The 57,671-nt window shown below is 48.5% G+C and carries 51 protein-coding genes and 2 pseudogenes (1 of these 53 running past the window's edge); 11 read left to right on the forward strand and 42 right to left on the reverse strand.

Annotation, left to right across the window (positions count from 1 at the left end):
• From FAY32_RS08515 to FAY32_RS08645, 27 genes and pseudogenes are all read right to left on the reverse strand, one after another.
• Positions 1–738: pseudogene (locus tag FAY32_RS08515) on the reverse strand (RNA-guided endonuclease TnpB family protein); the annotation flags it as partial.
• Positions 739–891: 153 nt separating this feature from the next.
• Positions 892–1,155, reverse strand: coding sequence for an AbrB/MazE/SpoVT family DNA-binding domain-containing protein (locus FAY32_RS08520; RefSeq protein ID WP_143463011.1), 264 nt, complete (start codon positions 1,153–1,155; stop codon positions 892–894).
• Positions 1,156–1,276: 121 nt separating this feature from the next.
• Complete coding sequence (locus tag FAY32_RS08525) at positions 1,277–1,483, reverse strand: hypothetical protein (protein ID WP_143463012.1); 207 nt, start codon at positions 1,481–1,483, stop codon at positions 1,277–1,279.
• Positions 1,484–1,617: 134 nt separating this feature from the next.
• Positions 1,618–1,965 (reverse strand): AzlD domain-containing protein, encoded by a 348-nt coding sequence (locus tag FAY32_RS08530; RefSeq protein ID WP_143463013.1) that lies wholly within the window; start codon positions 1,963–1,965, stop codon positions 1,618–1,620.
• A gap of 17 nt (positions 1,966–1,982) precedes the next feature.
• Positions 1,983–2,783 (reverse strand): AzlC family ABC transporter permease, encoded by an 801-nt coding sequence (locus tag FAY32_RS08535; protein WP_143463014.1) that lies wholly within the window; start codon positions 2,781–2,783, stop codon positions 1,983–1,985.
• A gap of 209 nt (positions 2,784–2,992) precedes the next feature.
• A complete protein-coding gene (locus FAY32_RS08540) occupies positions 2,993–3,487 on the reverse strand; it encodes a GNAT family N-acetyltransferase (protein ID WP_143463015.1) in 495 nt (164 codons plus the stop codon).
• 125 nt (positions 3,488–3,612) lie between these two features.
• Entirely contained in the window at positions 3,613–6,774 is a 3,162-nt protein-coding gene (locus tag FAY32_RS08545; protein ID WP_225428324.1) for a YhgE/Pip domain-containing protein, read from the reverse strand.
• A 360-nt stretch (positions 6,775–7,134) separates the two neighbouring features.
• Entirely contained in the window at positions 7,135–8,463 is a 1,329-nt protein-coding gene (locus tag FAY32_RS08550; RefSeq protein WP_143463017.1) for a serine hydrolase, read from the reverse strand.
• A gap of 529 nt (positions 8,464–8,992) precedes the next feature.
• Entirely contained in the window at positions 8,993–10,168 is a 1,176-nt protein-coding gene (locus FAY32_RS08555) for a sensor histidine kinase (RefSeq protein ID WP_143463018.1), read from the reverse strand.
• Positions 10,169–10,207: 39 nt separating this feature from the next.
• On the reverse strand, positions 10,208–10,897 hold the full coding sequence (locus FAY32_RS08560) for a response regulator transcription factor (RefSeq protein ID WP_125575717.1): 690 nt from the start codon (positions 10,895–10,897) through the stop codon (positions 10,208–10,210).
• 405 nt (positions 10,898–11,302) lie between these two features.
• Positions 11,303–12,442 (reverse strand): IMP dehydrogenase, encoded by a 1,140-nt coding sequence (gene guaB, locus FAY32_RS08565; RefSeq protein ID WP_143463019.1) that lies wholly within the window; start codon positions 12,440–12,442, stop codon positions 11,303–11,305.
• Between the two features lie 299 nt (positions 12,443–12,741).
• The gene (locus FAY32_RS08570; protein WP_143463020.1) at positions 12,742–14,388 is read right to left on the reverse strand and encodes a teichoic acid glycosyl transferase; all 1,647 of its coding nucleotides are present in this window, start codon (positions 14,386–14,388) and stop codon (positions 12,742–12,744) included.
• Positions 14,389–14,695: 307 nt separating this feature from the next.
• Positions 14,696–15,439, reverse strand: coding sequence for a hypothetical protein (locus tag FAY32_RS08575; protein ID WP_143463021.1), 744 nt, complete (start codon positions 15,437–15,439; stop codon positions 14,696–14,698).
• A 1,070-nt stretch (positions 15,440–16,509) separates the two neighbouring features.
• Complete coding sequence (locus tag FAY32_RS08580) at positions 16,510–17,235, reverse strand: DUF1129 domain-containing protein (protein ID WP_143463022.1); 726 nt, start codon at positions 17,233–17,235, stop codon at positions 16,510–16,512.
• Positions 17,236–17,250: 15 nt separating this feature from the next.
• Complete coding sequence (gene ychF / locus FAY32_RS08585) at positions 17,251–18,351, reverse strand: redox-regulated ATPase YchF (RefSeq protein WP_143463023.1); 1,101 nt, start codon at positions 18,349–18,351, stop codon at positions 17,251–17,253.
• Between the two features lie 18 nt (positions 18,352–18,369).
• A complete protein-coding gene (locus FAY32_RS08590) occupies positions 18,370–18,564 on the reverse strand; it encodes a DUF951 domain-containing protein (RefSeq protein ID WP_048732991.1) in 195 nt (64 codons plus the stop codon).
• Between the two features lie 32 nt (positions 18,565–18,596).
• Entirely contained in the window at positions 18,597–19,478 is an 882-nt protein-coding gene (locus FAY32_RS08595; RefSeq protein ID WP_143463024.1) for a ParB/RepB/Spo0J family partition protein, read from the reverse strand.
• Positions 19,468–20,235: a ParA family protein gene (locus FAY32_RS08600; protein ID WP_143463025.1), complete on the reverse strand. Its 768-nt coding sequence runs from the start codon at positions 20,233–20,235 to the stop codon at positions 19,468–19,470. The genes FAY32_RS08595 and FAY32_RS08600 overlap by 11 nt, the downstream gene beginning before the upstream one ends.
• Positions 20,236–20,249: 14 nt before the next feature.
• Entirely contained in the window at positions 20,250–21,083 is an 834-nt protein-coding gene (gene noc / locus FAY32_RS08605) for a nucleoid occlusion protein (protein ID WP_143463026.1), read from the reverse strand.
• Positions 21,084–21,102: 19 nt separating this feature from the next.
• Complete coding sequence (gene rsmG, locus FAY32_RS08610; RefSeq protein ID WP_143463027.1) at positions 21,103–21,831, reverse strand: 16S rRNA (guanine(527)-N(7))-methyltransferase RsmG; 729 nt, start codon at positions 21,829–21,831, stop codon at positions 21,103–21,105.
• Positions 21,832–22,205: 374 nt separating this feature from the next.
• On the reverse strand, positions 22,206–23,087 hold the full coding sequence (locus FAY32_RS08615; RefSeq protein ID WP_143463028.1) for a metallophosphoesterase family protein: 882 nt from the start codon (positions 23,085–23,087) through the stop codon (positions 22,206–22,208).
• 737 nt (positions 23,088–23,824) lie between these two features.
• On the reverse strand, positions 23,825–24,739 hold the full coding sequence (gene rihC, locus FAY32_RS08620; protein ID WP_143463029.1) for a ribonucleoside hydrolase RihC: 915 nt from the start codon (positions 24,737–24,739) through the stop codon (positions 23,825–23,827).
• Between the two features lie 82 nt (positions 24,740–24,821).
• Entirely contained in the window at positions 24,822–26,135 is a 1,314-nt protein-coding gene (locus FAY32_RS08625; RefSeq protein WP_143463030.1) for an NCS2 family permease, read from the reverse strand.
• A 281-nt stretch (positions 26,136–26,416) separates the two neighbouring features.
• Entirely contained in the window at positions 26,417–27,676 is a 1,260-nt protein-coding gene (locus tag FAY32_RS08630; protein WP_143463031.1) for a NupC/NupG family nucleoside CNT transporter, read from the reverse strand.
• A 269-nt stretch (positions 27,677–27,945) separates the two neighbouring features.
• A complete protein-coding gene (locus FAY32_RS08635) occupies positions 27,946–28,773 on the reverse strand; it encodes an alkaline phosphatase family protein (protein WP_225428319.1) in 828 nt (275 codons plus the stop codon).
• Between the two features lie 1,379 nt (positions 28,774–30,152).
• On the reverse strand, positions 30,153–30,794 hold the full coding sequence (locus FAY32_RS08640; protein WP_143463033.1) for an SDR family oxidoreductase: 642 nt from the start codon (positions 30,792–30,794) through the stop codon (positions 30,153–30,155).
• 177 nt (positions 30,795–30,971) lie between these two features.
• The gene (locus FAY32_RS08645; RefSeq protein WP_143463034.1) at positions 30,972–31,238 is read right to left on the reverse strand and encodes a hypothetical protein; all 267 of its coding nucleotides are present in this window, start codon (positions 31,236–31,238) and stop codon (positions 30,972–30,974) included.
• 416 nt (positions 31,239–31,654) lie between these two features.
• Between FAY32_RS08645 and FAY32_RS08650 the strand changes: the two genes are divergently transcribed.
• Positions 31,655–32,242, forward strand: a complete 588-nt coding sequence (locus tag FAY32_RS08650; RefSeq protein WP_143463035.1) for a hypothetical protein — start codon at positions 31,655–31,657, stop codon at positions 32,240–32,242.
• A gap of 127 nt (positions 32,243–32,369) precedes the next feature.
• On the forward strand, positions 32,370–32,630 hold the full coding sequence (locus FAY32_RS08655; protein WP_143463036.1) for a hypothetical protein: 261 nt from the start codon (positions 32,370–32,372) through the stop codon (positions 32,628–32,630).
• A gap of 187 nt (positions 32,631–32,817) precedes the next feature.
• Here the strand turns inward: FAY32_RS08655 and FAY32_RS08660 are convergent, their stop codons facing one another.
• Both FAY32_RS08660 and FAY32_RS08665 read right to left on the reverse strand, forming a co-directional pair.
• Positions 32,818–33,210, reverse strand: a complete 393-nt coding sequence (locus FAY32_RS08660; protein ID WP_048733011.1) for a MarR family winged helix-turn-helix transcriptional regulator — start codon at positions 33,208–33,210, stop codon at positions 32,818–32,820.
• 235 nt (positions 33,211–33,445) lie between these two features.
• A complete protein-coding gene (locus FAY32_RS08665; protein WP_143463037.1) occupies positions 33,446–34,222 on the reverse strand; it encodes a hypothetical protein in 777 nt (258 codons plus the stop codon).
• 326 nt (positions 34,223–34,548) lie between these two features.
• On the opposite strand from FAY32_RS08665, the gene FAY32_RS08670 reads away from it, so the two are divergent.
• The gene (locus FAY32_RS08670; protein ID WP_143463038.1) at positions 34,549–35,217 is read left to right on the forward strand and encodes a hypothetical protein; all 669 of its coding nucleotides are present in this window, start codon (positions 34,549–34,551) and stop codon (positions 35,215–35,217) included.
• A gap of 449 nt (positions 35,218–35,666) precedes the next feature.
• On the opposite strand, the gene FAY32_RS08675 is transcribed toward FAY32_RS08670, so the two are convergent.
• The 5 genes from FAY32_RS08675 to FAY32_RS08695 all read right to left on the reverse strand — a co-directional run bounded on the left by FAY32_RS08675 (position 35,667) and on the right by FAY32_RS08695 (position 42,907).
• Positions 35,667–37,205 (reverse strand): S-layer protein, encoded by a 1,539-nt coding sequence (locus FAY32_RS08675; RefSeq protein ID WP_143463039.1) that lies wholly within the window; start codon positions 37,203–37,205, stop codon positions 35,667–35,669.
• A 216-nt stretch (positions 37,206–37,421) separates the two neighbouring features.
• The gene (locus FAY32_RS08680) at positions 37,422–37,949 is read right to left on the reverse strand and encodes a hypothetical protein (protein ID WP_143463040.1); all 528 of its coding nucleotides are present in this window, start codon (positions 37,947–37,949) and stop codon (positions 37,422–37,424) included.
• Positions 37,950–38,152: 203 nt separating this feature from the next.
• Positions 38,153–39,529 carry an S-layer protein gene (locus FAY32_RS08685; protein WP_143463041.1) on the reverse strand — a complete coding sequence of 459 codons (1,377 nt, stop codon included), beginning with the start codon at positions 39,527–39,529 and terminating at the stop codon, positions 38,153–38,155.
• Between the two features lie 216 nt (positions 39,530–39,745).
• Positions 39,746–41,173 (reverse strand): S-layer protein, encoded by a 1,428-nt coding sequence (locus FAY32_RS08690; RefSeq protein ID WP_318635488.1) that lies wholly within the window; start codon positions 41,171–41,173, stop codon positions 39,746–39,748.
• Positions 41,174–41,695: 522 nt separating this feature from the next.
• Positions 41,696–42,907, reverse strand: coding sequence for an aminotransferase-like domain-containing protein (locus FAY32_RS08695; protein ID WP_143463043.1), 1,212 nt, complete (start codon positions 42,905–42,907; stop codon positions 41,696–41,698).
• A gap of 230 nt (positions 42,908–43,137) precedes the next feature.
• Here FAY32_RS08695 and FAY32_RS08700 point away from each other — a divergent pair, with 230 nt between their 5' ends.
• The 5 genes and pseudogenes from FAY32_RS08700 (at position 43,138) to FAY32_RS08720 (ending at position 46,509) form a co-directional block, all read left to right on the forward strand.
• On the forward strand, positions 43,138–44,046 hold the full coding sequence (locus FAY32_RS08700) for a LysR family transcriptional regulator (protein WP_143463044.1): 909 nt from the start codon (positions 43,138–43,140) through the stop codon (positions 44,044–44,046).
• Between the two features lie 228 nt (positions 44,047–44,274).
• The gene (locus tag FAY32_RS08705) at positions 44,275–44,628 is read left to right on the forward strand and encodes a hypothetical protein (protein ID WP_143463045.1); all 354 of its coding nucleotides are present in this window, start codon (positions 44,275–44,277) and stop codon (positions 44,626–44,628) included.
• 24 nt (positions 44,629–44,652) lie between these two features.
• Positions 44,653–44,868 (forward strand): annotated as a pseudogene (locus FAY32_RS15080) (SdpI family protein); the annotation flags it as partial.
• A 292-nt stretch (positions 44,869–45,160) separates the two neighbouring features.
• Positions 45,161–46,009: a hypothetical protein gene (locus FAY32_RS08715; protein WP_143463046.1), complete on the forward strand. Its 849-nt coding sequence runs from the start codon at positions 45,161–45,163 to the stop codon at positions 46,007–46,009.
• A complete protein-coding gene (locus FAY32_RS08720; protein ID WP_143463047.1) occupies positions 46,006–46,509 on the forward strand; it encodes a DUF3307 domain-containing protein in 504 nt (167 codons plus the stop codon). The genes FAY32_RS08715 and FAY32_RS08720 overlap by 4 nt, the downstream gene beginning before the upstream one ends.
• Before the next feature lie 208 nt (positions 46,510–46,717).
• Here FAY32_RS08720 and FAY32_RS08725 read toward each other — a convergent pair whose 3' ends face one another.
• The 4 genes from FAY32_RS08725 to FAY32_RS08740 all read right to left on the reverse strand — a co-directional run bounded on the left by FAY32_RS08725 (position 46,718) and on the right by FAY32_RS08740 (position 49,844).
• Entirely contained in the window at positions 46,718–46,957 is a 240-nt protein-coding gene (locus tag FAY32_RS08725; protein ID WP_143463048.1) for a DUF2922 domain-containing protein, read from the reverse strand.
• Positions 46,958–46,985: 28 nt separating this feature from the next.
• Complete coding sequence (locus FAY32_RS08730) at positions 46,986–47,183, reverse strand: hypothetical protein (protein ID WP_143463049.1); 198 nt, start codon at positions 47,181–47,183, stop codon at positions 46,986–46,988.
• 99 nt (positions 47,184–47,282) lie between these two features.
• Entirely contained in the window at positions 47,283–47,843 is a 561-nt protein-coding gene (locus FAY32_RS08735; protein WP_143463050.1) for a helix-turn-helix domain-containing protein, read from the reverse strand.
• Positions 47,844–48,584: 741 nt separating this feature from the next.
• Positions 48,585–49,844 (reverse strand): D-alanyl-D-alanine carboxypeptidase family protein, encoded by a 1,260-nt coding sequence (locus FAY32_RS08740; protein WP_143463051.1) that lies wholly within the window; start codon positions 49,842–49,844, stop codon positions 48,585–48,587.
• 650 nt (positions 49,845–50,494) lie between these two features.
• Here FAY32_RS08740 and FAY32_RS08745 point away from each other — a divergent pair.
• Together FAY32_RS08745 and FAY32_RS08750 are read left to right on the forward strand one after the other, a co-directional pair.
• Positions 50,495–50,941, forward strand: a complete 447-nt coding sequence (locus FAY32_RS08745; protein WP_143463052.1) for a CopY/TcrY family copper transport repressor — start codon at positions 50,495–50,497, stop codon at positions 50,939–50,941.
• The gene (locus FAY32_RS08750) at positions 50,938–53,085 is read left to right on the forward strand and encodes a heavy metal translocating P-type ATPase (RefSeq protein WP_191988168.1); all 2,148 of its coding nucleotides are present in this window, start codon (positions 50,938–50,940) and stop codon (positions 53,083–53,085) included. Before FAY32_RS08745 ends, FAY32_RS08750 begins: the two co-directional genes overlap by 4 nt.
• A gap of 216 nt (positions 53,086–53,301) precedes the next feature.
• On the opposite strand, the gene FAY32_RS08755 is transcribed toward FAY32_RS08750, so the two are convergent.
• The 4 genes from FAY32_RS08755 to FAY32_RS08770 form a co-directional block, all read right to left on the reverse strand.
• Positions 53,302–53,649 carry an MmcQ/YjbR family DNA-binding protein gene (locus FAY32_RS08755; RefSeq protein WP_158727571.1) on the reverse strand — a complete coding sequence of 116 codons (348 nt, stop codon included), beginning with the start codon at positions 53,647–53,649 and terminating at the stop codon, positions 53,302–53,304.
• A gap of 81 nt (positions 53,650–53,730) precedes the next feature.
• Entirely contained in the window at positions 53,731–54,192 is a 462-nt protein-coding gene (locus FAY32_RS08760; RefSeq protein ID WP_143463054.1) for a hypothetical protein, read from the reverse strand.
• Positions 54,193–54,303: 111 nt separating this feature from the next.
• Positions 54,304–55,245 (reverse strand): DMT family transporter, encoded by a 942-nt coding sequence (locus FAY32_RS08765; protein WP_225428320.1) that lies wholly within the window; start codon positions 55,243–55,245, stop codon positions 54,304–54,306.
• 967 nt (positions 55,246–56,212) lie between these two features.
• Positions 56,213–56,860 carry a FusB/FusC family EF-G-binding protein gene (locus FAY32_RS08770; RefSeq protein ID WP_143463055.1) on the reverse strand — a complete coding sequence of 216 codons (648 nt, stop codon included), beginning with the start codon at positions 56,858–56,860 and terminating at the stop codon, positions 56,213–56,215.
• 589 nt (positions 56,861–57,449) lie between these two features.
• Here FAY32_RS08770 and FAY32_RS08775 point away from each other — a divergent pair.
• Positions 57,450–57,671, forward strand: partial view of a sugar O-acetyltransferase gene (locus FAY32_RS08775; protein ID WP_143463056.1) — the 5' portion only. 348 nt of this gene lie beyond the right edge of the window; the window shows 222 of its 570 coding nt (coding positions 1–222); its start codon is at positions 57,450–57,452; the stop codon falls past the right edge of the window.

Below are 57,671 nucleotides of genomic sequence, written 5' to 3' on the forward strand. Positions count from 1 at the left end.
GCTTTGTAACTGTCGTCGTGTCTCTAAGAATTTCATGCGTTTGCGTAAGATCTTCTTGCCATCAAAGAATCGTGTTTTCCCCAGGTAATCATGAACTGTTGCTAAGAAACGCAACCCACGGTCAATGCCGACAATCTTGGACTGGCTTGTTGGCTCAAAATCAGCGACTTCTTTCGTAACGCCAATATGTAAGTACCACTTGCCTTGAGAATGGACTAGCTTGGCTGTCCCAAACTTCCAGCCACTCTGAAAGTATTGTTCAAAGCCTTTGCTAGTAAAGCTCATCTTAGTTCTCTTGCCTAATGTTATGAGTGAAATTTCAGTCATTCCATTGACAAAGGAATAATTACTTTGTCGAACTAAGTCTGCTTGGGGCTTCGAGAAATGGATAGGCTTGAACAGCCAGGTTAGGTCTTTCGGGGTCCGAACCCATTTTTTATCAACATCTTGGTAACGGAAAGGATGTTGTTTTATCTGTTCTAAGACGGTTTTGTAACGAGCGACAACCGTCCTGAAGACGGACTGGATCATTTGACTGTTCAAAGGAGATTCTTGCCGGAACTTTTTATACAGGGCATGATTAATTTTTAAATAGTTCATTGGGAACGCATGGTTAAATACCCATTCACTAACGATGTTGGCTAATCGCTGATACTCTTGGCTCTCCGCCAAAAGCTGAACTGCTCGTATTGAATTAGGATAGAGTCTGATTTTTGCTGTTCGGCCTAATAGCACCATCGTTCACCTCCCCAAAAGGTTGAATTAATTATAGCATGATTTAATCACCCATAAGGGGAACATATGTTTTAAAAAGAGTTAAGCTTTCGCATTCATTCTTTGATTGAAATCAAAGGTTTTCTGCTGAGGTTATATAAAATATATCGCCTTGGCTTACCATGGAAGTTCATTACCTTCTGACTTTCCCCAATCAAGCTCGTGATCTCGTTTTCCATCGTCTTGCCATTCCTTAAATAATTCATGAATATTGGTCGGATTCTTTCTTATTGGTGTTAAAATGATAGATCCATTTTCAATTGTTATTGTCATATCTTGATTATCATCTAAATTCAATTGCTTAATAATCTGGCTTGGAATTCTAACAGCTCTGTCGTTCCCCAATATTGCCAAGCTTGTTTGTTCTTTTATAAGTTCCATATTTTCCTCCTAAATTATTATCTTTAAGCTAAAGATGTCCCATGTAGATACAAGATGCAACTATCATACTCTATTTACTTAAAAAGGCTCTCCCATTTGAATTCTGGGAGAGTCTTTTACTTTAATCGATATTCAATTCCTTCAACGTATCCCGCCACGACAGACTCATCGTGGGTCGCTTTACGACGCGTTCAGTTGGCCGGTTCTCCAGACTAGCTGCCACGACCTGCTTGATGTAGTCCTCGTCGTTGATGCGGTGCAGGCGGGTGTAACTTTCCAACCGTCGTTCTGTTTCCTTATCCAAACGAATCGAAATTGTTTCTGCCATAATAATACAGCCTCTTTTCTGCGGCTAACGATAGGCCCTTTTAGGGAGAAGGTCAATTAAAATGACCGCAAATGACTAGTCACTAAAAAAAGGCCAAGCATCCGCCCAGCCTTTCAACTCATCATTAATTTTAATCACGCAATAAACATCGACAACAGGAACACAGCAATCAATCCCGTAATCACTGAAATCGCCATTGATCGCGTTCTGTAGGCAATGATGACTACCACGACGGCCGCCAACATTTCTGAAAAGTGGTTCAAAATCAGCGCGTAACTAGCACTATCAATGAAGATGTCCTTAACGACTAGTGCCGTAAACAGCGACACCGGCACAAACTTCATCCATTCGTTGAACCATTCAGGAATTGCCCGTTTGGTGAATAACATTAGGGGCAGGAAGCGCGGCACGAAGGCAACGCAAAAGCCCAAAATAATCAACCAAAAGTGTTGCGTACTGTTCCACGTATTAACTGCACTCATATAGCGTCTCCCGTATCCTATTCGTCCGTATTTTCAACTGCCGACTTCTTGGCGCCCGGTCCCCGGAGCTTCCACAGCCAGTGACTGTCGGGTAAATGCTTCCGCAGCGTTGTTTCTAAGTAGAAGCCAATCAACGAAGCAATGATCGTCGAAATAACTAATCCTAACGTACTCTTGGTCAGCATCATACATACCGCCGCCAGCACACCAGAAATTAAGCAGATTACCACCGTCAACCGGTTCTTGATCTGCATCACGATCATGTACAAGAAGAGCGCCGTTAGGGCAAAGTTAACGATTCCCAAGTCGATCTTCAACGTACTCCCAATCAAGCTCCCAACAATGTTGCTGACAGCCCAGAACAGTAAGGAATAGTGTTCCACCATCAAGGCTTCCTTACCCGTCCACTTTTTATCGGTGGCGAATTTTAAGTAGTTAATGGCGTAGTTTTCATCGTTTAAAGACACCGCGAAGATGAACAAAAAGTGGTTGGATTGCCCCTTTAAGTAAGGCGATAAACTCGAACTCAGTAAAGCATACCGTAATTCCAAGAAGAACAGCATCAAAACAATTGAAAGTAATGGGGAATTAATGGTCAACATCGTGGCAATTAAAAATTGTGCCCCACCGGAAAAGATCAAGATCGAAACTAATCCAGTCAGTAAGGTATTGAACCCTGCCGCGTGTAGCAAAATCCCACAAGCCAGCCCGATTGGGATGTAACTCAAATTAAGGGGCATGGCTACCCGCAGTGTAGACCGCCATAAGGGTTCATTCGGGTCCGCCACCTGCTTGGGGTTTGGCCGTCGTTTATTCAAGAATGTTTGCCTCCGTCGAATACTCTGAGATATGAATCAGGTTAACGGGTTTACCCATTAGCCATAAAACCACACGATGATATTTTAACATGTTTCAAGTCATTTTCATATAACAACTCTAATATTTATCAAGCTGTATCCCGGATTTCACCGCGGTTGCTTCCCGCTTTGTGAAAGGCCGCGGTCAATTTTCATACCCGTGCTTTCACTTAGAAATGCTTCCCATACACCTCTAGATCCGCCGTAAAACCGGCCATGTCAGCGATTGCTGGTAAATGGCCCCAGTGTGCATAACCGGCCTTCTCAAACAGGCCGCGACTCGCCCGATTGTGCCCAAAAATTCGCGAAATGATGGTGGTGAGCCCTAATTTCGGCGCTTGCTCATCCACCCAAGCCACTGCCTGGCTCCCCATATGTTGACCCTGTGCTGTATGAGCCAAATAAAGGGCTATTTCGGCCGTATAACGGTAACCTGCACGATCACTGTAAGGTTCTAGCCCCACGTAGCCAACGACCTCACCGGCGCTCTCAATCACCCACAATGGAAAATGGTCATCCGTAAACTCCGCAAACCACGCTTGACGTTGCGCCACCGTGGTTGGTTCCAAATCCGCCGTACTCCCTTTGGTGGCAATGGCCTCATTATAGATTTCAATAATTCGTGGTTGATCTGTAGAAGTTGCTAAACGAAACGTTGCTGCCATCTCAGTTCCTCTTTTCTCTTACTGCGTTCCATTATACGCAAAAATGATGACACCGCTACGACCAATTTTCCTGATTTAGCCAAAAAAAAGCCTGGATTTTCATCCAGACTTCTCGATAATCATTTTTATGAATGAGAGTTTGACGTTGGATCTTCAACCTCTTGTAACTTCTGGTTGTCATCCAACTGTGACTTGCCCATCAAATGCTTCTTCTGCAACCAGACCATCGTTGGCCATAGCAATGCTAACGCCAGAATCGTGAAGAGGGTCAGCATCCAAACAGCTTGTCCAACCTCGCCGCTCATCCCTGATGTAATGGCTTCACGGAATCCGAGGATCGAGTAAGTCATTGGCAAGAATGGGTGCACAACGTTGTAGAAGTGGTTCGTGACTTCCATTGGGAACGTCCCACCGGAACCACCAAGTTGCAACATCAGGAGAACCATGGCGATGAAACGACCAGGGTTGTCCAGTAACATCGACAGGAACATGACGATAAACATCGACGCCTCCGCGAAGAACACGGAAACCAGGATCATTTGACCTGGATTGTCGACCGTCAAGCCACCTAACATCATCAGTACCGGTTCAACAACCCCCATTGCCAGTGCTTCAAAAGCACCAATGGAAACCTTGCTGAGGAACCAGCCCGTTGCAGTCCCGTCTTCACGTGAGACCTTCCGAATTGGGAAGGCAAAGTTGAAGACCAAGGCCCCAACGTAGAGGGCAACGGACAGAACGTATGGTGCTAAGGCATGACCATAGTTTGGCACGTAACTGTAGTTTTCATGCTTCAGCTTCGTTGGTGCGGCAAACATGTCCGCCGTCTTGTTCGTCAATGGTTGGGCGGCCAATTGATCAGCACCACTCTTCAAGGACTTCGCTAAGGTACCGCTCCCGTCCTTCAGTTTGTTGGCGCCATCGACCAATTTACCACTATTGTCGTTCAACTTAGCGGACCCATCAGCCAGCTGGTTAACCCCACTGGTCAAAGTTGGCACACTGTCGTTCAACGTGGTCAAACCAGAGCTCAACTGACTTGCCCCTTGGTTCAACTTGTTCGAGTTGCTGGTCAACTTGTTGCCGGCAGCCGTCAACTTAAGCGTGTTGGCATTTAATTGTGAACCAGCAGCAGAGAGTTTTCCTGAACTAGACGTTAACTTCGACCCAGCAGCGTTCAGCTTACCCGTGTTGGCGTTCAGCTTGTTCACCCCAGCAGCGGCCGTTTGTAACCCACTATCCAGCGTTGTCACACCACCAGCAACTTGCTTAGAACCGCTCTTCAAGGCAGCACCGTTCTTAGCCAATTCAGCAGTCCCGTTCAGAATTTGGGTAACCCCATTCGTCAACGTTGGGACTTGGCTGTTCAGTGTGTTCAAGCCGTTCTTCAAGGTCGTGGAACCGGCGAAGGCTTGGTCGACACCAGACGTGTACGCCTTAACCCCGTTAGCTAACGTGTTCACACCAGACGTTAAGGTCGTGGAACCACCGTTGACTTGGGCGTTAAGCGATTGTACACCCTGAGCAAATGCGGATAATTGACCAATTGTGCTTCCTAAATCTGTACTTGATAATTCTGTCATCACTTGCGTTAAACCAGCAGAAACTTGACTAGTTGCTTGAGCAACACCAGCCGTTAATGCTACCAATTGTGCGCTAGCCTTGGTCGATTCAACGGTTTTGGTCGTGGTCGTATTCGTTGCATTAGAGGTTCCAGTTGACACACTATCCGCAGCTTTTTTAGCTGCAGCTGCATCATTAACCATCTGACCTGCTAATGAAGCAACTTCCGAACTATTGTCTTCTTTACCAGTAGCTGCCTTTAACGCAGCTGCCGTTGCAACCGCGGTATTCGCAGCACTCTTCGCCGCAGCAGCACCGTTATCAGAAGAACCATTACCGTTAGTCGTACTTTGACTAGAAACTGTGTTTGCTTGCGGTTGTGCCTGATTTTCTTGCTGTGCCAATGCGGCTGCTTTTTGCGCATATGTGTCTGCCGCCTTTGCACCTGCATCGATTTTACCCAATCCAGCCGCTAAGTTAGTTAATTGTGCCGTAGCACTTGGATTGTTGGCATCACCATTAATCTTAGCTAATACTTGATCAGCAGCAGTTCCCAATTGACTAACACCATCTGACAAGCTCTGTGCTTGTACCGCTAAGGTGTTGGCACCGGAAGCTAGGTCAGTCGAATTGCCACTTAAAGTCGACAACCCAGAATTCAATGAAGAACTCCCGTCGTACAACTGAGAAACACCACTAGCCAGTGAAGTTGCCCCACTACCTAACTTCTGGACACCAGTGTTCAACGTGTAGACCCCGTCGACGTACTTGTAGACACCAGAGTTCAATGAGTTGGCCCCATTAGCGAGCTTCTTGGTCCCAGCCGTCAGTTGTGGCATCCCAGCACTTAACTGGCTAACACCACTTGTGAATTGGTTGACCCCACTGACATATTGGCCAGTTCCACTCGTGTACTGGTTAACCCCAGCAGTATATTGACCGACACCAGACGTGTACTGGTTAACCCCAGTTGCGTACTGGCCGACCCCTGCCGTGTAGGTGCTTAACCCACTTTGCAGGGTCTTCGAACCAGACGACAACTTTTGAATCCCGGTTGCCAAAGGCGTCACGGAAGTCTTCATTTGTTGTAGACCATTGTTCAAGGTCTTGACCCCAGTCGTGTAGGTGTTCAGGCCGTCAGTCAACGTGACCGTCCCATCCTTCAACTGGTTCGACCCCTTGGCCGCCTTGTTCATCCCTTTACCAACCGCATAGATCTGCTTAAAGGTTGCTTGGGCGTATGCCTTCGTCACCTTAGCTCGAATCTGGCTATTCAGCTGGTCTGAACCAACATCACTCATTACTTTTGCGATGTAGTTCGCCGATGCGTTAGTTTTATACGTAAAGGTCATTTTCTTGGGGTGCTTGTCCAAGGCCGTTGCTGCATTGGCCGAGAAGTTCTTCGGAATCGTGATGACCGTGTAATACTTGTGGTCTTTCAATCCCTGCGCTGCCGTCTTGGCAGAAACGAACCGCCAACCCAATTGATGATTTTTCTTCAAATTGGTGATGGTCTGATCCCCAACATTTAACGTTTGCCCTTGGTAGGTCACAGGTTTATCCTGATTGACCACCGCCACGGGTAACTTTCCAGTCTCGCCATATGGATCCCAGACTGACTTCAGAAAGAAGATACTGTAGAGAAATGGAATAAACATAATGGCCAAGACGGAGATTAAAATCAACCGGTTGTGCCGAATGTATTTCCATTCACCTTTTACCATGTTCACGAATGCCAACTCCCTTTATCCTCAAAATATCCTTAAAAATGCATGTCTTAGGCTAATATTAAAGGTATCTTCGCACATTAATACTTGACTTGTCAAAACAATAACACGCCATAGACAATTTTTAGAAAGCGGCACCAGCCTTGTCCCACATGCATTTAGAGCACTTTGAAATTTATTTTTAAATTTTATTACTTATCAAGTTCAACTCATGTTCTGATGATATGTCCTAGTATAGCGGCGAGGTCCGCACTTTACTTTGATTGAAATCAAGTTGGGGTGTCACTTTCTACTATTATATTTGCGCACAGAAAAAGAGCCACTGCCCACTAACGGTCAGTGACTCCCAACTTCACTTTAGAATAACGAAACAATTGCACGCCACATCCGCACGAAGATGTTGGCCTTTTCAACGGCTTTGGTCACCTTAACGGGCACCTTGGTCGTCTTGGTGTTCCCCAAGAAGCCCAGTTGATCGCCCTTCAATGAAATATTGGCGGTCCCAACTTCCGCATTCTTGGCAACTGGTGCCTCTAGCGCTTTGTTCTTAGTCAGCTTCGACTTCAACGTGGTCGTTGCGGAAATGTTGCTGGCAATTTGATCATCACGAATCCACAATTTAACGCCATCTGACAAGACCGTCTTGGCCGTCTTTTCCTTGGCGTCGTTGGTTTTCACACTCTTCGCGCCCTTAACTTGGTCGCCGGCCTTGTAGCTCACCGTCTTAAAGTTGTTGTAAACGTAAGACATCATCTTCTGGGTCTGTTGGAACCGAGAAGCGTCGGTCTCTGACTTGTGGGCCGCGTGAAGCACGACCGTCACAATTCGGTTGCCGTCATTGTTGGCGGTCCCGGTAAAGTTAGCCCCGGCCGCTTTGGACGTTCCCGTCTTCAGACCGTCAACGTGGAGTTTGGCATAAGAAGCGGTCAGCCCCTTCAGCATCCAATTCCAGTTTTCCATCTTCGTGGCATCCTGCGTGCCCTTTTCAAACCACATCTTAGCGATCTTCGTGGTTTGCAGCACTTCCGGATACTTCTTCAACAACGCAACCGTCAACGTCGCTTGGTCGGCTGCGGACCATTCGTTTTCAGCAGAACCCTTGACGTTGCTGTACCCGAGATTCCCGACCTGCTTATTGGTCAGGCCACAAGCGTTGTAAATTTTAACGTCGGTCATGCCCAACTTCTTCGCCTGCGCCTTCATCTGATCGACAAAGGCATGCGGCGTACCAGCAACTGCGACTCCCAGCGCTTCAATGGCGCCGTTAGCTGAATAGATCAAGGATGCTTGGTACAACGACTTGACCGTATACTTGTGACCGGCCCGCAATGGGACGTTCGACAGGTTCGTGTCCTTGGCCACTTTCGCAATGTCCTTGTTGATGGTAATCTTTTGGTCCCACTTGAGCTTACCGCTGTGTACGGCATCCAGGACCAGGTAGATGGATAACAATTTTGTCATCGAAGCGACTGGTAATGCTTGGTCACTGTTCTTGCTGTATAGAATCTGACCGGTCTGGGCGTCAACGGCGATTCCCGCCTTCGCCTTTAGGTTGACCGTGGTGCTGGTGCTCTTGGTGCTGGCCGCGTGCGCCGTCATGGTTGGCGTCACTGCCGTACTCAGGCCACCGGCAAACAGCGTGACCGCCGTCACCAGGCCCATCACAACTTGCTTTAAACGTTTCATTCTCGAAAACTCCTCTATCTTACGTAGTACCGGCGAACCGGTGCTTGTTACCAAATTATCGTCGCTACGTCTCCCCAGCGACCAACTTGAATGCAGTTGTTCTAATCAGTTTTTTTTGCTAATCTCAGTTTTTTTTGCTAATCAACTAAGGGTTGAAAGTTCCAAAGTACAGCTCATGCCTGTTCTACCAACAACAGTTGCTCTAAAAGTAGGCAACACAGTGATTAAGTCGCCTTACCGGCCGGCAGCTGGTGTCGTGATAAAACCCAATCAGTGCCGGAGGAGGCCAGGGATGGAGCCAGCCGTGAAAGTGGTGTTAGCTGGCGCCTTTTCAGCCAGCTTACAGCACGGGCGACTTTGAAGACACGTGGTTTTCGTGGCTTCAAATCGAGCGAGAAGACTGGTGTTCTGCCAGGCTGAAGCGTCCCCACAGCAGGCGGAATCCCTGGCAGCCGGAGTGCGCCCAATTTAGCTTAATTTAACGGTGCAACTGCTTATCCATACTGAGATTTTATCTTTCAGCCTCTAGCTAATCGAGACTTCCTGGTGCCTTCAAGCGTTGGGGAATCTGTAACGGGGCATCGTGTTTGACCGGCAAATGGATCACAAAGCTGGTCAGCGCATCGTCGGATTCCACGTAAATGTACCCGCCGTGGAGCGCCACAATGCTCTGGGCAATGGCTAAGCCTAGACCCGTGCCACCAGTTTCCTTGGAACGCGATTCCTCAACCCGGTAGAACCGTTCGAAGATCATCGACAAAGACTCTTTCGGAATCTTCGGGCCATCGTTGGTCACGCGAACCTCTAATTCGGCATCGCTGATCTGTTTGGCATTTAAATTAATGTGCTTCCCGCCATCCCCGTACTTCAACGCATTGGAAACTAAATTGTTAAATACTCGGACTAATTTTTCCGGATCAGCCTCCATCATCAATATCGCCGGGGTGCTGCTGGCGCCAATCGTCATGCCCTTCTTCTGACCTTCCAGCTCGAAGCTGGCCGCCAATTGTTCCAACATCGCTGCCAGATCAATATTCGTCAGGCTCAACGGCGTATCCGTTTGCCGCACCTTCGTGTATTCAAAGAGATCGTCAACCAACGATTTCATCTGTTTTGATTTCAGAAAGGCCGTGTGCGTGTATTTCAACAGGTCATCCGTCGAGTGGTACTGCTTATCTTCAATCAAGCCTAAATAACCAATGATCGAGGTCAGTGGCGTGCGGATATCGTGACTAACGTTGGTAATCAGTTCGTCTTTCGACTTCTCAATTGCCCGCTCCTCATCCATCGAATGAATGACGGAATCGACCAGCGCGTTGACCGAATCGACCACCCGTTGGACGTCCCCACTGACCCGAAACGGAATCCGATGGTCAAAGTGGCCATTCGCAATGTAGTGCAATTCTTCAATGATATGGTGCAGCTGCATTTGCCGGTAACGCCGAATCAGTCGCCACCAGACGACCAATGCATCACCGATCACCATCAGGCCAATGAAGAGGTTTTCCCAACTCCACAGTTGAAAGTGATTGGGGCCGAACACGACGGACCGTTTGATAATGAAAATCCCATCCCGCAATCCGGGGTTACTCTCAATGGCCTGAATGATCAGGACCAGTAACGCCAAATTTAACATAAATAGCAGGATGACGGTCACAACGCCTTCCATGAACAGCGCGCTCTTCTCACGCGTGGTTAACTTCATCTTGCGGCCCCCCAGCAACGCGTAAACTTACGACTTTGATTAGTGCGATTCAATCTTGTACCCCACACCCCAAACGGTTTGAATCACTTTCTCACCGTTCGTGGCATCTTCAATCTTGTCCCGCAAATGACTCACGTGGACCATGACGGTCTTGGCAGAAACGATACTCTCCTGGCGCCAAACACGTTCAAAAATCTCATCAGCGGAGAAGACCCGGTTAGGATGGCTCGCCAACAAATAGAGAATCCCAAATTCCAACGCTGTCAGTGACACCGTCTTGCCGGCGATCGTCTTGACTTCGTGAGAATCCTTGTTGATGGTCAACGTACCGATATCCAAGATGTCAGGGCTATCATCGGTCACTTGGTCTTGGCTCCGCCGTAGCAGCGACTTGACCCGGGCCATCACCTCTAAGGGATTGAATGGCTTGGTCACATAATCATCGGCACCGGTGATCAGGCCCTGAATCTTATCCATGTCCCCCGTCTTTGCGGACAGAATCAAGATTGGAATCTGAGAATCCTTCCGCACTTCCTTCACAACTTCGATTCCGCTCATTTCTGGCATCATAATGTCCAAAATCATCAAGGCGATATCAGGCGTGGTGTGCAGTTTGGTCAGCGCCTCCTTACCGTTGTAGGCGGTTAAGGGTTCGTAACCTTCGTTTTTAATGTAGATTTCAAGTAATTGGGCAATTTCTTTATCATCATCGACAACTAAAATTTTCATATTGCGCTAATCTCCTTTGCCAGCTAGGCAATTCCACTAGCCGTCTTCCCCGTGGGTTTAATTCCATTCTAACAAATAACCCTGGCGGTGCGGCCGGAAAACCCGAACCTTTAGTCGGGCGTAAGGCACTTTACCATTCCTTAATTTTACACTATTTATTCCCGTCTAGCCAACCTCAAGTTTAACGGGGACTTAAGGCGAAATGAGGCGTTTACGGTGAAAAATGAACTACCTGTCTCATCTCAGTATTGGTCAGGATTCACATGGCCAGTACTTTGATGTCGGATCCTCCATACCATCAATATTTGTATAAAGCCAACGAGAGATAAGTAGTGCCTGATGCTTATCCATTTTTTTCAAAAAAAAGCCGACCCAGAAATAACTTCTGCATCGGCCAATCATTATTTATTTGTAGTTAGGTGCTGCCTTGGTGATTTGCACATCATGTGGATGGGATTCGATCAACCCGGCATTGGAAATCCGAACAAACTGCGCGTTGTCGATCAGGTTCTGAATCGTGGCGCTCCCCGTGTACCCCATTCCGGAACGCAGACCACCGACCATTTGGAAAATGATGTCGTTGACGCTACCCTTGTAGGCCACACGTGCTTCAATTCCTTCTGGCACGAGCTTGTCGGCTTCGTTAACGCCGCCTTGGAAGTAACGGTCAGCTGAACCGTGAGACATGGCAGCCAAGCTCCCCATCCCCCGGTACGTCTTATACTTCTTGCCGTCTTCTTCGATGATGTCGCCAGGCGCTTCATCGGTGCCGGAGAACATTGACCCAAACATCACGGCGTTCCCTCCAGCGGCAATCGCCTTCACGATGTCACCGGAGTACTTCATCCCACCGTCAGCGATGATGGGCTTGCCAAATTCACGCGCCACCTTCGCGGCGTCATAGATGGCCGTCAACTGGGGCACACCGACACCGGCAACCACCCGCGTCGTGCAGATAGAACCAGGGCCGATACCCACTTTAACCACGTCAACGCCGGCTTCAAACAGTGCCCGTGTGCCTTCACCAGTCGCAACGTTACCAGCGATCAGCGTCGCATCCGGTAATTGTTCGCGAATCTGGGCAACCTTCCGCAGCACCCCAGCGGAGTGGCCGTGCGCCGTATCAATGATAATGGCGTCGGCACCCGCATCCAGTAAGGCGTGGGCCCGGTCAAAGGTGTCAGAAGTTACCCCAACGGCTGCGGCGACTAACAAGTGATTGTTGTCGTCCACAGCAGCGTGAGGATACTGGTCGGCATCATTTTCGATGGCCTTCACGTCAGCGACCATTTGGGCTTGGTCCGTGGCACTCATGTTCTTGTGGATGACCCCCAGGCCCCCGTTACGGGCCATGGCAGTCGCCATCTTCGTTTCCGTAACGGTATCCATGGAAGCACTTAAAAATGGAACGTTCAACTTCAAATTTGGCGCTAATTGGGTACTCAGATCGACTTCATTCGGCAAAACGTGGCTTTCGGCTGGTATTAGCAAAACATCATCAAAAGTAAATCCTTCTTTAGCAAACTTCGTGTCCCAATTAGACATAGTTGATATCGCTCCTCTTATTTTTCAGTCTCAGGCTCGGCTAGGAATCCTGGGAGATATTGTTTCTTAATTTACCAGTCTAGGCCACTTTGGTCAAGGGTTCTCATCAAACTATAACGGTATATTGAAAATAGTTGGTGTTACCTGTCTACTGCTGAACGGCCAATTTTGGTCTAAAATCAGGCGCCTTAACTGCCGGTTGCTCGGCTGGTCACCTCTAAATTCGCTAACGGTGGATTGCCGTCTTGCCGTTCGCTAAATTTATTACCTGGCGTCAGAAATCACTGGCGGCCACCGTCCTACGCTTTTTTCTGAAACAACCAATAGGTGACGTTGGTACCCTCAAAGAGTTGGGTGTGGTACGCGATAGCCCGATAGCTATGGTCCAGCGTCTTGGCTAGCTTGGCCGTACCCGGATTCAGATTGCCACTAGTGATTCGACCACTGCCACCCTGCCACTGTTTGATCGATTTGCCAGCTGGCGTGTTGAGGACGACCCATTCGACCTGGTGATGCTTGATTACGTTGGTTTGATCACGTAAAATCTGTGGATCGGCCGACTGTGAAATGTTGTAATTTTGAAAATAGTACGTCGACGGCACCGCGCCCGAAGTGGTGTAGAAGCCCATGTCGATCGACCCATAGTTTAACAGCGTCAGTTTTTGGCCAACCGGCGTACGTTGCCGCATCAACTGGCCAAAGACGACCTGGGCGGGTTGCTGTGGCTTGGTGGTTGCCTCTTCCGTAATGGCCGTGTTGTTCGGAAAGACCCGCGAGTCGGTCACGTTATTGTTGACCCCCAGAACCAAGAACAGGCTCAGCGCTAACGTCCCCAGAATAGCAAACGGTTCATCCCCATTTGGCAACGGTACCCGCTTGAAGAATACCTGGCCAAAGTAGATCAGTGGGAGCACGAAGAAGGCAAAATAAATCAATTCATAATACTGATAGACCGCGTCCGCTTGATACCCATACAGCGCCAAAAGTGCACTCATCAGGCCAACCGCCACGTAGAGTCCCCGGGTAAAGTGGTGATGGAAGACTGCCGGCTGAAATAAAATTGCCAGCGTGCCCAAGACGCCCAAGAGGAAGAACAGGATGTTACCCAGGTAAAATTGAGCCAAAATCGAGGTCGACTGAATCAAGTTGGCGAAGAAGGCGACCGACGACGTGAGGTAGACGTGCGTGTTGAACAGAAAGTAGACCTTAATGAATGCGCCGAGAGATTTAGTCAGTAAGAAATACACCAGCCACGGCCCCGTTGTCACCACGAAACCCGCCGCGCTCCAGCCAACCAATTTGCCCAGATCCCGCCACCGCTTGTGCACCAGAAAGTACGTCCCCATGGCCAGATAGAACATGATCCAGGCCCCCAGCAGCGTGTACTTCGACAACAGGACCACACCGACCAGTGCTCCCTGCGCAAAGTACCACCAGTGATTGGCGTGGAAATTGTGCCGGTCCAGCAATACCAATAAATAGATCAGCGAGAGCAAGAATGGCAGTGTGAAAAATTCGACCGTATCGCCATAATCGTAGTACGGGTGATACAGAAACAACATGGGCGACAATAGCGCCACCAAAAATGCCGGTAGGGGCGCTAATCGCAACAGTTTCCCCAAACGATACGTCAGGTACATCGCCGCGACCAGTGTGAGCACCTCGTAGCCAAAGACCAGAATAAAGCTCCGTGACGACACCAGGTACGCCAAGCCATGCAAGAAGTAGACGTAAGGCCCCTTCTGCTCAAAGATATCCTTATAGGGCACGATGCCGTTCATCATCGCCTTCCCCACCGTAAAGAACGCGTTGTTGTCCGGCGAATCGTCCACGTAAAAGGCGGGTGACGTGTACGAACAAAACAGCATGATGAACGTCCCAACAATGGTCAGTAACGCGAGATGCTGGGCGTCACGGCTCCGTAATTTTTGGCCTAATCCTCTCATCGGTGTGCCTCCTTAATTTGTTTCGTAAACAATCAATCTGTGGGGATAAGAAAAGACGTGGTCCCCGCCACGTCTTTTCCAATACTGATTTTCGTAAAATTCATCACCGGTCGGCGCTAAATTCCACGCTGAGAAACGACCACAAGCCCCCGCATCCAGCAGGTTTTGTGGCTCATTTCCAACTCACTATTGCAACGCCAAGCGCAGCCATCGCCACTTCAAGAATTAACTTGGCGTTTGGTTTTCACGAATCGAAAACAGGCTATCCATCCCTAATTCAACGTTTTCGCTTCGTCACGATTGCTCCCTATTTCTTGTAAATGGTGTAGCGAACCGTGTAAGTCTTGTAGCCCTTTTCAGCTACGGCAAACTTGAAGTAAGTTGCTTTCTTGGCAGCTAACTTGTCGGCTTCCTTCTTGGTTAACTTGACCGTGAAACGCCCGGTCTTCTTAACTTTGAACGTCAAAACCTTCTTGCCCTTGTTCGTCAACAAGGTCACCACGGCGCCCTTACGCCCCTTCTGGAACAAGAGGGTGCGGCTGTAACGAGCATAGTGCTTGCGGCCACGGAGTCGCTTGGAAGCAGCTAATTTCTTGGCTGGCTTCTTAGCTGGTTTCGTTGGCTTAGTTGGCTTCACCGGCGTCGTTGGCTTGTTAGGTTTCGTTGGCTTTGACGTCGCCGTTGACGTTGCGGTCGAGCTAGCCGTACTGCTGTTAGTCGTGTCAGTGACGGCACCACCATTGTCAGTCGTCGTGCCAGCTCCGGTATCGGTTGCTGGCGTGCTAGTGGCGGTAGAGTCCGCAGAACTGCTGGAACTCGTTGTCCCGGTTGCTGGCGCTGTCCGGCCACCGTTTTCAGCAACGGTCGCAGAACTACTGCCAGCTGGGGCGACAGAACTCTTGGTTGAGTCGACCACGGCGCTGACGGTACCACTGCCGCTACCACTCAAGGCGTTGGCGTTACCCCCGTCAGCGTTCGCCGAAGTCGCAATGACGCCGGCCGTTGACAGTGCAGCGACTAACCCTAAAACATACCCAAAAACTCGTTTCATACAAAATCCTCCCCACAGATCATGATAGTTTTTCGTCAAGCTAGTCACCAACTTGACTACTTGCTGGCATCATAGGTCCGCGGGAAATCCGGGTCAAGACGGCCCTTTTCATAATTAAGTTAATTTTTGGAAAGCACTAGTTGCATAATCATTTTCTGTACACGGCTAGAGAACATATGAACTCTCGGGTTGGTCGCCTGCCACGCCATCAGGTTTATTCATTTTATGTATAATGTTCCCAAATTTAACCCTTGATGAAATTTTGGCTTGTGTTTCTAACCTAACCAAAGCGCCCGTGACGCTTGCAACCCCAAGGACTAATCCACTCACCACCTGATTGGCTGAACGGTTGTCGGGCAAGATCTTGTGGGCAAACGACAATTGCCAGCTGGCCACATTGCCGGCCCCACCTCACTAGAACCACCAGCAAAAAAGCATCGCCAGAGCCTTCCAAAGTGAAAGGTTCTGACGATGCTTTGCTATCAAGTAATGGTTAACAATTCCAGAGTACCGACTATGCCTGTTCTAGTCACGACAATGGACCTAAAACTAGGCAACATGGTGGTTGAGTCGCCTTACCGGCCGGCAGCTATGGGCTGGATCGGTGCGAACACAACTTGAAGCCTCGCAACCCACGAGTCTACAAGCTTGGTTTTCTACTAAGCCAGTAAGCAGGTCACTTACTGACCAAGTAGAACGACGCGCCTGAGCCCATAGTTGCCGACCTCTCGGCTTATATTGTGTTCTCAGACGACACTGAGATTAACGATAACTATTGTTATTGATTGGACCAAAACCTGTTCTACAGCTGATGTCGTGATAAAACACAATCAGCGCCGGAGGAGGTCAGGGATGGAGCCAGCCGTGAAAGTGGCGTTAGTTGGCGTTTCTTCAGCCAGCTTACACCACGGGCGACTTTGGAGACACGTGGTTTTCGTGGCTTCAAAGCGAGCGAGAAGACTGGTGGTTTTCCAGTCTGAAGCGTCCCCACAGCAGGTGGAATCCCTGACAGCCGGAGTGCGCCAAATTTAGACTAATTTAATTGCCAGCGAGCTGACACACTATATGGTCTAACCGAAGAAGCCCCCACGAATTGGGTAGCGACGGCGCATCCAGAACATGGCTGCGATGGATAAGGCCCCCAGAATGATACTTGGCCAAGCCCCAATGACGGGGTTGATGATTGGTGGCAGGAGTTGGGCCGCGTAGAACAGCAACATCCAGACCATGAACCCTAATAACACGAATAGGGCACGAATCCAACCATTGTACTTGTGCTTGATCTTGGGATCGAATAGCCGGGGCATGATTGGCAAAATGAAGCCGGCAACCAAGGCACTGACCAAGATCGCCGTAATGCCAACTGGGCTACTCGTCTGGAGTAACTTGGGACTGAAGAGGTACATCAGTCCAAACATCAAGTTGAAGATCATGAAGAACGTTAAGGCGTTGTACGCCATGTTAGGCCAGTAATCTGGTCCCCCGATGATAGCATCGGGATGTTGTGGGCCTTCAACAACTAGCTTGATCTGGCTGTCGATGTCGCCATAGAGGTTCTTGGCCGTCTTCCCGCTCTTTTGGCCATCGACCAGTTCATTGACCATGTTTTGAATGGCCTCGGCCTTTTTTTCGGGTGAGAGCTTGGTCTTGTCCAAAGCCCGATTGAAACGGAACATGTAGTCGGCATTCCGTTTGGTTAACCCAACGTTGTCGAAGACCGCCCGTTCGTTCGCCGCAACGTCATTGCGTTTTTGGTGAACGCCCGCGTTACGCGGTTGCTTTTTGTTATCACTCATTTATCTGTTTCCCTTCTAAACGTTGAAGCGGAATTCGACGATGTCGCCGTCTTCCATCACGTAATCTTTACCTTCAACCCGCAGCTTACCGGCTTCTTTAACGGCAGCTTCGGATTCGTATTGGTCTAAATCGTCAAAGGCCATCACTTCGGCCCGAATAAAGCCGCGTTCGAAGTCGGAGTGAATGATGCCGGCTGCTTGTGGCGCCTTCGTTCCAGTCTTAAACGTCCACGCCCGGGTTTCCTTACCACCAGCCGTGAAGAACGTTTGCAGACCTAAGAGATGGTATGAGGCCCGAATCAGCCGGTTCAACCCAGGTTCCTCAACGCCTTCAGCTTCCAAAAAGTCTTGCTTTTCGTCGTCATCCAACTGCGCAATTTCTTCTTCGGCTTCTGCAGCAACCGCAATGGCTTCGGCGCCTTCTTTGGCAGCGTAGTCCTTGATGGCCCCAAAGTACTTGGAGTCTTCGGGATCGGCCATGTCGTCTTCAGCAATGTTGGCCACGTAGAGCACTGGCTTGGACGTCAGTAAGAAGAGGCCCTTCACGATTGGGGCTTCGTCTTCGTCAAAGTCGATGGACCGCACAGCGCCACCCTTTTCGAGGACGGGCTTGATCTTTTCTAAGACGGCCAATTCGGCTTTGGCTTCCTTGTCGCTCCCCTTGGCAGCCCGTTCAACCTTAGCCAAACGCTTGTTGACGGCTTCCAAGTCAGACAACCCGAGTTCCAAGTTAATGGTCTCGATGTCGTCGATTGGGTCGATCTTACCGGAAACGTGGGTGATGTTATCGTCGTCAAACGCCCGCACAACGTGAACGATGGCGTCGACTTGGCGAATGTTTTCCAGAAATTGGTTTCCTAGACCTTCACCCTTGCTGGCCCCCTTAACGATTCCGGCAATGTCGGTAAATTCAAACGTCGTTGGGACGACCTTCTTGGCTGGAATCAAAGCTTGAATCCGGTCCAGGCGACTGTCTGGGACTTCAACCATCCCGACGTTGGGGTCGATCGTGGCGAAAGGATAGTTCGCCATTTCGGCACCGGCCTTGGTAATCGCGTTAAATAGAGTTGACTTGCCGACGTTTGGCAGACCAACGATTCCTGCAGTTAATGACATAGCAATTATTCACTCTTTCTATTTGTCGGCATCGGCTTGGTGCACCAATACCTTTTTTAATTTCTTTTCAAATTCGCGGCGTGACAACATGACCACGTGACCGCAATTCGTACACTTAATCTTGATGTCCGCACCCATCCGGGTAATCTCCCAGCGGTTCGTGCCACAAGGGTGCGGCTTCTTCATTTCAACCAAATCACCTAAATCATACATGGCAGGTCCTCCTTCAGGGCTGACGATCGGTGCTAGTCCGACTGAATGTTCAAAAGATCCAAGATGCGGTTCAAATCATCGTTTGACAGGTATTCAATCTCAATGTGTCCTTGATGATCCTTGCTGCCTTCGTTGATGGAAACCTGTGTGCCGAAGCGTTCTTGCAACTGATTTTCCGTTGAGCGCAGGAATGGTGACTTCTTCTTGGCTGGTTTCTTGGCGAGCTTCTTTGCGGCGCCGTTCAGCTTGTTGACCTCGGCTTCAACAGCCCGGACGGTCATGCCTTCACTGACGGCACGTTTGGCTAAGGCGACCAGTTTGGTCTTGTCCTTCAAGGACAGCAACGTCCGCGCTTGCCCCATGGACAGTTCGTTACGTTGCAGCATGTCCTTGACGGCTTTAGGCAGGCCCAGCAACCGCAGATAGTTGGCAATGTAAGGCCGACTCTTCCCTAGTCGTTCGGAAACTTGAGCCTGGGTCAGCGTCAACTTGGTCATCAACGTATCGTAGGCTTCAGCTTCTTCCAGTGGGGTCAGGTCTTCTCGTTGTAAGTTCTCTAGGACCGCAATTTCCATCATTTGTTCTTTGGTAACCTCCCGGATAATGCCCGGAATGGTACTCTTTCCGGCAATCTTCGACGCCCGGAAACGCCGTTCACCAGCAAGAATCTCGTAACGTTGAATCTGTTTGTCAGGTTGACGGACGATAATCGGTTGAAAGACCCCGGTCTTCTCGATGGAAGCCGCCAGATCATTCAACCCTTTGGTATCAAATTTTTGGCGGGGTTGATAAGGGTTGGGCCGAATATCAGCCAACGTCAAGTCAACGACGGTCTCTTCACCGGCGTCCACGCCATTTTCAGCAAACAGCGCATCAATTCCCCGACCTAAACTTTTCTCTTTCTTACTTGCCATGGGCAGCTAGCACTTCCTTTGCGAGTTCGGTGTAAACTTCGGCGCCCTTAGACTTCGGCGCATAATCAATGATCGGCATGCCGTGACTCGGTGCCTCCGCTAACTGAACGTTACGCGGAATAATCGTGGCGTAAACCTTGTTTTGGAAATACTTCTTCACTTCTTCGTTGACCTGCTTCCCCAGGTTCGTGCGGGCGTCGTACAACGTCAACAGGACCCCTTCGATCTTCAGGTCGCGGTTAAAGTGCTTTTGAACCAACTTGACCGTGTTCAACAATTGCGTCAGCCCTTCCAGCGCATAGTACTCGCTCTGAACGGGAATCAAAATGGAATCGGCGGCCGTAAACGCGTTGATCGTCAGTAAGCCTAACGAAGGCGGGCAGTCGATCAGGATGTAGTCGTAGTTGTCCCGCACGTCATCCAACGCCGCCTTCAAGCGCGTTTCCCGCGCCATCATTGGCGTTAACTCGATTTCAGCACCGGAAAGCTGGATGGTTGCCGGAACGATATCCAATCCCGGGTGTTCCGTGTGTAAAATGGCCTCTTGAATCGGCGTTTCGTTGACCAAAACGTCGTAAACTTCCCGTTCAATGGTGGCCTTTTGAATACCAACTCCACTGGTTGCGTTTCCTTGGGCATCAGTATCGACCAGCAAGACTTGTTTGCCGGCACTCGCCAATGCAGCCCCCAGGTTAACGCCGGTCGTGGTTTTTCCCACGCCGCCCTTTTGGTTGGCTAAAGCAATGATATAGCCCATATGTCGTTTCACCTCTAGCTTTCTTTTGGAATGTCAATTGTGATGCGATACCCGTTCGGTGTCTCTTCTTCCTTCGTGGTCAGCGCCATCCCCGCATCGGTCACCATCTTGACCGATTGGCGAATCGTGTTGACCGCTACCCGTGTATCGCCGGAAACACCGTGCTTGGTAACCTTACGGCGGTGCTTCTTGGGTTGCTGCTGCTTGGTGATCAGCGCTTCGGTCTCCTTGACCGTCAGCTTGTCGTTAACGATCTTTTTGACCAAGTCGGCCTGCTGCTCTTCCGGCACGGCTAACAATGCGCGGCCGTGTCGTTCGCTGATCTGCCGGTTTAAAATGGCGTTGCGCACCGCTTCGCTGAGTTTGAGTAGCCGCAGCTTGTTGGCTACGAACCCCTGACTCTTGCCAATCCCCTCGGCCAGTTGGGCCTGGGTCATGTGGTTTAAGTCCATCAGCTGGCGGTAAGCGTGGGCCTCTTCAATGGCGGAAAGTTCCTCGCGTTGCAGATTTTCAATCAACGCCATGGATGCCGTCTCGTCGTCGTTCATGACCTCGATGATGGCGGGTACCGTTTCCCATTTGAGACTGGAAATGGCCCGGAAACGCCGTTCACCAGCAATAATCTCATAATGGTCCGGTTCGTACTCCCGTAACACGATGGGTTGTAGAAGACCGTGTTCTTCAATAGTCTGCGCCAACTCCGCAATGGCAGTCGGGTCAAACCGTTGCCGTGGTTGGAAGCGGTTCGGAATGATCTGGGCGACCGGAATCATCACCACGTTTTGTTTCACGGGATGAGCCGGTTGCGTCGCTTTTTCCCGATTATTTCCAAATAATGAAAATGGCAATTATCTTACCCCCATCCCATTAATCTTCTAACGGCTCCCGGTTGGGTGTGCCGGCTTTACGCGGATACCGCTTGGGTGTCTTGCGTACTTTGTCGATGACCACGATGTGCCGTGGGTCATTGGACACTGGTAAGTTGAAGGCCTCGTCCGCCTTGAGTTGACCGCCCAAAGTAGTGATTGCCGTTTGACTGACCGCCAGTTCATTTTCCGTTTGCGCGGCCTTCAAGGCGACGAATTGACCGCCGACCTTGGCGAGTGGCAAGCAGAGTTCGCTCAACACGGACATGCGGGCCACGGCACGGGCCAAGACTAAGTCGTAGCTCTCACGCGTTGCAGCGCGTTTGCCACCGAATTCCTCGGCCCGGGCGTGATGGAACGCCACCCCACTCAAGTTGAGCTTGGCGGCGAGGTCATTTAAGAACGTGATGCGCTTGTTCAGCGAATCGACGATGGTCACCTGGAGCTGTGGAAAGACGATTTTGAGCGGTAATGACGGGAAACCGGCCCCGGCACCCACGTCACAGATGCTGAGTGGCTCTGTGCGCATAGCGGGTACGTAAAAAGCGGGGGTCAACGAGTCGTAGAAATGTTTCAAATAGACATCGGGCTCCGCGGTAATCGTGGTTAAATTAACATGTTCGTTGGTTGCGACTAAGAAATGATAATAGTCAGCGAATTGTTGTTCCTGCGTTGTGGTTAATTGGATGCCCTGCGTGGCTAGCGCGGCACGAAACTCTTCTGGATTCATACACACTCTCCCAGTTCACTTCTGTGAAACACAATTGTTTCACGTTTGATTATACTTTACCTTACTTACTAGCGAAACGCAACCGAACCACCACGGGTTGTGCCCTTCGGGGTGTGATTGTTTTCGTTGTGACGTCGTTTCCTATTATACCGAAAACCGGCGTCACATGAAACGCTTATTCCGGAGTTAAATTAGATGTAGGCAAAACTAACACGGCTAATTGCCTAGTGGCGTTCAGGATGCCATTGGGGCTGGCCATACACCAAAATTTGTCTAGTCACGATAACCAGTGCGGCCAATCACCGAAATTTCTGTACAAAAAACGCCATGATCACCGAGGATAGGCTGGTGACCATGGCGTGCGTTAGCAATTTTTAGAATGGCACACTGTCGCTAGTCCGATGCTGACCAGTCAGCCGGGGACGGTGTTTGGCGAAACCTGTGTTGCCAATGGTAATCGTGTCGATGACGGATTGACCGAGATAGAGCGGATGATTGGTGACGCTTGCCATGCCCCGCTGAATGGTAATGATATTATAGCTCACCCCATCATAAACCTCGTGGCGGTGGGGATCTTGACAGTCAATATAGGTCGTTGCTGACCCCACGCTGGTGACCGGAATCGAATTATCCACCAGATAGCTCGCGCCAAAGTGGAGATGACCGGTAAAGATGCCGCCAATATTGTGACCATGTAAGATTGCCAGTAACTCCCGGTTATTCTGGAGAATAGCGTAACGCATCCCCCGTAATGCAGGGGTGTCCAACGGATGATGCAAGAAAATAAAGGCCCGGCGGCGGGGGGCCAGGTGAAGATTTTTATTGAGCCAGTCGAGTTGCTCGCGCTCTAGCCAGCCGGCCTCTTTATTCGGCTCCCATTTGGAATCTAAAAAGTAGAAGTCCATGTTCTGATAAACTTGTTTATAGGCGTAATAGGGCTGATGCTTTTGCGCTAAGTATCCCACATTGAAGGCTTCCCGGTCGTCCTGATCCCCCAGAATCACCTGTACGGGCGCCCCAATGCGCTGAGATTGCTGTTGGAAATAAGTATGGAGCCGCGCGTAGTCATCGCTAGTTCCGCCCTGTAAAAGGTCACCACTCACCACAATCAGGTCTGGTTCCACCTGATGGGCCACGATGTCGTCAAAAATACGTTGTAACTTGGCAGTCGGCGCGACTTGCTGGTGATACTGCGGTGACTGCGCCGATGCCGTTAATTGCGGATCTGATAAATGAACGATTGTAAACTTATTCATGCCCCCGTTGCCCCCATCAAAATAGACTCATGGTCCCCGGGAACGGTCCACCCGGCGACAGTTAAACCCGACTATCACTAAGTTAGTTCTAGCATAGCGAAGTTTTGTAAATTATTGGTGTGGTCTACGTCAACATCTTGTAAAGTTTCCGCAAAGGTTGAGCAAGGGAACTAACTGGTTGTAGTGACTGCAACCGCGATATAACAAAATAGCGTGACAGCCCCCAGCGGAACCGCAACGCTATTTCAACCGTCGCTAGTCACCGAATCTCAGTTCAGCCTACCAGCGGATCTATTATGGATGCTTAGGTGGTCGGGAAAACCATAACATCGGTAACCAAGTAATAATAAGTAAGATCAACGTATCCGTATCCATGGCAGACATACGATCATCCTCTTCCCCTTGATATACCCCCATCATAGCAAGTCAGTATGTTATTTATGTATTGAAACCTTTCAGAACACGTAAAGGTTTCTTTACACGACCAACGATTCCCGTAACCACAAGCCTTTCCCGTGGTTTCAAGGCGAGCGAACAGTCTGATCTGCGGTGTGTCCCTCTTGGAGTCCCTGGCAGCCATCCTGCACCCAATTTAGAGCACTAATTTAATGGTGCAACTGCCTATCAATACTGAAACGAGGTCAGCCTTTCATCTTTAGATCTAACCCAAAAAGTCGCCCCCACCATCACGGTGCGGACGACTTCATGATTTTAAATTTTATAGCTTAAGCGCGCGCCTAGTTCTTAATGGCACGAACTTCTTCAAGGAACCACTTGTTGAAGGCTACGGCGTCGATGTCGACAGAAACCTTGGCGTTGGTCTTGCCATCATGGTAAGCACCACGGATGTCACCAACCGTTTCACCAATAGCTGGGCCGTCAGTCACAACGTCGATCCACATGTCTTCCGTCTTGATTGCTTCTGGGTGAAGCAGGTAGAAGATGGTGTTCACGTCATGCATGGCGATACCGCTGTCACTGTTGTCACCATCGTTAATGATGATGTCATGCAGCATCTTCCCGGTTTCGCTGATCTTTGGCAGTTCTTCAATGCTTTCGTGGGTCAAGAGGGCCTTCATGGTAATGTCCAAACCAACCATGACGATTGGAATACCAGACTTGTAAACGATAGCGGCAGCATCTGGGTCGGTGAAGACGTTGAATTCAGCGGCACTAGTCATGTTACCCTTACCTAAAGCACCACCCATGGCGACGATACGGTCGATGTGGCTCTTAACTTCTGGGTATTCTGAGAAGAGCAACGCGATGTTCGTGTATGAACCGGTTGGAACCAACGTGATTGGGTCAGCACTGGCCATGATTTCATCATGTAAGGCTTCAACGGCCGTCTTGTGTAATGGCGTTGGTAAATCAGTTGGGAATTCGTAGCCAGGCATCCCTGAAGCACCGTGAATCCGGGCTGCGTCTTCGAAGTCCTTGAACAATGGTTGTTCAGCACCAGCAGCAACTGGAATGTCTTGGTTGAAGAACCGAACGATCTTCAATGCGTTGATCGTGGTCTTGTCAACCGTCACGTTACCAGCAACCGTCGTGATCAACTTTAAGTCGATGTTAGGGTCGTTGATGGCCATCGTCAAAGCAGCTGCATCGTCAATACCTGGGTCTGTATCCATAAGAATTTTAATTGTCATGTTAATTTCCTCCCAATGAAATGAATTCAATTTTTTAGCGCGGTCAGTAACCGCTTACGTTTAACCCTTGGTCAAGCTCCTACTAGAGCATGGCACTGAAGACCAAATCGAGTAGGAACAAAACACCTAACAAGTACACTGGCCAGGTCAATTCTTTACCTTTGCCCAAGGCCAGCTTCATAATCGGGTAGCAAACGAAACCAAACGCTAGCCCGGTCGAAATACTGTTCGTGAATGGAATCAGCACAATGATCAGAAAAGCTGGGAACCATTCAGAGAAATCAGCCATCTTAATGTTACCAATGGCCGCCATCATCAACGCACCGGTAATGATGATTACGGGCGCAATGGCGGCTGATGGCACATATGCCAGCAGTGGCACGAAGATCAGCGATAGCGCGAAGAGAACGGCGGCAGTTAATGCCATGATTCCCGTTCGGCCCCCACTTTCAATCCCCGAAGCACTTTCGGCAGCAGCCACAGTCGGACTCGTTCCCAAGAAACTCGACAGGAACGTGGTCACTGAACTGCCTTCGAAGGTCTTCTTGAACTTCTTCTGGTCGGGCAACAGGCCTTGTAGCAGCCCCATCGACTCAAAGACCAAAATCATGGTCATGGAGAAGGCTGCCAAAATGAAGGGCGTCGTTAACCAGTTAGAAAAGTCGTTCTGGAAGACAATCTTGTGATACTGCCCCAGTCGTGCCAAGTCGACGCTAGGCGTGTCAGAATCCTTCACGCCTAAGAAAAATGCCAACAAACTGGTCGCGATAATCGCGATGAAGAAATTACCCTTAATCTTTCGGATGAACAGAATCAAGCTGAGGACTAAGCCGAAGAGCGCCAGTAACGGCGTTGGCTTAGTCAAATCACCCAGTACGATTAAGGAAGATTTCCCGGCAACGATCAGGCCCGCTTTTTCCAGGCCGATTTCGACCAGGAAGAGTCCAATCCCCGCGGTAATCCCACTCTTCAACGATTCCGGAATGGCCTCGGAAAGAATCGTGGAAATCTTGGTAAAGGCGATCAGCATGTAAATAAAACTGGCGACCGCCGCAATTCCCAACGCCTCTTGCCAACTCAAGCCCATGTTCACGACAATCGTGTATGTGAAGAAGGCGTTGACGCCCATGCCGGGGGTCAAGATGACTGGTGCATTTGCCCAGAAGGCCATAATCAAACAGCCAATCACGGACGAAAAGATGGTAGCAAAGACACTTAAATCGGTCGGAATCCCGGCGTCTTTAAGAATCAGCGGATTCACGATGATAATGTATGAAATGGCGAAGAAGCCAGTCACACCTGCGATCAGTTCGTTGCGGACGACATCCTTATGTCGCAGCGCTTCTCTTAGCGTCATATCGTTGGCTAAGTCCACCTGCGTTTGTTGCTTATCCATAAAAATCCCTATCTTTCGGTGCGCCAATTCACGACGCACAGACTTCACGGGCTTTGCAACCGAATGGTCTCAAACATCCGGCTGGGTTTCACTCCCTGAGGAAGGTCGGCACCCGTACGGACCGAACGGGTTATCCCGTCAGCCGCTAGCCACCAGTGAAGTGGGCATCGCGGTCCACCCCAGTCTGAGGCAGTTCCGCATTTTTTGACACAGATAGCCCAGGAAGCAAACGCCCCTGGGCTATCAATTTTAAAACCCACGGTTACCCGCGAGCAATCATTTTACCAAACGAACAAACCAACGATCCCGGCAGAAAGTAAGGAAACCAAGATCCCGGAAAGTAACATGTAACCAACGTTCTTAGAAATAAGTTCGTTGTTTTCACGGTCGACGATACCCTTGAAACAACCGATAATCATCCCAGTAGTTGAGAAGTTAGCGAATGAAGTCAAGAAGACAGTCAAGATGGCACGGTAGTGATTAGAGAATGCGCCGGTGTTGATGGTTGAAGAAATCTTACCCATAACAACGAATTCATTCGTAACCAGCTTAGTACCCATGTACTGTGCAAAACCGAAGGCGTCGTGGACGTTCAGACCCATTAACCAAGCAAATGGGAACATGATGATCCCTAAGATGTGTTCCAAGGATAACCATGGGTTGAACAGACCAAGCAACTTGTCGATCAAGGCAGCTAAGGCAACGAAGGCGATAACGTTAGCAGCAATGATTAAGATCAGACGGCCGGCACCCAGGATAGAGTCACCCAAGAATGAGAAGAATGGTTCCTTCTTGCCGTCGTCTTCAACGTCGCCCTCTTCAGCAGCTGCAGTGTTAGAACCACCAATTTTGGCGATGGTGTCTTCTTCTGGGGCAACTTCAACAGGGTTCAACATGTTGGTCACGATGATGGCGTTCAAGATGTTAATTGGAACGGCCGTCAATACGAATTGACCAGGAACCATTTGGGTATATGCACCCAGAATGGAAGCAGTGATACATGACATTGACATCATGGCAAGGGTCAAGTTACGTTCCTTACGCATGCTCTTTAATTGTAATTGAGAAACGGCTAAGGCTTCAGTGTTACCTAAGAACATCATTTCAACAGAGAAGAATGATTCGAACTTAGGTTGACCAGTAATGAAGGAAAGGCCACGACCAACCCACTTGATGATCCAAGGAAGAATCCCGATGTAAGTCAAGATATCAAACATTGGAACAACTAATAAGATTGGCAGCAATGAACTGGTAACGAAGTTCATTGACTTAGCAGTACCACCATAGTCAGGCGTTACCCAGTTAGGTAAGGCGAAGACGATACCTTGATAAGCCACTTGAACTAACCAGTTGAATCCATCGGCGGCACCCTTAACGATGTCTTGCCCGAGTGAGAAACTAGTGAAGAACCATGCCAAGACTAAGTTAAGAACTAAGACAATGGCAGTTGACTTCCAGTTGATCTTCTTCTTGTTCTTTGAGAACAAGAAAGCGATTGCGAGGTAAACAATTACCCCTAAAATATTGACTGCGACTAGCATTGGTCAAAATACCTCTTTCCGATATTATTCTTTGATGTACGGACAATTTCCCTACAAAAGTTGACACGATGTTGATGCAGAAATTATGTAACGCATAACTTCTGTTACGAACGAGAACAGTTCGTAACAGTTGGATTTCAGCGGCCACCAGGGAATGGTGAAATTTGGTGAATAATTGATGAATCGGTTCCTGATGTGCGCTGACCTTTGCAACCCAACGGTTACCCCCTGAGACTGATGCTTGCCCCACCCCCTTTCAAGGTTAAGTCCTATTGCGTAATTTCATTTAAAAAGCTATGTCCAGCCGCGTGTCCCGCTAAGCCGAAATTTTCCAAGACCGTTGCGCCAACATCGGCCAACGTCCGCCGAATCCCCAATGCATGGGTGCTCGGTCGTGACGGCGAATAAGCCAGTAGCGGCAAATACTCGCGGGTCGGCGTGACGGCAATGGTTGGATCATCAGCATGGGTCGCCGTAATAATGAGCAAGTCGTTGGCTCCCATGTCATGCATGAGTTGCGCCACGTAGCGATCTGCTAACATTAACGCTTCGCCAAATGCCTGAGTCTCTTGCTGTTCACCAGCAAACCGGAATTCCGGCAACAAGACGTAAGTCAATCCAGACGCCGGCTGCGCCAGACGGTCATATAGGATACGAAAGGCATCCTTATTGTCTCCTAGCTGAACACGTTCTGCCAAAGACTGAGTTTCTAAGTAGCTTAGAAACGGCCCGGCGACAGTGACTGTGTATCCAGCAGCAGGCAAGGTATCGAAGACGCTCTCCGTTCGAGTGGCCCCATTGTAGTCCCACATCTCACGAAGTCCGGTTGCCCGGCGATTGGTCTGCGCGCTCACGTGCAGACGGCCGAAGAAGCCGGTTGGGGATTCCACGGGATCAATCCCCGGCAAGGGATGGTCAATCCGAATATTACCCAGACCTAACTGCTGTAATGTTGGAAGATTTAGTTTGTCAGCCCAACTAACCGCCACATGACCCAGCGTGTCGGCGCCTACCGATTGAAAGCGGTTTGCATCTGGGGCTTCCCCCAGACCCAAGCTAGCAAAATCGATCACGAAGATGCGATGAAAGGCCACCATTTCTCACTCCTTAGGTCAATATCGGGAATTGAACTGTCCCAATATTTTTTCGGTCTAGTAATAATATACCTTTTCCGAACCGGCCTGTAAATGGTCGATTTAAGAAAATCGTAAAAACTCTATTTCCGAACATTGCGGGTGTTAATGATTGTCAAACTGCTACCCTGTCCGTCAGCCACCGAACTTTCCATTTTATTTGCTAAAAGGATTTACCTTGAAAAATAATTCCCGTTGGCCACCCACTAAACGGTTGCTGGTAGCCCTACCAGCCCGCCTCGATGGTGACCGAACGGTTTGTAAGATAATCTTTTTCAAAATGGAACGTGACGCGACTGACCCGAACGACTAAGGCTCCTTACGTCATAAAAACGGGCTTCAAGTATGGGATGACAACTCACTTGAAGTCCGCTAACTCTCGGAAAGGAGGTTGTGATTACTAAATTTCCGTTTCATAATCATTTTAATTCTTAATCGCCTCATAACTAGATATTCCTACTGACTGACACAGCCGTTTTTTCATTCTGAGTAATTTCAGACTGTCGTTTCAGCACGTTACCAAAATCTTAATTCCTTCATTACTTCAACGGGTCGACACTTTAACGATTCTTTTTGAAATCCTTGTGCGATCGCGCTAACGCAACATCCGAGCTCTAGCTATTACCTGGAACTGTTTACAAGTCTTAAAACAAGTATGCTTACGTGAAGCACTAAGCTATAACACTATTCAATTGTCTTGTTGCCAGAAACCTGATACCTGAATCTTACCAGAGTTCGTTAGAAGGTTTATCGGAGTTGTCATACATCTTTCAGTTTCTCGGTGCTACTTACTAGTAAAACCTAACTTACGTCTAAAACGGAAATTGGTTTCATTAACATTGTATCAACTAGATTAACTGGAGCTTTGAATCACAACCCTTAATTCCTTTCCGCACCATAATAGTACCATGAGCTGTAAGCGTTTGCAATAGAAATGCCCGATTTTTTTGCTCATTTTTGAACATATTTTGTCGCACCGGATAGCCAACCCCTGTGAACCAGCTGGTCGCAAGTGCTGCGGATCCTCGTCTAATTTTAAGCAAAAAAAATACCGCTGGCGATGAATGACCGCTAACGATATTTCCGCAACGTATGAATCAATTTCCGGCAAATCCATGGGTTCTTGTTTGGAGGAAAAGTTTCACAGAATGAGCGTAGTAAAATTGATTCCAAAATTAAGGTTTTACTCCCCCGAGCCTGTGCGGAGTTCTTCTCGCGCACACCATAGTTATACCGCGAAACGGCTCGAATTGCACCCTTTTTGTCCGGTCAATTCGACATGTGAAACGACCGAATGCCGGCGTTTAGGCATTTATAGGAAGAAAAATTTTTATCTTTATTTTTTAATACCAGGCTGGCTTATCACCATCGGTATTGGGCTTGTTGACCCCTAAGGATTCCCGAACTGCCTGCGTTGGATTGGCGACAAGACGTGCGACCAGTGCGGCAATACTCTTTCGTGAGACTTCGGTCCCTTTGAAGGCTTCACCCTTACGCGTCGTCTCGTAAGCCACCTCGTCGTGATTCGTGAGCCAGGCTGGTCGGATAACCGTGTAGTCCAGGTCGGATGATTCGATTACCTTAGCGGCAGCCGCATACGTCTCCAGATACCCGCCATCCAGCATGGAATGGTTCCACTCACCATACTTGCCAGGCACTTCATCGTAGATTCCTAACGTGGAGATCCAGATCAACCGTTTGACTTGCGCGGCGTCCATCGCCGTAACGACGGCCTTGGCTTCATCTTCAATGTTGTGACCGGCTAGGTTGGCGTACACGATGTCGGCGCCCTTAATGGCAGCCTCGATATCAGCAGCTTGGCTGGCGTCTCCATCGACAACGTCCACGCGATTGCTGGCGGCATTGGCCAACCGTTTAGCATTGCGTAGGAACAACGTTAAGTGGTTCTCCGAATTTTCTAACAGTTGGACCGTGGCTAACTTGGCGATGTTGCCGTTAGCACCTAAAATAACGACATTTGTCATGAAAAATCCCTCGTTTCGTTTTAGTTTACGGTTATACTGTAATACTCACAGTTACATTTAGCAAGTCAAACGGTTCCACCCACGCATCGTTCGGCGCGCTCAGGGTTGACGGGACACTGGTTTTGGCCAATTAAAAAAGCACCGCGGCGGTCAGCCCCAGTACTTCCTCTCAAGTCATTAGATTAACATCAACGTAACGCCCTTGATTGGCGTCAAGCTGTCACCCAAATCGCCGAAGACCAGTTCCTTCTTGAAGACAGGTTGGTCAAGTTCGGTCAAATTCGTCTTCTCAATGGTCAGATGATAACGGCCATGCCGGTCACGCGAGAGTTCGTAGTTGACGAATTCTTGTTCTGGCGCATAATCCGCAAAACGAACGGCGTAGTGGCCGAGTTGGTGGGAAACGACCAGGCGAATCCCGTTTTCATCTCTAAATATATGCAAAATTGTTCACTCCTAAATTGGTTAAAACTTTTACTGGTGCGTGGCAATTAAAACAAAAAGGAAGAGCCGCCAGCGCGCCCCTTCCTCTATATCGTCATTTAAGCGATCAAAGATTTAGGGCAACCGCCGCGACTTTCGACAACCACGGTCCGTTAAACCCATGATCAGCTAAAAATGCGCACAGTGATGTCAGCCTCACCAAACCACGTTACGTTTGGTATCACCAGAATTAAGTCCTCTATGTACTCTGATTGTACCATACTTACTCAGAAAAAATTAGGGCGGGCCAAAACTCGCCGAAAATTAAATGATTTCTGAATGTTTTACCTTGCACTTCTCAGATAAATGCCGCAATATTAATAACTAGAAGATTCAATTATTAATTGGATAATGATTAATACAATGGAGGCACTGACATGGCAAACACTAAGAACAGTCAGGCAGCAAAGATTCGGCAACAAATCATCACGTGGTTACAGGACGACCAAGAAACGGAAGTCGTTTCGCCTACCAAATTCCCCGGAATTCGGGGCATCCGCGCAGTCAAACTCCGCCAAATGCTAGGTGCCTTAGGATTTGCGTCCTCCGTCGTAATGGGCGCCGTCTCCGCCGCACCGTCGATCGACCGGCGAATCAAGAAAGCGGCGTTGAAGCCCCGTGAAGTCTATTACTATTTTGACGCGAACACCGCCGTCGCCGACAAATCGCAAGCGCCTGTATCCGTGGCCACAGCAACAACGGTGGTGGCCGCTGCCAAGCCCGCTGCTGTCACTGCACCAACAACGACCGGCTTAACGGCGACCACTGCCTTTACACGCCTCACGGCTAGCAACCACCAACTGAATGACGACCTGAATGACCTATTGACGGCTGCCCAGCAACAACGGCCCCTGACCGACCTTGATCTGGACTTCTTGACGGCCTTTTCTGCACAAGTCGCCAAGCAGGCCGAACTCTTGCAGACCTTCACCACCCAATCACGAATTAACCAACTGCGGCATTAAGTCGTTAGCTTATTAACTAATTAGCGAATTCTTTTAACCATTTTGTCCTTTTTCGCGGAATTTCCTTGACTTTTCGTCACTCGACCTTTACTCTGTTATAAATTACTTTTATGGGGGACGATTGCTTATGGCATTGCACGAAAATAATCGGGTGTTTTGTGAAAAAACGGAACTCTTCTCTGATTCTTTTTACGGTACGATCACCAAAATTTACGAACACTCCGCGCTAGTTAAAGTTGAGCCTAAACAACTGAACAAGAAGGAAACCGACAAGATTGATTCATTCGGCGACCTCGTTGTGATCCGGCTGAGCGAGCTCCAACTAGTCGACGCCGCAGGTAAGCCCCTGAAGGAACCAGTCGAAGAACCACTTGAAGCGGCTGAATAATTCTTATAATGGTTTAATTGATCAGTGTCCCTTAGTGGATGCTGATTTTTTTATTATTAATTATTACTAGATTGACCCGCACCACATAACAAACGGGCCCAAGACAACTTCATCTCAGACCCGTTTGCCATTCACCACAACCGCGTGGCCGTCCGGTTGCACAGTCACCCGGTTGTGGCGAGAACTTCTACTCCGCTGACGTCTCAATAATATCCGCCAGCTGCCGCATTAATTCTGGCAGCTCGCCAGACAGAACGTCACTGACGTGTTCTTCAACGCGCCGTCCCCGTGGCGTAATCTGGAAAACGTGATACCGCCGGTCAGTTGGCAACGTTTCATCTTGAATGAACCCCCCGTTCAACAGTCGGCTGATCTGAATGGAGACCATTGACTGCCCAACGTTTAGGCGACGAGACAGTTCGCTCGTGCTGATTTTCTCAGACGCAAGCTCGTGTAAGATGCGGTACTGCTCAAACGTAATTGCATCTCCAGTGCTGGGCCGTTTAATAAAGGGTCGTAGCAGCGAATTCAGTTGGTGGATTCGCTCCACGTCCACGGCCAGTTTATTGGCTTCCATCATGACACTCTTCCTCCTCGTGACCACTGACACCCATGCCGTGGGTACCAGTTCGTCTTTAACATAGCCATCATACACATTGGTCGCTTAATAACTGATTATCACAGCGACTAAGTGGCCTACCCCAATTATCCTATCATAGATAACCGACTATATTATAAACAAATCACATCTTGGCCAAATTTGCTATTATATCACTTATATTTAATGGTGCCAGCCTTGGTTTAACGGGGATTCATCAGGGATCGAGCGGCGGCTCCATGCCACGTTGATTGTCCCGCAAAACTTGCCAGAGGGCCTCTTCGTTGACCGCACTAGCAACATTGGGCTGCGTCTTCTTCATGTAAGCGGTTAATAATCGTTTGGCAAAATATTGGCGGTAAGTCAGCTTATCCACTCGCATCGGCCGCGCAATCAGCGGACCTGCCTGTGGCGTCTGCATATACTGTGCCACCCATCTTTGCTGTAACCGCTGCACTTGAAGCACTTCATCCCAACTCTTGTTCAGGCGGGTGGTCGAGTCCCGGATAATCATCTCCATCCTAACTGTCAAGGAGATCCGGCTCTCCTCTTTGCGGGCAGTTGTGTTGACGCTCTGCAAGTAGCGGCCATTCAGCCAGCTATAGTATTTGCCAAGTTGGGCGCGTTCCGTTGCAAACAATAGCAGATCACCCTGAACAAATGGCGTCGGACTTGTCAGCTTTAAAAAGTCCTTTTCCACGCGGCAATCAAACCAATCATTCCCAACACACTTACTCAACGACTGAATCAGTGCACGGGGTGTTCGCTCGGTGCGATAAAAACCAGCAGTTGTCCAAATGACAGTATCTGCGGCATGCTCGCTGGAACTATAATTTTTCAAATACAAGAGCGTCGACCAATCAATCTCGACCTGATCACCGGGAACAAATGTCATCACATCTGCCGGTTGTAGGTCCGTAAAATCTACGACCTGCTCCGTTGCAATCTTTTCCTGGTACTCCGCCGTTAAACCATGGGTCAACGAATTAGCCATCGACTATCTCCTCCTCAGGACGATTGAGGTGTGTGATAACTTAGCATGGCCCCTTGTTTGCCCAGCTATAGATTCTCACAAAAACCGAATAATAGCAAGAAAGACAGCCTGCTTTTTTAAAATAGTTTTTACACTATATCGGCCATATTTTGCGGATATTAATGTGTTTTGGCAGAAACTATCGTCAAAACTATCACGAACTATAAATATATTAATATCCAGTTTATTCGATTTTTCTCATAATTCTTGCTGGGATTGTTACCTAAATTTCATGCAATCTGTTAGTTAACTTGCTATACTCAAAGTAATAAGGAGGCGACGGGCGTATGCAAGAATATCGGCATCCGTTGGGCGAAACGCTCCGTCAGATGCGGCTAATTTTAGCAGATGGTGCGATGCCCGACGAGATTTTAGCCATGGTCGATCTGCCGGCCTGGTACTTACTTGAATTAGAACGGGGCCACATCACCCGCCCCAACCCGGATACACTCACGTTGATCTATGATTGTTATCAAATGACCGCAGAACAAGTTGCTCATTTTCGGATGGCCCCAGACTTAAAAGTAGCCATCACCGCCATTGTCACCAGCAAAAAAGCGGTTGGGGAAACTTACCGGCGGCAGGGAAACCAAAAATGGCCCAGCAGCGACCTGTACGCCACGGAACATCGCGTTGTCCACATGGCTGACCCCGCGGCACGCCACAGCTACGCGGATATTTTACGGTGCGTGCGTCAACGCATCGAGTGGTGTCCATTGCTGATCAGTAGTTTCTACTACCGGCTGTCGCCCATGGCCTACTGGCAAATGGAGGCGGCACAATTGCCCGTGACGGACGCTGTCATTCAGATTCTCTGTCAGCGGCTGAACGTCGCGACCCTCGATCCGTTTATTTACGCTGACGACTTATATGCCACATTGTGTCACCATTTAAACTTATCACAGCAAGATATCCCCACCCAATTACGTTTTCCCATGGGCGGCGACAGTCACTAAATTTTAAAACCCACTAGCGAGAAATCGACTTGCTAGTGGGTTTATTAATTATTAGGGACAATGATTAATTGGCGAACCTTTTGAACAGTTTTTTAAAGGTACGGCAAACTAACGAACGGCGTCACTTTAGCAGGACCTTTCTACTAGGCTAATATCCTAGCTCTGATTCCATTCAATTACTTCTTGATCACAATCACTGCTCTCAGAAGCTATCTGTGGCTTTTTCCCGGTTCCATATAGTTATTCCTTATGTCCCCACGTAACCTACCTCAAATTACACTTTAGAGCTAAATTCCGTATAGTATTTACACGCTTTAAGCAATCTGTTACATTTGCGGCCACAACTCATATTATCCAAAATAAATCCCCCACTCAAGTGCAATCAAGCTTGAGTGGGGGATGGCTAAATCACTTGTAGTAAAACGTGGTTTGGAGGGACGTCTTAGAAACTAAGCAATCCAGTTATTGTTGGAAGATGTGTTATCAACAGCACCCGCTGTCAAGGTTGCATCAAAGCTGGCAGTCACATTGCCACCAAAGACAGCTAACCGGTTGTCGCTCTTAAAGAACTTATCGCTAAATGCAAACGTGTAGTGGTATGCCGTTCCATCAGTCGTGTAGAAGGTCTTGGCACCCGTGATCTTCACCTTGCCTAATTCTGTTGCAAGTTTGTCCAAATTGTCGCCTAATTGTTGACCTTTCTTACCAGAAAGTAAGGCCATTCCTTCGGTTGACAACGTAGTAAGCGTCTTAATATCTGAGCTAGTCAAGGTATTTCCGGTCTTCAATGCACCGCTAACCTTAACTTCGGCACCATTAGTTCCAATCTTATTATTAACATCGCCGACCTTCAATTGAACCTTAGAAGTAGCCGCTTCATCAACGTTAACATAGACAGTATTACCATAAGTTGCCGTGTTAGCTAGCTTATCTGCCATTTCACCTTGAACTAACTTGTAACCAACCGGCGCTGAACCCGCAATGAAAGCAGATAGTGTCTGACCAGCTACGTTTGTTGGCAACTTAACTTCTTTAGCTTGTTGTGTGGTCGTATCTGGCTTCACTGCCACAGCAGAGGCCGTGCTTGTGCTACCAGCCTTGGCAGTCGTTGCTTTGGTAGCAGGTGTTAAGTTTGTTGCTGGTTTTGCAGCTGCTACCGTAGGATTGACTAAGTCACCGGCTTTGGTTTTAGGTGTTGTCGTGATCCAAGTAGCCGTGCCAACCTGAGTTGAACCATGACGGTAGATAACCTTTACACTGTTGTCATTAGTTGCTTCATCTTCAGCAGTGGTAAGTGTTAACCCACCTAAGTCTTTGCTAGTAGCATCCTTGTAGCCTTCACCAGCAAAAATCCAGCCAGAAATGCTTGGATTAGATGTGCTCGTGACGTAATAGTATAAAGAACCTTCTCTAGTCTTCGTTTCGGCTTTCGTTACTTTGAAGGTATCCTTCTTGGAAGAACCATACAGGCTAACCTTGCTTGCCTTGTATGCTGTATACTTGGGCGCTGACCACAGCGTGTTCTTCTTAACATCTTTCAAGTGAAAGCCAGTCGTCCGAGTTGGTAAGGTAGCTGCCTTTGTTGTCTCAACAACCTTCACACCATCAGCAATCACACCTTGCACCTTACCACCATAAACGTAGCCACGGTACTTCCCATTCATGGAAACAACTTTGTAGTAAATCGTTCCCCGATTGGTAACATTCATATGGTATGCGCGGAAATAATCCGTTGATTTTTTGGATTCCGCTAACTTTTTAACCATGGTCTTAGAAGCAACTACCTTGGCACCTTTAACCGTTCCCGGCTTAGTGTAGATTGCGTTCGTTCCCGTAATCTCAACGTTCTTACTCCCATTAGGAATAGCCGTACTAGAAATAACCGTGGCCTTAGTCGCAGCATCCGCTGTAGTTGACAGGTTAGTAACCGCCCCAAAACTCAGAACAGCGGCACCCAAATACAATGACTTCGCTAAACGTGATTTCATCTTTTTTTCTCCCCTAAAATTTAGTAATTGAACACCAATCAGTATAGCAAGAGTGCAGCTAAAAATGGAAGAGCGTATTTAAAATCCATCATGTATATAATTATCATTGACCATAATTATATATATAAATATCGTTAAAATCCTTTTCCAGCCTTAATTTTCATTGGTACAATTGCTAAAAAATTTGTTTTTAAATAATGTGATTTTTTCTCATTATCAAAATAGCGTGTCATATTTCCCCTTACTTTTCCTAAGCAGTTCATCTGCATCCATTCCTGCCTTAACACACCGTTCCCAAATAAAATCGCGATGAGTATTGACAATTTCTGCAAAAATAGAACGCTCCATCAACCATCGTAGCTTAATCTCTTGATCAAAGGATTGTAATGCGACATCATCTTCAATTTCAATCAACTGCTGTGGATCCATTGCTAAAATGACCGCAACTTCACCAATCCTCAATCCCAGATGCTTTCGGGCTAGCTTAATCTCACCTGGTTCTAGAAAGTGATATTTCTTTCGATAAAGTGCAAAATCCATCCGAAAATTATAGTCCGGATCATCCACGGGTTCTAAATACTCTTCCTCATCATCAATTTCAACCGTGACTGGTACCCAGTAACGGTGTGTATTGGTCAGTGGCGTATCGAACATCACCACTTCTTCATCAACTTCAATCACATTAAATTCAACCGGTGCTCCCGTCAAATCCTGATGTGTTACCCTCGCAATCAATTTAGTCATCGTTCAGCTCCCCTTTTTGAAAAACACCTACTGGCAAAAATTCAACACCCAAAAAGCGCCAATTTATTTTTCTGGTTACATCTACTCACTATACAGGTCAACAACAAAACTACGGCGCAAAACGTCTTACAAATAACTTCATAATAAAAATCCCAGACCACCAACGTGATCTGGGATTTTTATTATGAAGTTAGAGATTAAGCTTAAGCTAACCAGCTGTTATCAACAGTGTTAGTAGAAGCAGCGCCCTTAACGGCCTTAGCAGTAAAGCTGGCAGTTAAAGTGTCACCGTAAGTCTTAACCCGGTTGTCGCTCTTGAAGTTCGTTGGGTTGAAAGTGAATTCGTAGTGGTAAGCATCACCATTGGCAGCGTAGTAGTTCTTCGTGCCTTTGAAGGTCGTGCTGAAACCAGATGCAATAACACCCAAGTTGTCTTGAGAAATCGTTGCGCCCTTAGTACCAGACAATGCCTTAATACCAGCAGCACTCAATGCAACAGATGCTTCGCTAGAGTTCAAAGTACCAGTCGTTAATGGACTAGTAATTGAAACACCTGCGTTATCAACGCTTTCAACACTCAAGCTAACCTTAGACGTTGCAGCAGCAGTAACGTCAACGTACAACGTGTTGCCGTAAGTAGCGTTAGTTGTTGAAACAGTTGCATTCGTCAATTGGAAACCAGCAGGAACTGAACTTGAAGCAAAGCTTGATAAGGTTTGCTTTGCTGCATTAACATCTTTTGTAGTGTCAGAACCTACAGTTGAACCTGCCTTAGTGTCAGTCCGAGTAGTAATCCAAGTAGCAGTACCAACTTGTGAACCGTTGTTTTGGTAAACAACCTTGACACTGTTATCGTTAGTAGCTGCAGCTTCGGCAGAACTAGTTGATAAACCACCAAAGGTAGTAGCAGTAGCACTGTAACCAGTACCGGCAAAGATCCAGCCTGAAATAGCACTGTTTTGTTCGTCAGTTACGTAGTAGTACAAGCTACCTTCACGCGTCTTAGTAGCGGCATCTGAAACCTTGAACGTGTCAGTGTCCTTAACACCATACATGCTAACTTTCTTAGCCTTGTATTGGGTGTTTTGTGGGGCAGTCCAAAGGGTATTCTTCTTAGCGTTAACTAAGTGGAAGCCAGTCGTCCGAGTAGGCAAAGTAGCCTTGGTCGTCGTAGCAGCAGTCTTGATCCCACCAGCAAACGTGTCAGTGCTCTTACCACCGTAGATGTAACCACGGTACTTGCCGTTCATAGTAACGACTTTGTAGTAAACAGAGCCCTTGCTAGTAACAGCAACACGGTAAGCACGGAAGTAGTCAGCAGACTTCTTTGAATCTGCAAGCTTCTTCATAGTCGTCTTTGATGCAACAACCTTAGCACCCTTAACAGTACCTGGCTTGCTGTAAAGCGCATTGGTCCCAGTAGATTCAACGTTGCGTGTTTCAGCAGCGGTCTTCATCGTAACATCTGACTTGATTGAAGCCTTTGATGCAGCATTAGCAGAAGTGCTAACAGCAGTAACGGCACCTAAACTCAAAACAGCTAAACCTAAGTACAATGAATTCTTTAAACTTGATTGCATGTTTGTGCTCCTCCAAAATAGAAACTAAATTTTTATAGAACTGTCATCAATCATAGCTCTATAACGACTATCAGTATACCAATAAAAGACGGGAAAAGCTAAATTAATACAATGAACTTATGAAAAATTTACCAGAAAATACAAAAAAGCCCGAATCCGAAGATTCAGGCTTTTTATTTAACTTAGGATAAAAGCTAAATTCAATTTGGAATTGAATTAAGCAATCCAGCTACTGTCTGAAGTGTTGGTAGAAGCAGGACCAGCAACTAAAGTAGCAGTAACACTAGCCTTCAAGGTGTCGCCGTAGTTAGCCAAACGGTTATCCGTAGCGAACGTAGAAGAAGGAGTACCAGTAGAAGAAGTAGTAGTAGTCAATGCATAAGTGTAGTGGTAAGCAGCACCCTTAGCATCGTAGTAGTTAGTAGTACCTTCAGCCTTAGTGATACTCAAAGCTGAATCGATGGTAGCAAGGTTAGTTTCACCAATTTGGGTACCCTTATCACCAGTCAAAGCTTTGATACCAGTTTCAGCAAGAGTTGCAGAAATTTCACTCTTTGCAACAGTAGAACCTAACTTAACACCATTAGCAACTGTACCAGCGTCAGTATTCACTTTATCAACGACAAAGGAAATCTTTGATGAAGCGGCAGCAGTAACGTCAACGTAAACAGTGTTGCCGTATTGTGCAGCGTTAGGAGTGGTTGCCGTAGTAACCTTGTAACCACTAGGTAATGAGTTAGTTACGAAGTTAGCGAACGTAACACCAGCAGCGTTGACAGCGGCAGTGTTAACAGTGTCGCCGGCCTTGGTAGCAGCATCGCCAGTCTTAGGTGAGTTTACCCAAGTACTAGTAGCAACTTGCTTGTTGCTTGCATCACGGTAAACAACCTTGACACTGTTGTCGTTAGTAGCGGCATCAGAAGCAACGTTCAATGATAAACCACCAAGATCTTGCTTAGCAGGGTCGGTGATAGTAGTATCGTAACCCTTACCAGCGAAGACCCAGCCAGAGATTGAAGAATCTTTGCTGTCAGTTACGTGGTAGTATAATGAACCTTCTTGCGTCTTAGTAACAGCGCTATCTACAGTGAATGGATCGTTCTTAGTTGCACCGTAAAGGTTAACCTTGCTTGCCTTGTATTGGGTAAAGCGAGGGGCAGTCCAAAGAGTGTTCTTTGAAGTATCCTTCAAGTAGTAACCAGTAGTACGAACTGGGGTAGTAGCCTTAGTAGTCGTTTCAGCGGCCTTAACACCACCAGCAAAGGCGTCAGCAGACTTGCCACCGTAAACGTAACCACGGTACTTACCGTCCATAGTAACTACACGGTAGTAAACTGAACCACGGTTAGTGGTCTTAACACCGTAAGCACGGAAGTAGTTAGCAGACTTCTTTGAAGAAGCCAACGTAGCCATAGTTGCTTTAGAAGCAACAACCTTAGCACCCTTAACAGTACCAGGCTTAGTGTACAGAGCGTTTGTACCAGTAGCTTGAACGTTACGCTTAGTAGCGTCAGCGGTCAAAGTAGTATAGGCACCGGCAGTAGCATATGACTTAGCTGAAGCAGTAGTTGAAACTGCAGCAACTGAGGCAAAGCTTAAAGCAGCCAGACCCAAGTAAAGAGATTTCTTTAAACTTGATTGCATAATTTTTCTTCCTCCAAACATAATATATGTAATTTATCAAGCAAGAATAGTATAACCGAAGTTAGCGCTTTTGTTAAGAAATTCATTCCAACTAGGTGCCAACCCGTTAAAGCCATTCCGTAACTACAAGTATGATTATAGCCGGGAAAGCGTTTAGAAACAAGGAATATGTTCTTTTTGTCGTTGGAATGAAACAATCAGGCCGGTTCTGTAATATTTCTGTCATTTATACGCTTTATGCATTTCTTAATTAAGTGACTTAGCTTCTATATTTATCGCTTTAATTTTTGGTTCTTTAGTTATGTATAAGTTTAATGCCCCCTTAAGGTAAGTCAACTTACTTGCAAAACGTCCTCTAGCGGTCCATACTGCAAGTATCAAATGAAAGGGGGTGATGCTTTTTGGCAACAGGAAATTGTTACCTTAAAGTGATCGCTTCCGCGGAGAACGGAAACGACTAACTTCTTTAAGGTAAAGGCCCGGCGAAATGTTATTCGCCGGGCCTTTTTGTGCCTTCTTTTTCTAAACTACCGGTCGGGTCTCCCGGATTGCCGCCTTCATCTGGTCACCCAGTCGCTTCATACCCACCGCAATCTCAGCCGGCGTCATACCTGTGAAGCACAGCCGGAGACCGTTGTGAATGTCACGACTCGGGTAGAAGTTCGTCCCCGGCACATAGCTCACGTGGCTCTGTGGAATGATCTGCTCCGTCAAGAGCTTCCCCGCGTCGATTTCCGCCGGTAACGTGACCCAGTCGAAGAAGCCCCCCTGTGGCATCGTAAAAGTAACCTCATCCGGGAAGTCTGCCCGTAACGCCGCGACCATCGCCGCACACTGCTCACGGTAGTGGTTTTTCAGCACCTTAACGTGCGCATCCAAATCGTTTTCTTCCATGAATAGATTAATTGCTGCATGGGTCACACCGGTCGTTTCCAAGTCACTACCGAAGCGGACCTTCATGATGGCCGTCAATAACTCCCCGTCAGCGACCAACCAGCCCGTACGTAGCGCCGGCATTAAAATCTTGGACATACTCGATACAAAGACGACTCTACCTTGTGTGTCAAAGCTCTTGATCGCTGGTAGCGGTAACTGAGCATACCCCAAGTCGCGATACGGGGAATCCTCCAAGATCACGAAATCATACCGGTTCGCCAAGTCGACCAACTGACGCCGCTTGGCTACACTCATCGTGATACCAGTCGGATTGTGATAGTCCGGCACCGTGTACAACAGCTTGATGCCCGGGTGCCGGCGCAACGTTTCCTCTAATTGATCGAGGTCGAGGCCATCCGCCTGCAACCCCACCGCATGATACGTTGGTTGATACAGATCAAACGCCGCCAACGCCCCCACATACGTTGGCACCTCCACGGCCACCTCATCGCCCGGGTCCAGCAACGCCTTGGCCACCAACTCGATGGCCTGTTGTCCGCCGACCGTTAAGACGACGTTAGCCGCAGTCGCTGTCACCTGGCCCCACTTGCCAATCCGCGCCGCCAACTTCGCCCGCAAGTCCGGATTGCCTTGCGCCGTTTGATATTGAAACAAGTGGGCCCCCTGCTGATCAATGACATCGTGAAATGCCCGCTGCATCGCTTTGACCGGGAATAAGCTTTCCTTGGGACTGCCCGCCGCAAAGGAAATGGCATCCGGGTGCGGATCATTTGGAAATAAACCTTCTAAGGCCGATGCAACATCGGGATTGGCACGTTGCGCTAACAAATTTTTCATAAAAGAGTCCACCTTTCTGGCGAGTCCAGCCCCCAGCCAAACCCACCGGTACTATCGTCATCATTCACTGCCGGCATCGCATTTAGCCGTTACCTTACCGACCGGCCAAACTACCGACTGAGGCTTCCTGCTAACCTGAGAGTATGATAGAATACCTTTGAAAGAAAAGCTATTTCAACCATCTCGAAATAGCGTGAATGTTATTCATCTTTACCAAGGAGGTGTCCCCGATGTTACCCTTTGCCTATCGCGTCTTTCAAGCTATCGTCCAAGAACAAACCTTTTATCGGGCTGCGCAAACGCTGAACGTGACGCCCTCAGCCATCAGCCATTCCGTCAATCAACTGGAAAAAGAACTCGGGTTTCCCCTCTTCATCCGTAATCGGACTGGGGTTGAGCTCACCCCAGACGGCAAGACCATCCTGCCACTGATTCAGGGCGTCATCAACGCCGAAGACCGACTCCAGCAAGCCGCCGCCAACATCAACGGCATGAATGCCGGCTCCGTGCGCATGGGGGCCTTCTCATCCGTGTGCATTGCCTGGTTGCCACCGATTATTCGCCAATTCAAACAGGATTTCCCCCAAATCGACATTACCCTTGAGCAAGCCGGCTTTGGCGAAATTGCCTCAGCGGTGAAGACAGGCCGGTTGGATCTCGGTCTGTCCGCGCTCCCGGTCGCTGAAAAATTGACCGTACTACCCCTGATCAAGGACGAAATTTACTGCATCACCCCCAGCGACTTCATCCCCGCTAACCGAACCACGGTCACGGCGGCGGACTTGGTCGACCAGAACTTTATCCTGCAACGTGGCGACTACGACAAGGATACGAAGTCCGCGCTGGACCACTATCAGATTCGCCCGAATGCCCTGCGCTTCTCCATCGACGACCAATCCATTCTCGCCATGGTCGAAGCCGGCATGGGCATGGGCATCTTACCCGAGCTGGCCTTGGAACGGGTCAGCGGAAACGTGAACGTCTATCCATTTGACACCCGCTTTTACCGGACCATCTGTCTGGTCGTCAACTCCGAGCAGGCCAAAGCCCCTTCGACGGCGAAAATGATTGCCGCGATTACCCGGTACGTCGCGGAGACTTATCCGGATAAGGTGCTGGAACATCCGCACGTGGGGTGACGGTGCGTGAATACCCATCTTCGCTTCCATTTGTGGAACACTAAATTACTTCAAACCTTAACGGGCCACCAACATCAAGTTTCACTGATGTCGATGACCTGTTTTTTAATACGCTTCCAGCCAGCCACCGTTCAGTCACCTAATTATCAAACGCCCTGCACACCTCATCGGCTCCGTGCCAGCCCTAAAATACCCTAAACCCACATCGATGGGCGACAGATTGGACTGATGACGATGTTATTTCTCACTTACACCCCCGCAAAAGCCCGCTTGCTTTTGTTGGGCAATGCACTTCTCTTACTACTGAACTGGCTGGCACAGCTGACCCATTTCCAAGCAGGCTACCTGCAACCTGTGCGGTCTCGTGCTGACTTGTTGGCCTTCTCCGCCATTTTTCTATTGCTGCTGGCCGCCAATTTTGTGGCCAAATCGACGACCTTCGCCAAGTTGTTTCTGGACGCCAACCTGGTTTTTGCCCTCTACGCGGTGATTCTCCTCATCTTCCCCAGAGTGCTTCAAGCCGCCACGCTAGATCATAATCTTGGCGGGATCGCACTCATTTTTTCTCTCCTTGCACTCTGACTTCCCTACGTTTCACGCAACCATCTCGTTGGCATTCGACTCCCCTGGACCTACAATTCCCCCATCGTTTGGCAAAAGACAAATCTGCTCGGCGCCCAACTGTTACTCGCCACTGGAATCATCAGTGGGTTCTTCGCCCAACTAAGTGCCTTCTGGCTGACGAGCGTCCAGCTCACGGGTATCATCATTATGGCGGTGATCACGACCATTTATTCTTATCGCTTGTCAAAGACCGTTTGAAGTTCTCTCCCTACACTAAATCCATTACAAAAAACAGTCACCTCGAAAAAGGATGGCTGTTTTTGTTGTGGTCAAAGTGCGTCGTTATTAACACTGTGGCTACACACTATTTTTTCAAGTTTTGCTCAAAAAATGTTAAATTCTCTAAAAAGTCATACTATTTTTAAACATATAATCATGTTATAATTTGGATATGTCAGGGAAATATACTAAAAATAAACATATATTTTTGATTATTTTCAGAATTATACCACGATATTAAAATACGTCAATACAGTAAAGGTGATTTTCAATGCTACGAGATCCAAACAGGAAACCCATTTATTTCACCATTATTATCGACCTTAAAGGGAGTCGCACAAATTTTGTGGATCAAGAAGCTACCAGTGACTTTATCTCCTACTTCGTCCATAAGTTAAATGCCGAATTTATTATGAACGCGGGGACGTCCACCTTCCAGCAAAAGGATGGCGACTCAATTATGATTGTTTTACAAGAGGGTATGGAGGCTTTAGTCTACCGCATCTATCAATTTTGCAATTCATTATATTATCGATCTGAATTCCAAAAAGTCGCTACTACAAAAATGATTTCAGGAAAAGACTTAGCGTTCTACTTTTCTGTCGGGGTCGGTACTGTTGACACCAACGTTAACCAATTAAACAATGTCGATGTTGTCAATGGGTCCTCCATCTCACGGGCCACTGAAGGCATTATGATAATCAAAAGGATTGTAACCCATCAAGTCTCAACGCCACAGTTTTCTTTTAAGAAATCACCATTTAAACTTTTTATCAATACAGGGTCTGAGCACAACACACAGCCTAGCGCTGATGCCATCACAGGTTTGTTCTACCTGTTATACGAAAAAATTTTGAATACCAAAAGCAAAAGATTTGGTTATGCGCTCCTTTACCCCGAACGACAAATTTCAAATATTGATTTAGCCCATGAATTAGCCGAAAAATATAATATGTCAGCTTTCAATGTAGACTACAATGACCCTATTCAACGATCTCAGGTTTCCTCAAAGATTTCTGTTATGCTAGCACCTGTAAAGAAAGAACCTATTGTCCTTATTCAAAATGCTATCATAAATGGGCTCCGCAATATCAAGGAAGAGTTGGTACAAAAACTATGACCATCATCATGATGACCTATCTGACCCACCTACTAGTTGACTTTATTTTTCAGCGAGACATCACTGTCAAAACTAAATCTGAAAAAATGTCTTGGCAAAAAACAAAATGTTTATTCGGTCACGCAGTCATCTCTAATTTAGTAATTGGTTTAGCTTTATACTCAATCATTTGGTCATACCAATGGGTTATTGATGGGGACAGTCATGCCGGCTTCAACCTTCTTGATTACCTTTTGATTCTACTCTGGATATCTGGATTTCATTTTGTACTGGACGCAATCAAGCGCCCAATCCAAAACAAACTTAAGGACTTTTGGTTCCAGAAACAGTCCGATGTTGTCACGTATACGTTAGATCAAATCCTACATTTAATCGTCATCTTTGTATCAATTGGAATTATCCTTGGTTTTAATCAATTAGCCACTGTATTCAATCAACTTCAAAACTCTCTAAAGAGTGGTAATATCATCGTTATGCTACAAGGCAGTGACTCGCTTTAAAACTTTGGAAGATAACTCAAATTTTGCGGAGTACTACTTATTGGGAAGCATCCTAAGTCTACTATTAGGTTGTCTATTTCCACTAATCACTCACCAGTTGTTTTACGCATAATTTCGCGATGGACGCAACCCAAAACGACCGCCACCCCCTTAAGGATGACGGCCGTTTTAGGTTGCGTTACGTTAGGACTATTGAAACGATGGCACGTTAGACAGCTGGTACCGCGGGCTTAGCCGTGACCAGCGCCGTCTTGGTCGTTTCCACGACACTAGCGGTTTGGGGTTCGGCGTACAGTTCAATGCCATCCTTAGCAAACAACTTGGCGGCGGCAATCTGCTTCATGAGGCTCTCGACCTCAGCCGGGGCCAATTCCGTGTTGACGTACTTCAGACGCAGGTGCTTGATGCGCGTGTCGGAGCCTTTAAAACTCATTTCTAATGCTTTCATTGCATGACTTCCTTTCTATTAATAAGCGTTAGGCAACAGCGTTTTGGGTGGCAATGACGGCGTTACGAAATGGCAAGCCCGTCAAACCGGAGAGGTAGCCGCCGAAATCCTCGACCTGTTTGGCTGCCGGATCGGCAATCGCGTTTTGCAACACGATCTTCACCGGATGGTCAACGTCGGCCCCGAGGATAAAGGTAATAGTCGTTTTCTTCCAATTTGTTTGCATGGTGGTGCTCCTTTCGTGGTGCGATTTTGGTAAGTGTTGGCCAACCCCTACACTCTTACTAACGAAATCCGGGCCGATTTTGTAACGCTGTTTGCGCAATTAATTTAAAAAATCACGGGCCGGCGTCAACTGCTGAATCAATCGTTGGGTCAGTGATCGGCGCCAGCGGTAGACCGTGTTGCGGCTCACCTGGTGTTTCTCGGCAATTTCAGCTACCGTCAATTGGTCGACCAGCGTGCCCACGAGAAAGTGCCACTCGCCCCGTTTGCCGGACGCGCCGATCAGTTTCAGGAGATACTGGCGATAATCGGTAAGGCCAATCATTGCCAGGACATCGTCATCGCCGGGAAGTTCACCCAGTAGCGTATCGCCATCCCCGCTCTCCTGGTGGCTATTCTCCCGAAAGTCGTGCCGGCGCTGGTCCATCAGCGTCCAATACAATTTCTGCTGGGCATAGGCCAAGAATTGGTGTGGTTTTACCAGCGGATCTTCCGGGAAGGCGTGATAAATGTCGGGGAACAGTACGCGGGCCTCTTGGAAATAATCCTCGTAGTCCGGGTGGCCGGGTTTCAGATTGAGTTTCTTCAACACGGCATACAGTATGGTCTCATGGTCGCCGGTAAATAGAAATTGGTACGCAGCGGCGTTATCGGTGGTCATTTTATGAATCATCCTCTCAGTTTTGATGATCCATAGCGCTATGGACAAGCACCACCCTATCAGCTACTGAGAAAAGAATCGAACCACCAAAAACGGGCACGCGTTGCGATAATTTTAATTATGTTCTTGTTTACTTAACCCCCAAGAGATCAACCGGCGGGAAAATCTCGGCGTTGGGTGGTTGACTAATTGATTCAGTTTTCGCACCAATTTTGGGGGGAAATCACTGAATTAGCGGTAAATTTTTTCGTATTACCCCCTAGCTTGATCAGGTCCGCGAAAGATTGCGAGTGCGGCGCTAATTGACAACTGGTTAGGGTGGACATTACTGATGGGTTAATTACCGCGGTACGCTGACCCGCTAGCCCTCGCCATCGTCACGTTTTGGGGCTTTCCCTTGGCACCTGACTCGCGGACCCGTGACCCTTTTTGTAGGCCAGCCACCCCCTACCGCGCGGCTGGCTATTGTTAGGGTTAGTTGTCCAGGTGACACCTAATTGGGGGCAGCCGACCGTTGACACCCCCGTAAGAAGGCGAATTTGGAACACAACTCAAAAATCAGCCTTTTCAGAAGAATTTTTCTGAAAAGACTGATTTTATTTTTGCTATTATCATGGCGAAACGTGCGTCACCAGGCAGTTTGTTGCGCTTAACCCGATAACGGGAATTATGCCAAGGCCAGGCATAACCCCTGTTCTCGCAAACTAATCGCCTGATGTCCCATTCTCGCCTAATATCGGCTTATTCAAATGCAACGTTCATTGGTCGGCCTAACGCCGTCAATAAGTGATCCGTCGCCGCTTTACTTGTGAAGACGACCCGGTCGGCGAACAACGTGGCGTTCTGTTGTGACCGGTACATGACCTGCTGCTTGGCGCCCGTCGTCGTGTCCGTGACCGTGGCCTGGGCGACCGTCTCCCCAGCATCCACGATACCGGAGGACAATTGGGCTGGCGTCAGCTTTGTTTGAACCTTAGTCGTCAAATTAGCCGACTGATCAAGGTACCACACGCCCGCCTGACTCACGATTGGCGCCGCCGTGACCGTCGTAATCCCATTGGACAGCGAAATCTGTTTGCTGGTCAATGGGGTCGTTTCCAACTGGTACTTCTGCTTCAACTGTTTGATCAGTTTATTCATGGCCGAGAACGTCGTGTCCCCACCCAGAATCGTAGCGATCATGCGTTGGCCATTGACCGTATACGTTGCGGTGAAACACAACTTTGCATTTTCCGTGAATCCGGTCTTGAGACCATCAATGTGGCTTTCCTTCTTATACTGTGCTTGCCCTGGCAAACAACTATTTTCATTAAAGATCTGCGTGCCGTTGATGCTGGTCTCCGTCTTGCTGGAAATCGTCGTGATGTCCGGGTCGGCAGCGAGGAGATGTTGCGCCACAATAGTAATCGCCTTGGCTGACACCAAGTTCTCTTCCTTTTCACCCGTTCCCGGCAAGACTAGGTTGTAGTCCTTCAAGTCCGTGTTGTCCAGCCCCGATGAACTAATGAAGTGGGCCTCGATTCCCCAGTCTGCGCTCTGCTGATTCATAAGCTGGATGAACTGACCATTGCTACCAGCCACGTACTCACCCAGCGCAGTCGCCGCACTATTGGACGAGGCAATCATCGCCGCTGCCACCAACTGTCTGACCGTAAAGGTGTCGCTACGTTTCATCCGCAATGAGGAATAGGCATAGCTGTGGCTGAGTTTGAGCAAGTCTTTGCTGATTGGCACGGGATCGTCCCAACCAATCTGACCGTCATTGATCGCTTTGACCGTTAAATACACGGTCAATAACTTTGACAGTGAGGCAATCGGATACTTTTTGTCCGCATTTTGCTGGTACAGGACCTGACCACTCGTTGCGTCCATGACAAAGGCTGCCCGGGCGGGAACTTTGGTCACGGTGGCGGCTTTCGCGGTCACCCCAATTCCCCCTAAAATGGTCATCACCAGAGCCAGTACGACTCCTCGCCATAACCAGTATTTTATTCTAACCACAAGCGCGAACGCTCCTTTCACCCTAACTTTCATCTGTGAGGGACGGCTCGCCGTCCTCACCGGATCATAAGTAAATTAATTTAGCGGCTTAGTTGCCAGCAGTCATCGCCAATTCACCACTAAGATTATTAAAATAGCGCATTTTCGGCGGGTTGACAAGTCTTAATTATGTGACCGAACTTCCAGTCAAATCGCTAGTCGCTGCCCTTCATCAGCCAGAATCCCGGCAAACCAGCAACGACCGTTAACATAGTCTAACTTTGATTATACAAAGTGTACCAAGAGATAGCATGAATATGGTGATTCTTGCCAAAATTTTAACTTCTAAGTGATTAATTTGTGAAACCGCTATATGACAGCTTTTGTTAATGACCATGATGACTTAGACAAGTCACTGGCCGAACACCGCAATCCAACGGCGCCGACAACCCGCTTGTGCTGGCTAACAGTTACAATGAGAAGCGTTAGCCCCCCTTTTAGGTGCTCGCGCTAGCAGATCCTTGGCGCTGCGCGTTTGCTGACTGGCATAACTTCACCCCATCCGACCAAAAGATCAGCCCCCAACATGTTCTGCTTGACAGGAAACCTGGGAGGCGGTAGACTAAGGTCATCAATTAAGATTACATTTGTAAACGAAAGGGGTTGTTAAGATGGCCACCACAGAATTAGCCGTTACCATTTCCGATGCCGAATGGCGCGTCATGCGGATCGTTTGGACCTTGGGCCAAGCGGATAGCCGCACCATCATTGATTTACTCGAACAACAACACGACTGGAAGGCACCAACCATTAAAACGCTGATTGGCCGCCTGGTAAAGAAGGGCGCGCTGGGGACCACCAAGAACGGCCGCCAATTTATCTACACCCCGCTCATCAAGGAACAGGCGGCCATGGACGGCGCGCTCCTAAACGAACTTGATCAGATGTGTGCGATGCACCGCGGAACGTCACTGGTGCACGTGCTGGAACAGACTGAGTTGAGCAAGACTGATGTTCAAAATTTAATTGACTGTTTAACCCAAAAGTTACCGTCGGCCCCCACTATGGTCGACTGTGACTGCTTGCCGGACGGTTGCGAGGGGAGTTGTGACGTATGAAAGAACGCGAACACGTTGGCATGTCACACATGAACATGCAGGGAGATATGAAGGGCATGAAGATGCCGGATGACGCTAAACAAACGCCGCCTGAAGACATGGCTATGGATCACGGCGATATGGATATGAGCAACATGGACATGGCTCACATGGATATGGACATGGGCGACGGTCACATGATGCACATGGGTAACTTGAAACGCAAGTTCTGGGTCTCCCTCATCCTGACCATCCCCGTGGTATTGATGTCCCCCATGATGGGCATGACGCTTCCCTTCCAACTGGTCTTTCCGGGGAGTGACTGGGTCGTTGCCATCCTGGGCTCGATTCTCTTCTTCTACGGCGGCGGTCCCTTCTTCAGCGGGGCCAAGGCTGAGCTCCAATTGAAGCAACCCGCCATGATGACCTTGATCAGCATGGGGGTCGGCGTGGCCTACGTCTACAGTATCTACGCCGTCATTGCCAATGACTTACTTCACGTGACGCCGACCGTCAACAATTTCTTCTGGGAGTTGTCGACCCTGATCGTCATCATGTTACTGGGGCACTGGATCGAAATGAACACTGTCATGAACGCGGGATCGGCGGTCGATGCACTGGGAAAATTATTACCACAGACCGCCCACGTGATCGATGACCAGGGCAACAGCACAGATGTCCAATTGAGCGACCTCCAAGTCGGCCAAACGTTGGCTGTACGGGCGGGAGAACAAATCCCAGCCGATGCCGTCATTCTCACCGGGACTTCCGATGTCAATGAATCCTTGGTCACTGGGGAATCTAAGGCCATTAAGAAAATGGCTGGCGACAAAGTTATCGGGGGTTCGGTCAACGGCACGGGAACGTTCACCGCTAAAGTCACGGGGACCGGGGATTCCGGCTACCTCGCTCAAGTTATGGACCTGATTCAAAATGCGAAGAACGCCAAGTCTAAGTCAGAAAATCTGGCGAACCGAGTTGCTGGTTGGTTATTCTACGCCGCCCTCTTCGCTGGGATTCTGGCCTTCATCGTCTGGCTGACCGTTGCTAACTTAGCCGTCGCCTTACCCGTGGCCGTCGCGGTCTTTGTTATCGCCTGCCCCCACGCTTTAGGACTGGCTGTGCCCCTGGTCGTTTCTCGTAGCACGGCCCTCGCCGCACAAAACGGGTTGTTGATCCGTAACCGTGACGCTATGGAACAAGTTAACCACTTAAAGTTTGCGTTGATGGATAAGACCGGGACGTTAACCATGGGTAAATTTAAGGTCAACCACCTGGTTAGTTTGGATGATCAGTTCAGTGAAGCTGACGTTCTGCGCCTGATGGCCGGTCTCGAAAGTGGCTCCAGTCATCCCCTGGCGACTGGCATCTTAGCCGCCGCTAAGGAACAACAATTGACGGTGACCGCCGCCACCGATACACATCAGGAAACCGGACTGGGTCAGTTTGGGACGCTGGACAACACCACGTACGGTGTCGTTTCCGTTGCCTACTTGGACCAACACCAGCTGGACTACGACCACGACCAGTTCACCACTTTTGCCGCCGAGGGAAACTCCATTAGTTTCTTAGTTGCTGGCGATAAAGTGCTGGGACTCGTGGCTGAAGGTGACCAGATCAAGCCTAATGCCAAGAAATTGATCACGGCACTCAAGGCGCAAGGAATCACGCCAGTCATGTTGACGGGTGACAACCAGGAAACGGCCCACAAGGTCGCTACCAGCATTGGCATCGATGACGTGCAGGCCCGTTTGCTGCCGGAGGACAAGGAACGACTGGTGCAGAAATACCAGCAGAATGGTAAAGTCCTCTTCATCGGTGATGGCGTCAACGATGCCCCAAGTCTGGCGCGGGCTGACATTGGGATGGCCATTGGTTCCGGAACCGACGTGGCGATCGAATCCGCCGACATCATCCTGGTCGCCAGTGATCCGGCCGATGTCATTCAATTCCTTGACTTGGCGCGGGCAACGAACCGGAAGATGACCGAGAACCTCTGGTGGGGAGCTGGCTATAACTTAATTGCCATCCCACTAGCCGCCGGTGTCTTAGCCCCAATTGGCTTCATGCTCAACCCAATGGCTGGCGCCGTCGTTATGTCCTTGAGTACGATCATCGTGGCGATTAACGCGATGACTTTGAAGATCAAAGCAGTTGAAGACTAACTAACAGAATAGAAGCATCTTAAAAAACTTCGGCAGCGTGACGCGCTACCGAAGTTTTTTTGGTTCCGACAACACCTAGTATTGGTCAACATTCGTACCGTTAAATTAGTCTCAGTATTGTGTGAGCACACAACGTAAGCCGAGAGGCCAGCCGGTAAGGCGGCTTAACCACTATGTTGCCTAGTTTTAGATACATTTACATTTAGGTTCATACAACTACTCAGTTAAGTGGTAACTGGCATTAACCAGATTGGCCAGAATTTCTCTGCTAGGCACCTGATCAACCGCCAGTGTCAGCCAATTTTGCTTCGTGAAATGCTGACCTGGTAAAATGTAGGAAAAAGCGTCAACCAGCTCGTCAATCCGTGCGGGGTCACACTTCAGGTCAATGTAGAGGTTGTCCCCCTTCTCGTAGACCAAGCCAAAAATCTTTCGACTGGCTTGGTGTCGCAGCGCATCGAAGATCACTTGATTCCGGTGGGCGGGGTTGTTGAATGGCTGATCAATGGTGACCGCTTTGCCTGCACTGCTGAATGCAATTAGTTCTGCTCGCGTGATTTTCATGGCGTCTTTTCTCCTCATCTAGATTATGGTTAAAACATTAGCCACCAAAACTAATTCTGGTGGCTAAGTCGTTTCTATATTTTATTTTAATAATACCGCACTGGCCTTGGCGTTGTATTTCAAATGAACTGCTTTCGCCGTCACCTGCTGGAAAGGCTTGCCAGGCTTACGTTTACCGTATTCCTGTAAGGTTAGTTTCTTCCCGTGACGGGTGATTTTCGTATAGTTCCAGGTCTTCTCTACATCGAAGTAATCCCGTAAATAATACGTTCCCCGTTTAACATGATACGCGAGGTGCTTGCCACCATAGGCTTGATCCCCGAAACCGGTCATGACCGTTACCGAATCCTTGGCCAACATCAGGGCATTGGCCGAAACGTCGGTATCCGTTCCGATGTGTTTCACCCGTAGCTGAACCCAAGCTCCCCTGAGTTGCTTGGGCGAGCCAGCCGTCCACTGGGTCTTGGCCTGAGCAGTGGTTCCCCAACCGAGACTGCCAACCATGCCCAGGACAACGACGGCACCTGTTACAAATTTATTCATAAAATCCCCTCCGATAGTAATCAGTATACCACTACTGAACATCCAAAAAAGGGAGCCCTGACAGTCGTCATCGCTCCCTTCGTCTCTTCATATTCATAACCCATGCTAATTTTAATCTACTTTTCGCCTCAGAATAAACTGCAACATCTTATGCCCATTCAGCGATAACGCCATGACCGCTAAGATGATCAGCAAGCCGCCAAAGAGATCAAATCCAGTCAGTTGCACGCTCAGAAAAATCACCGAAAATACCGTTGCTGACAAGGGTTCGAACGCATCCAACAGGCTGGCCGTCGTTGGTAGAATGTACCCCAGACTGTGTGCGAACATCAAGAAGGGGAAAATGGTTCCCAAAATGATGATCAGCACAATCAGGCCCCATTCATTCCACGTTAGGGTCACCGTTGCGCGCCACAACGGTCCGAACACGTTGAGGCAGAGGCCGGCGATGAAGAGCCCCCAGCCGGTAACGGCAATGGCCCCAAACCGCGGTAAGAGTGGCCGGGGAATCAACGTGTTGGTTGCCACCCCAATCGCTGACAGACCGCCCCAGAACAGGACGACCGGTGAAATGGCCAGACTGTTGAGATGGCCGTGGGTCACAATCAGTAGGGTCCCAATGAACGCCATCACCATCCCAATCGCCTCTGGCCGAGTCGGTGTGAGGTGTTTAAATAAGAAATAATAAATGCTAATAATAAACGGTCCCAGAAATTGCAGAATGGTCGCAATCGGCGCATTCCCAAATTTAACCGCTTCAAAGTAGAACAATTGCACGGGCACCAGCCCTAACAAGCCATAACTGACCACGCGGATGCCGGCCCTTTTATCGTGCCAAATCTGAAACGGGTGGACGCCCACGACTTGACCCATGACCAGTAGCAAGAATCCTGCCGTGATCATGCGGACCTGCGTCAGCCACAGTGCCGTCACGTGGGGATTTAGCTTGAACAGCGTGCTCGCCGCAACCCCCGAGATGCCCCATAAGATACACGCGGTGCTGGCCAAAAGGACCCCGCGCAAATGATGCCGTTGTTGTACCACTACTGCCACTTCCCACTTCTACTCGAATTATGAATAAGATGCTACCTTGACTTTAAACTGCCTTTAAATCCTATCATTGTGCCTGATGTTGCGGTAAGCTCCCCCAATTTGATAGTAACTAAAGGTTGAAAGATAAAATTCAGGTCTGATTTCAGTATTGATAAGCAGTCAAACCATTAAATTAGACTAAATTGGGCGCACTCCGGCTGCCAGGGATTCCACCAGCTGTGGGGACGCTTCAGCCTGGAAGAACACCAGTCTTCTCGCTCGCTTTGAAGCCACGAAAACCACGTGTCTCCAAAGTCGCCCGTGCTGTAAGCTGGCTCACCAGCTAACACCACTTTCACGGCCGGCTCCATCCCTGGCCTCCTCCGACGCTGATTGTGTTTTATCAAGACAACGGCTATAGTCCACAGCCATCTGACGTTTTGAGCTTCAATTGATAACGACCATTACGGTTATTCTCAGAGTTTTCTGAGAACACAATGTAAGCCGAGAGGTCGGCAGATATGAGCTCAGGCGCGTCGTTCTACTTAGTCAGTAAGTGATTTTCTTACTGGCTAAGTAGAAAACCAAGCTTGTAGACTCGGTTATTTCGAGGCTTCAAGCTGTGTTCGCACCGATCCGGCCCATAGCTGCCGGCCGGTAAGGCGACCCTGCCTAGTCTTAGTCTCAGTGTTGTTAGAACAGGCATAGGCCCTACTTTGAAGCTTTCAACTTTTAGATAGTAATCCTATCATTGGAATTGACCAATTTTTAAGCGGCTTAGCCAATCTGATTGTGCGAAGGCGCACCAAACTGCCGGCAACCCTGACGCAAAAGTTATGACACTAGGCACAAGGGATAAGTATAACAAACGTCTCACGCTTACCGACCAACTCTGAGTGATTCATCATTAAATTATTACTTTGAAGCGGTTCCATTCTTAGACAACGCAAAAGACACGACCAAATTTGGCCGTGCCCATTCATTCAACTTAACGTTTTGGCCGCACCACCGTAAGAAAATCGGTGAGGGCTTGTGGTTCAGTCAACTGCCGGTTACACTGCGCACTGTCCCGGCAAATGTAATTACCGTTACGCGTGTACGTGCCTAGGCCAGACGTTTTTGTCGTGGAAACAAAGAGCGAGACGTTGCCAATTGTATGGCAGATTGCACACAGCCCTTTGATGGTCTCGGGGTTAAATTGCCCCTGAACGCCGATCAAACGGTCCTCGTACGGCGCTACCAGATATTTCTTCTGATTGCCGCCATCGTTCCAGCCCAGATAGGTCAGTTGATGCAAGTTCAAGCTAGCCCATTCTGGCTGCTTGAGCTTCTTCACTTTGCGAAATAGCTTACTCAATTGCTTCGTCGTCAGCCGTGGAAATGGGATAACGAGTGGTTCAATCATGCCGATCAATTTGGCTGCGGCTTCACGGGTCAACTTGTCTGGCTGTAACCCGCGCACAAACGCTTGGGCTACCGGTTCGTCTGCAGGGAGTAGCGGCACAATCTTTTCTAGCGTTGTGGCGCGAACCACCCCACGCATCTTCACATCGTTGACAGACAGATAGGCGCTGACCAGGTTGTTGACCTGCTGGGTAATATAACTATATTCGTAAGTGGTAATCGTTGGTTCCATAATTTTGTGACGTCCTTTCAGATTTCAAACCTGACACTTCTCCGAAAGGTCCACTAGGAAAAGTGTCGCTAACAGACAGCACTCTTCCGTACTAATAACGATCCAAGTTGTGGCATCGCATCATCATCTCCTTATCCTCAGCCAAAATGGCTAAAGTAGTTGGTAGTATACCTGAAAAATAGTGCGTTGACAAGGACGGTGTAAACGCAGTGGCTACGAGAGTGAACAAAAGAGAGTCTGGAATCACTCCCAGACTCCCCAACGAACCAGCATTAGACTCATGTCAGTCACTCTTGATGGTAGTCGTCTGACATCATCCAAAATTTGCTGCTAGCTGAGCACAAGTCGCGCCGACCGGCCTGCGTGGCTCAAGTTTATTCTAACAAATAGTGGGATAAATCGTGATGGAAAGTCACTGGTTCGCTCGGCCAGTAAATTAAAGGGTCTCACTACTTAATGCCCAAACAATTGGTAGTTCGGTCGCAGTCTCCGTTATTGAATAAATCTGTTTAGTTACAATTAATCCGTATAAATAAAGCGCTTTCTATGCTAGAATATGACTAATATAACTCTGGAGGTAGACAAACACATGAAGACTGAAAAGGAAAAATTTTTAGCTGGCGAACCCTACAATATCATGGACCCCGAACTGGCTGCCGATGAGACCAAGGCGCGGCGACTCTGTAAACTGATGAATGATCTAGACGATACGGCAACCGCCGAAAAAGATGGCCTCATTCGCCAGCTCTTTGGCTCCGTTGGGAAACGTCCTTGGGTCCAACCCAACTTCCGCTGTGACTTCGGCTATAAC

The sequence above is a fragment of the Levilactobacillus enshiensis genome (genome assembly GCF_007115095.1).
In the GTDB taxonomy this organism is placed as follows: Bacteria; Bacillota; Bacilli; order Lactobacillales; family Lactobacillaceae; genus Levilactobacillus; species Levilactobacillus enshiensis.

What these genes read in the sequence shown, in the direction of transcription:
- FAY32_RS08520 (WP_143463011.1), bottom strand. Translation starts at nt 1,155, where the DNA reads ATGGAACTTATAAAAGAACAAACAAGCTTGGCAATATTGGGGAACGAC.
- FAY32_RS08525 (WP_143463012.1), bottom strand. Translation starts at nt 1,483, where the DNA reads ATGGCAGAAACAATTTCGATTCGTTTGGATAAGGAAACAGAACGACGG.
- FAY32_RS08530 (WP_143463013.1), bottom strand. Translation starts at nt 1,965, where the DNA reads ATGAGTGCAGTTAATACGTGGAACAGTACGCAACACTTTTGGTTGATT.
- FAY32_RS08540 (WP_143463015.1), bottom strand. Translation starts at nt 3,487, where the DNA reads ATGGCAGCAACGTTTCGTTTAGCAACTTCTACAGATCAACCACGAATT.
- FAY32_RS08545 (WP_225428324.1), bottom strand. Translation starts at nt 6,774, where the DNA reads ATGGTAAAAGGTGAATGGAAATACATTCGGCACAACCGGTTGATTTTA.
- FAY32_RS08550 (WP_143463017.1), bottom strand. Translation starts at nt 8,463, where the DNA reads ATGAAACGTTTAAAGCAAGTTGTGATGGGCCTGGTGACGGCGGTCACG.
- FAY32_RS08555 (WP_143463018.1), bottom strand. Translation starts at nt 10,168, where the DNA reads ATGAAGTTAACCACGCGTGAGAAGAGCGCGCTGTTCATGGAAGGCGTT.
- FAY32_RS08560 (WP_125575717.1), bottom strand. Translation starts at nt 10,897, where the DNA reads ATGAAAATTTTAGTTGTCGATGATGATAAAGAAATTGCCCAATTACTT.
- guaB (WP_143463019.1), bottom strand. Translation starts at nt 12,442, where the DNA reads ATGTCTAATTGGGACACGAAGTTTGCTAAAGAAGGATTTACTTTTGAT.
- FAY32_RS08570 (WP_143463020.1), bottom strand. Translation starts at nt 14,388, where the DNA reads ATGAGAGGATTAGGCCAAAAATTACGGAGCCGTGACGCCCAGCATCTC.
- FAY32_RS08575 (WP_143463021.1), bottom strand. Translation starts at nt 15,439, where the DNA reads ATGAAACGAGTTTTTGGGTATGTTTTAGGGTTAGTCGCTGCACTGTCA.
- FAY32_RS08580 (WP_143463022.1), bottom strand. Translation starts at nt 17,235, where the DNA reads ATGAGTGATAACAAAAAGCAACCGCGTAACGCGGGCGTTCACCAAAAA.
- ychF (WP_143463023.1), bottom strand. Translation starts at nt 18,351, where the DNA reads ATGTCATTAACTGCAGGAATCGTTGGTCTGCCAAACGTCGGCAAGTCA.
- FAY32_RS08590 (WP_048732991.1), bottom strand. Translation starts at nt 18,564, where the DNA reads ATGTATGATTTAGGTGATTTGGTTGAAATGAAGAAGCCGCACCCTTGT.
- FAY32_RS08595 (WP_143463024.1), bottom strand. Translation starts at nt 19,478, where the DNA reads ATGGCAAGTAAGAAAGAGAAAAGTTTAGGTCGGGGAATTGATGCGCTG.
- FAY32_RS08600 (WP_143463025.1), bottom strand. Translation starts at nt 20,235, where the DNA reads ATGGGCTATATCATTGCTTTAGCCAACCAAAAGGGCGGCGTGGGAAAA.
- rsmG (WP_143463027.1), bottom strand. Translation starts at nt 21,831, where the DNA reads ATGAATCCAGAAGAGTTTCGTGCCGCGCTAGCCACGCAGGGCATCCAA.
- FAY32_RS08615 (WP_143463028.1), bottom strand. Translation starts at nt 23,087, where the DNA reads ATGAATAAGTTTACAATCGTTCATTTATCAGATCCGCAATTAACGGCA.
- rihC (WP_143463029.1), bottom strand. Translation starts at nt 24,739, where the DNA reads ATGACAATTAAAATTCTTATGGATACAGACCCAGGTATTGACGATGCA.
- FAY32_RS08625 (WP_143463030.1), bottom strand. Translation starts at nt 26,135, where the DNA reads ATGGATAAGCAACAAACGCAGGTGGACTTAGCCAACGATATGACGCTA.
- FAY32_RS08630 (WP_143463031.1), bottom strand. Translation starts at nt 27,676, where the DNA reads ATGCTAGTCGCAGTCAATATTTTAGGGGTAATTGTTTACCTCGCAATC.
- FAY32_RS08635 (WP_225428319.1), bottom strand. Translation starts at nt 28,773, where the DNA reads ATGGTGGCCTTTCATCGCATCTTCGTGATCGATTTTGCTAGCTTGGGT.
- FAY32_RS08640 (WP_143463033.1), bottom strand. Translation starts at nt 30,794, where the DNA reads ATGACAAATGTCGTTATTTTAGGTGCTAACGGCAACATCGCCAAGTTA.
- FAY32_RS08650 (WP_143463035.1), top strand. Translation starts at nt 31,655, where the DNA reads ATGGCAAACACTAAGAACAGTCAGGCAGCAAAGATTCGGCAACAAATC.
- FAY32_RS08655 (WP_143463036.1), top strand. Translation starts at nt 32,370, where the DNA reads ATGGCATTGCACGAAAATAATCGGGTGTTTTGTGAAAAAACGGAACTC.
- FAY32_RS08660 (WP_048733011.1), bottom strand. Translation starts at nt 33,210, where the DNA reads ATGATGGAAGCCAATAAACTGGCCGTGGACGTGGAGCGAATCCACCAA.
- FAY32_RS08665 (WP_143463037.1), bottom strand. Translation starts at nt 34,222, where the DNA reads ATGGCTAATTCGTTGACCCATGGTTTAACGGCGGAGTACCAGGAAAAG.
- FAY32_RS08670 (WP_143463038.1), top strand. Translation starts at nt 34,549, where the DNA reads ATGCAAGAATATCGGCATCCGTTGGGCGAAACGCTCCGTCAGATGCGG.
- FAY32_RS08675 (WP_143463039.1), bottom strand. Translation starts at nt 37,205, where the DNA reads ATGAAATCACGTTTAGCGAAGTCATTGTATTTGGGTGCCGCTGTTCTG.
- FAY32_RS08680 (WP_143463040.1), bottom strand. Translation starts at nt 37,949, where the DNA reads ATGACTAAATTGATTGCGAGGGTAACACATCAGGATTTGACGGGAGCA.
- FAY32_RS08685 (WP_143463041.1), bottom strand. Translation starts at nt 39,529, where the DNA reads ATGCAATCAAGTTTAAAGAATTCATTGTACTTAGGTTTAGCTGTTTTG.
- FAY32_RS08690 (WP_318635488.1), bottom strand. Translation starts at nt 41,173, where the DNA reads ATGCAATCAAGTTTAAAGAAATCTCTTTACTTGGGTCTGGCTGCTTTA.
- FAY32_RS08695 (WP_143463043.1), bottom strand. Translation starts at nt 42,907, where the DNA reads ATGAAAAATTTGTTAGCGCAACGTGCCAATCCCGATGTTGCATCGGCC.
- FAY32_RS08700 (WP_143463044.1), top strand. Translation starts at nt 43,138, where the DNA reads ATGTTACCCTTTGCCTATCGCGTCTTTCAAGCTATCGTCCAAGAACAA.
- FAY32_RS08705 (WP_143463045.1), top strand. Translation starts at nt 44,275, where the DNA reads ATGACGATGTTATTTCTCACTTACACCCCCGCAAAAGCCCGCTTGCTT.
- FAY32_RS08715 (WP_143463046.1), top strand. Translation starts at nt 45,161, where the DNA reads ATGCTACGAGATCCAAACAGGAAACCCATTTATTTCACCATTATTATC.
- FAY32_RS08720 (WP_143463047.1), top strand. Translation starts at nt 46,006, where the DNA reads ATGACCATCATCATGATGACCTATCTGACCCACCTACTAGTTGACTTT.
- FAY32_RS08725 (WP_143463048.1), bottom strand. Translation starts at nt 46,957, where the DNA reads ATGAAAGCATTAGAAATGAGTTTTAAAGGCTCCGACACGCGCATCAAG.
- FAY32_RS08730 (WP_143463049.1), bottom strand. Translation starts at nt 47,183, where the DNA reads ATGCAAACAAATTGGAAGAAAACGACTATTACCTTTATCCTCGGGGCC.
- FAY32_RS08735 (WP_143463050.1), bottom strand. Translation starts at nt 47,843, where the DNA reads ATGACCACCGATAACGCCGCTGCGTACCAATTTCTATTTACCGGCGAC.
- FAY32_RS08745 (WP_143463052.1), top strand. Translation starts at nt 50,495, where the DNA reads ATGGCCACCACAGAATTAGCCGTTACCATTTCCGATGCCGAATGGCGC.
- FAY32_RS08750 (WP_191988168.1), top strand. Translation starts at nt 50,938, where the DNA reads ATGAAAGAACGCGAACACGTTGGCATGTCACACATGAACATGCAGGGA.
- FAY32_RS08755 (WP_158727571.1), bottom strand. Translation starts at nt 53,649, where the DNA reads ATGAAAATCACGCGAGCAGAACTAATTGCATTCAGCAGTGCAGGCAAA.
- FAY32_RS08760 (WP_143463054.1), bottom strand. Translation starts at nt 54,192, where the DNA reads ATGAATAAATTTGTAACAGGTGCCGTCGTTGTCCTGGGCATGGTTGGC.
- FAY32_RS08770 (WP_143463055.1), bottom strand. Translation starts at nt 56,860, where the DNA reads ATGGAACCAACGATTACCACTTACGAATATAGTTATATTACCCAGCAG.